Source organism: Streptomyces sp. NPDC006643, from assembly GCF_042870175.1.
Taxonomy (GTDB): Bacteria; Actinomycetota; Actinomycetes; order Streptomycetales; family Streptomycetaceae; genus Streptomyces.
In genome coordinates this window covers 227,770-284,384 of record NZ_JBIAHA010000008.1, presented here as the reverse complement: position 1 = coordinate 284,384, position 56,615 = coordinate 227,770, and the positions used below count along the sequence as shown (strand labels likewise).

Genomic DNA, 56,615 nt, shown 5'->3' with positions numbered 1-56,615 from the left:
GCGCCTGTTCGGACGTGGTGCTGGTGACCGGTGACGGCGATCTGCTGCCCGGCCTGATGTCCGCCAAGGAACACGGCGTCGCCGTGCACCTCTGGGCGGTGCAGGCGGCGGACGGCGACTACAACCAGTCCGAGGACCTGGTGGCCGAGGCGGACGAGCGCCGCGTGCTCGACCGGGCCTGGATCACCAAGGCCGTACGCCCCAAGGACTTCGGCGGCAGCTGCGCGCCGCCGCCCGTGCCCCGCCCCGAGATCGCCGCGATCCTCTCCGCGCCGCTCCCGGAGTCGGCGCTCGCCGCGTCGGCCGAACGGGCGACGGAGGCGGGGACCACCTCGGCGCGCAACGGCACCGCGCCGCCGGCCACGGAGCACGCGCCGGGCGACGCGCCGGGACACGTATCCGGCCACGGGGCGGGGCACGCGCCGGGGCACGCACCCGGGCAGGTGCCCGACCACGGGCACGACACCGGGCACGCCCATCCGGCGTCCCCGGGCGCCAAGGGCGTCCCCACACCGAAGGATCTCGCCGCGCTCCGCGCGTCCGGACCCCATGTCGTGCCGCCCCCGCCGCCGGGCAACGCGACGCTGCGCTGGTCTTCCGACCGGGGCTGGGTCGAGCGTCCGGGGGCCGGCGGCCAGCTCGGCGAGTCGCCCGAGACGGCGTCGCTGCCCACACTCGCGCAGCTCACCAGCGCCGAGCAGCGCTGGGCCGACCGCGAGGAGGACATCACGACGGTCGGCGGTGACCCCTTCGAGGTGGGTCAGGTCTTCGCCCGACGGTGGATGGAGCGGCTGCCCGAGGCGAGCCATGTGCAGAAGCTGTCCACGATGTATCCGCGGATCCCGCACCGGATCGACGGCGAGGTGCTGAGATACGCGGCGCGTTTCGGACTGCTGGCACACAAGGACGACCAGATCGACGAGCACGACCGGTACGCGATCAGGGCGGGGTTCTGGCGCGAGATCGACGTACGGGCGGCGGCGGAGACCCCGCCCACGACCGAGTGACGCGAGGGGCCCCTGTCCCCGGGCGCCGGACGGGGCCCGGGGCCCCCGGACGAATTCCGGGCCGTCGCACCCCGTAGGCTCGACCCTTGTGAGTACGGTGTGCGCGGTACGGGAGCTGGTCAAGACGTACCCCGCCGCGCGCGGCAGACGTGGGGCCCCGGCGACGCCCGAGGTACGTGCCAACGACGGCATCTCCCTGGACGTGCGGCGCGGTGAGATCTTCGGCCTGCTCGGTCCCAACGGCGCCGGCAAGTCCACCCTCGTACGACAGCTCACCGGTCTGATGCGGCCCGACTCGGGCAGCGTGGACGTCCTCGGCCACGATCTGGTCCGCCACCCCGAGCGCGCCTCGCGCCTCATCGGCTATCTCGGTCAGGAGTCCACCGCGCTCGACGAGTTGACGGTCGGGCTCGCCGCCGAGACGACGGGGCGGCTGCGGGGGCTCGGAGTGGGCGAGGCACGCGCCGAGCGCGACGCGGTGCTCGCGGAACTCGGACTCACCGAACTCGCGGGGCGCTCGCTGAAGAAGCTCTCCGGCGGCCAGCGGCGGATGGCCTGCTTCGCGGCCACGCTGGTGGGGGAGCGGCCCGTGCTCGTCCTGGACGAACCCACCACCGGCATGGACCCCGTCGCCAGGCGCGCTGTCTGGGCGGCGGTCGACCGCCGCCGGGCCGAGCGCGGCGCGACCGTGCTGCTCGTCACCCACAACGTCATCGAGGCCGAGACGGTGCTCGACCGGGTCGCCGTGCTCGACCGGGGCAGGGTCATCGCCTGCGACACCCCGTCCGGACTCAAGGAACAGGTCGCCGGCGACGTACGCCTCGAACTCGTCTGGCGCGAGCGCGCCCCGCTCGACGTCCCCGAGGTCGCCGCGCTGCGCGGCTCCGCGCAGGAGTCGGGCCGCCGCTGGGTGCTGCGGCTGGCCCCCGACGAGGCGCGCGCAGCCGTCGCGGCGGTGACCGGCGGCGCGGCCTTCGCGGCGCTGGACGACTTCACACTGGCGACGCCGAGCCTGGAGGACGTCTATCTGGCGCTCGGCGGCCAGGTGCAGGGGCTGGTGAAGGCGTGAGCGCGCGGCCGAGGACAGTCGGATGTACGGCTCCGAGGCCCGGCCCGGCCGCCACCGGGGGCCGCGCCGTTCCCCCGCCGGGCGTCTTTGGGGCCGGCGTCCCCGAGCCGAGTGCTCCCCTTTCCGCGACCGCCTCGGCGCCGGGCGGGATTCCCACGCAGGCCGTCTCTCCCGTCGCCGCGGCCGTCCCCGTACCCGTCGGCACCTGCCGGAACGGGCCCGCGCCTATGGGGCGTTCGGCGCGTAAACGGCGTATGGCACGCTGGTCCCGGTCGGCGACGTACCCGACGTACCGTGCCCGCACCCGCCCGTCCGCACCGAACAGGAGCAGCGCCAGGTGAGCATCGTGCCCGCGGAGGCCGTCGCCGGGAAGAGCCGGACAGCCACGGACACCCGTGCCGCGAGCGACCGAGCCGACGGGGCGCCGGCGCCGCTGGCTCCGCGCGCACGGCTGCTGCCCTCGATGGCCGCCGTGTACCGCGCGCAGCTCTCGCGGGCCCGCGTCGCCCGTATCCCGCTTCTGTTCGTCGCGACCTTCCAGTCCGTCGGGATCATGATCCTGATGCGCGGCGTCGTCGACGGCGGCGCCGAGGCGCGGGCCGTGGTCGCCGGGTCGAGCGTGCTCGTCGTGGCCTTCGTGGCGCTCAATCTGCTCGCCCAGTACTTCGGTCAGCTGCGCGCGACCGGCGGACTCGACCACTACGCGACGCTGCCCGTGCCGCCCGCCGCCGTGGTGCTGGGCGCGGCCGGCGCGTACGCCTCGTTCACCGTGCCGGGCACCGCCGTGACGGCCGTGACCGGCAGTCTGCTCTTCGAGCTGCCGCTCACCCATCTCTGGGTGCTCGTCGCCGTCATCCCCCTCTCCGGCGCCGCGCTCGCCGGTCTCGGGGCGGCGCTGGGGCTCCTCGCGCCCCGTCAGGAGCTGGCCACGCTGCTCGGGCAGCTCGGCATGTCCGCCGCGCTGCTGCTCGGTGTGCTGCCCGCCGACCGGCTGCCGGGGCCGATCACGTACGCCCGCGATCTGCTGCCGTCCACCTACGGTGTGGAGGCCCTGGCCCGCAGCTTCGACCGGCATCCCGACTGGCCCACCGTCGTGCTGGATCTGGCGGTCTGCGCGGGCGTCGGCGTCGTGTCGCTGGCCGTGGCCACCTGGGCGTACCGGCGTGCGGCGGTCCGATGAGGCACGGCCGGGCCATGCCTGGCACGATGGCGGGGTGACAGCACCCCTGACGCCGCCCCACCAGCCGCCGAACGACGATCCCTGGCAGAAGCCGCAGGGCGCGGGAGCCCATGCGTACGTCCCGGAGGCGGCGTACGAGACCGACACGAGGACCGAGCTGAAGCAGGCCGCCGTCGTGACGCTCGCCGTGGCCGTCTCGGGTGTGCTGCTCGGACTGCTCTGGTTCTGGCTGTCGCCCCGGGTGCCGCTGATCGCCGGTGACTCCGCCGTCTTCCTGAAGGACACGGAGGGCGAGGAGGCGATCGGCGCGGACGGCACGTTCGTGCTGCTGGCCCTGGGGTTCGGCATCGTCAGTGCCGCCCTGGTGTTCTGGTTCCGCCGGCGCGGGGGCATCCCGCTGGTCGTGGGACTGGCGCTGGGCGGGCTGCTCGCGTCGGGGCTCGGCTGGCTGATCGGCTGGGCGCTGGGGCCGGACGACGTGGTGACACAGGCGCGCGCGCTGGGCGAGGGCGTGACGTTCGACGCCCCGCTGAAGCTGAACGCGCGGGGCGCGCTGCTGGCCTGGCCGGTGGCGGCGATGGTCGTCCACCTCGCGCTGACGGCCCTGTTCGGGCCGCGCGACCCGGACCCGGAGTGGGTGCCGTTCGGGGCGCCGTATCTGCCGGCGGACCGCGAGGACGGACCGGAGACCGGGCGCTGACCGGCGCCCCGGGGATGCCTGGTCGATCAGGCCGGAACGGGGAGCGCCCGCCGCGCGGAGGCTGATGTCACGCGCCCCACGCCGGACGGGCGTCTACGTCCTGGCGATCGGGGCCAGCGTCGCCGACGTCAGGGCGGCGAGGTCGGACGGGGACAGTTCCACCTCCAGGCCGCGGCGGCCCGCCGAGACGCAGACCGTCGGGTGGGTCCCCGCCGAGGAGTCGACCACCGTAGGGAGCCGCTTGCGCTGGCCCAGGGGCGAGATGCCGCCCCGTACGTAGCCCGTGGTGCGCTCCGCCGCCGCCGGGTCCGCCATCGTCGCGCGCTTGCCGCCCACCGCGGCGGCCAGCGCCTTGAGGTCCAGCGAGCCGGAGACCGGGACGACCGCCACGGTCAGTTCGCCGTCGACGTCGGCGACGAGCGTCTTGAACACCCGGTCCGCCGACACCCCCAGCGCCCGCGCGGCCTCCTCGCCGTACGAGGGCGCCGCCGGGTCGTGCTCGTACGCGTGCAGGGTGAACTCGGCCCCCGCCGCCGTCAGCGCGACCGTCGCCGGGGTACCGCCCGCCGCTCTCTTCGCCTGCTTCTTCGTCTGGTTCTTTGGCAAGGCGCCTGTTCCTCGCGTCCGTTGAGGGGGAGCCGTAGGGGGTCAGTTCGGGCTCGTCGGGCCCTTCGTCAGTTCCACGGCGGGCAGTGACGGCAGATGCCGGATCACCGCCGTCTCGGCCCGCAGGAGCTTCAGCTCCTCCCGCAGCCGCGTCACGGTGTCCGGCGCCTGGAGCAGACGCTGTTTCGCCGGGACGTCCAGGACGGCCGCCGCCGCCACCAGGTACGAGACCACGGACGGCTCTTCAGGCAGGTCGTCGCCGGTCGACAGCGAGCGCTCGCGCGCCCCCGCCAGCCGTTTCTGATAGCTGCGGAACGCCCGCAGGACGCCTTCGGCGAGCGCGCCCGCGCCCTCGCCCGAGTCCTCCGCGAGAGCTTCGACCTCGGCGGTCAGATAGGGCCCGCCGGTGTCGACGGAGAGCAGCTTGACCCGGCTGGTGCCGGTGGCCAGCACCTCGAAGCTGCCGTCCGGGCGCTCGCGGATGGTGGTCGCGTCGGCGACGCAGCCCACCTGGTGGAAGGAGTTCAGCGGCTCGGCGCCGAAGCCCGCGGCCGGCCCGCGTTCCGGCAGGGACGTGGGGTCGGGCATGCCGGAGGCGGTCGGCGCGACCTCGTGGCCGTCGCGGATGGCGACCACGACGAAGCGTCGCGGTTCGGACTCGTCGGTCTTGAGCAGCTCGCGCATCATGGCGCGATACCGCTCCTCGAAGATGTTCAGGGGCATGACGAGGCCCGGGAACAACACCGCGTTCAGCGGGAAGAGAGGGAGATGTGCGGTGGTCACAACGCTCAAGCGTAATGGCCGCGCGGGCGCCCTCTGTCTGTCCGGTTCCACAAGGGCATCCCGGAGGCCACCTGGAGACGTACGCCGTCGCGTGTCTCCAGGAACTGGCCGAGTGGATCGTCGGTCAGCGACGTCCACGGGAAGGACGTCGCGTACGGGCCGATCAGCCGGAACTGTTCCAGCGCCTCGTCCCACCGGTGCCGTCCGACCAGCACGTACGCCAGCAGATTCCGTACTTCCGCCGGCCAGGGGTCGCCCACCGTGTACATGGAGGAGAGCAGGATCGCCTCGTCGCAGGCCGCGTCGATCCGGTCCGTCGTGCCCGTCCCGCCCGTCCGGCCCGCCGTGCCGACCGCGCCGGTCGTGACCGGTGTCACGGGGGCGAGGCCGTCGCCGCTCATCAGTTCGCTGAAGGCGGCCCGCATCGGCAGGGCCTTGACGAGCGATCCCGGCAGCGCGTCCGCGGCGGCCTGTTCGGCGAAGTCGAAGCACTCCCGGTGCGAGCCGTGCCACCGCGCGGAGAGGTACTGGAGCGCCGCGACATGGCATCCGTAGTGGTGCGAGGAGCGGCGCACCGCCTCGCCCCACAGCGTCTCGAAGGCGTCGTGGCCCGCGTGTGTGCCGCGCGCGTGGTCCAGGGCGATACGCCAGGGCACCGGGTCGCGCGGGTCGGCCTCGGCGGCGGCGCCGATCAACGGGCCTGTCTCGCGCAGCAGTTCGGCACGGGCCGGGGACTCCCAGGCCCTGCGTACGCCGAGTTCGGCCCTGACGACCAGGGCGTCGGGGTCGTGCGGGGAAGCGGCGAGCCAGCGGCCCAGCCATTCCTCACGGTTGTGGGCGAAGGCGGCGAGCCGCATGACGTAGCGGTCGCGGTTCTCCCATTCGGCTGATTCGCGTGTGGTCGCCAGCAGCTTCGCCGTCTGCTCGTACTCGCCGAGGGCGGCCGAGACGAGCGCCGGGGCGAGCCGGTCGTCGGGGGCGTCGAGCAGTACCGCATCGTCCGGCGGGAGCCCGTCGGCGAGCCGAGGGGTGTGCCGGAGCATGCGCGCGGTACCGATCAGTGCGCGAATCAATGACATGGTGCGGACCATTGAAAACCGCAGGTCGCAGGGGCGCCAGAGGGGATATGTGAAGCTTTGGTGGTGGGGAGAAGGTTGCCTCCGGGTGGGTCAAGGGAAGGCAAAGAAAGCGGGTCGACCGCGGGTCAGCTGCGCCGCAGGAGACGTGAGGCGCCCGCTGCGACAGTTGTGGCGAGGATCCAGCCGAGCAGCACGATCCCGGCGGCCAGCCACTGCCAGGCGCCCTCCGTCCGCCAGTGCCCGTCCTGGCCGAGATTGATCACCGGAATCAGCAGATCCAGTACGTACAGGGCCGGATTCCACGCCGGATGCTCCTCGCCCTTCAGCGGCGCGGGCGCGTTCCGGGCGAAGGCGAAGGTGCCGCCCGCCCAGAGCATCGCCATCCACAGCGCGGCCCGGCCCGGCCGGTACCCGTACGCCACCGTCCAGTCCTGGACGTAGCCCCACAGCTTCGCCGCCAGCGGCAGCGTCTCGCGCCGCCTGCGCTGCTTGGCCAGCAGCACCTCGCGGGCGTCGGCGTCCTCACCGCTGTTGCGCATCACCTGCGCGAGACGTTCGTACGGCTCCGGCGAGTACTCCGGTGTCGCCGAGTCCAGCCACTCCAGGCGCCGGTTGAGCGGGAAGTGGCCGGACGGCACCACGTTCTCGTAGACGAAGCCGCCCATCGCGAGACCACCGGGGCCCGGCCAGCTCGTGGACAGGTCCATCAGCGTCGTGATCTTGGCGCCGTTCAGCACGACCCGGCCCTCCAGCGGGCGCTCGCACTGGAAGCGCAGCTCCGTCGCGGTGATCCGGCGCAGCGACAACTCCTCGACGGCCGCCATCAGGAAGCGCGCCTGGTGGAAGTCGACCGTGTCGCCGACCCGCCCGTCGTCGAGGCGGACCCCGCCGTAGCACTCGAAGCGCCGGATCTCGGTGCCCGGCGGCAGCGCCGCGGGACTGGCCGTGGTGCCGGTGTAGACCGTGCCGTACGGCGGTGTGGAGTTGGCGTTGCCCGTCGCGATGCTCACCACGGCGCCCGTCATGTAGAGCGAGCGCTCCACGGTCAGCTGCGGCGCGTTGAGCGCGCGGCGCTGTCCCGCCGCGCGCAGCCGGCTGCCGCGCAGCATCAGCGAGCCCCCGACTGTTGAACCGCGCAGACTGAACTCGCCGTGCGTCTCGATCTGTTCGGCCTGGAGATCCTGTCCCACCGACATCCCGTCGGCGGCGATCGACCGGCAGTTGCTGTCCGGCCGGACGGATATCTGGCTGATCAGCAGGTCCGTGCCGATCTGCGCGTCGGTCAGCCGGATACCGCGCGCGACCTGGCAGCGCGGCAGATGCAGATCGCCCTCGGTGCGCAGCCGGGCGGCCTCCAGGCGGGGAATCACGCAGCCCACCAGCCGCAGGGTGGTGAAGTGGCACTCGGGCAGCACCACTTCCCGCTCGAAGCGGCAGAAGGTCAGCTCCACATACGGCTCGACATTGCCGCCCGCGAGATCCAGCGACCCGCTGATGTACGCCCCGCGCAGCTTGAGGGCGGCGACCCGGCCGGGTCGCGCCGACGGGCCGCTGAGCAGCAGCAGGGCGACCACCCGGGCGCGCACGCTGCGGTGCTCGCCCCAGGGGCCGGCCGCCGCCGGGTCGTTGAGCAGTGGACTCGGCACGCTCAGGTCATAGGTGCTGCCGTTCCGGAATGCCTGCCACATGCCGAGTTCAGTGGCAGAGAGCCAGTCCGGAGCTTCGTCGTCCTGCGGCTCGGACACTGCCGCGCCTCGCTTCCCCGTGTGCCGTTCCCCGTGTGTGGTGCCTGTCGTCGTGCGGTCGTGCGGTCGTGCGTTGTGCGCTTGGGTGTCGTGCGGTCGTGCTTCGTACGTTCGTGGGTGGTGCGTTCGTGCGTCGTGCCGGTCGCTGTGCGTCATCAAGATCGCGGTTGGTGCCTGTGCGTGTCTGCCGCCGTGTGACTCCCGTGCAGCCGTCGCCGGAGGTGACTGCTGTTATGGGGTCGTACGAATGTTCTTCCCTCTGAGTGACCGAATGAACGCCGATCGTCAACCTTAGTAGCCGTGAGTGACATTCAGGGCTCATATCAGCCAGTGATACGGGCGACCGGCGGCGATATCCGGTCTGCGAGAATTGACCCCGTGATCTCACGAATCGATCTGCGCGGCGACGCCCTCCCCGAGGGCGGCGCTCTGCGCGGCCTCCTGCCCCGTGCCGAGTTCGACGTCGAAGCCGCCCTCGCGAAGGTGCGGCCCATCTGCGAGGACGTACGCCATCGCGGCACGGCGGCGCTGATCGAGTACGCGCGGAAGTTCGACGGCGTCGAGCAGGAACGCGTACGGGTCCCCGCCGAAGCCCTCGCGCGCGCCCTGGCGGAGCTGGAGCCCGCCCTGCGGGCCGGGCTGGAGGAGTCGGTCCGCCGGGCCCGTATCGTGCACCGCGCCCAGCGACGCTCCGAGCACACCACGCAGGTCGTGCCGGGCGGCACGGTGACCGAGAAGTGGGTGCCGGTCGGCCGCGTGGGGCTGTACGCGCCCGGCGGACGCGCCGTCTACCCGTCGTCCGTGATCATGAACGTGGTCCCGGCGCAGGAAGCGGGCGTCGGCTCGATCGCGCTCGCCTCGCCTCCCCAGAAGGAGTTCGACGGTCTGCCGCACCCGACGATCCTCGCGGCCTGCGCGCTGCTGGGCGTCGACGAGGTGTACGCGGTCGGCGGCGCCCAGGCCGTCGCGATGTTCGCGTACGGCACGACCGGCCCCGACGGCTGCCCGCCCGCCGACATGGTCACCGGCCCCGGCAACATCTGGGTCACCGCCGCCAAGCGCTACTTCGCCGGCCGCGTCGGTATCGACACCGAGGCCGGTCCGACGGAAATCGCCATCCTCGCCGACGCCACCGCCGACCCGGCGCACGTCGCCGCCGACCTGATCAGCCAGGCCGAGCACGACCCGCTCGCCGCCGCCGTCCTGGTCACCGACTCCGTCGAACTCGCCGACGCAGTCGAGAAGGAACTGGTGCCGCAGACCGCCGCCACCAAGCACGTCGAGGAGCGCATCGCGCCCGCCCTCGCGGGCAAACAGTCCGCGATCGTGCTGGTCGACGGGGTCGAGGAGGGCCTGCGGGTCGTCGACGCGTACGGCGCCGAGCACCTGGAGGTGCAGACCGCCGACGCCGCGGCCGTCGCCGCCCGGGTCCGCAACGCGGGCGCGATCTTCGTGGGGCCGTACGCCCCGGTCTCGCTCGGTGACTACTGCGCCGGCTCCAACCACGTCCTGCCGACCGGCGGTTGCGCCTGTCACTCCTCCGGACTCTCCGTCCAGTCCTTCCTGCGCGGCATCCACATCGTCGACTACACGCGCGACGCGCTCGCCGATGTCGCCCACCACGTCGTGACGCTCGCCGAGGCCGAGGACCTGCCCGCGCACGGCGCCGCCGTCAAGGCGCGTTTCGGCTGGAAAGTGCCGTCCGCGGGGGAGGTGTCCGGCGCGTGACCGGCATCGACGATCTGCCCGTACGGGACGAACTGCGCGGCAAGTCCCCTTACGGGGCGCCCCAGTTGGACGTCCCCGTCCACCTCAACACCAATGAGAACCCGTATCCGCTCCCCGAACCCCTGGTCGAGCGGATCACCGAGCGGGTCCGCGAGGCCGCGCGCGGCCTCAACCGCTACCCCGACCGGGACGCGGTCGAACTCCGCACGGAGCTGGCCGCCTACCTCCGCCGCACCGCGGGCGATCTCCCGCTGACCGCCGCGAACGTCTGGGCGGCCAACGGCTCCAACGAGGTCATCCAGCAACTTCTCCAGACCTTCGGCGGCCCCGGCCGTACCGCGATCGGCTTCGAGCCCTCGTACTCGATGCACCACCTCATCGCGCGCGGCACCAGCACCGGCTGGCTCTCCGGCCCCCGTAACGAGGACTTCACCATCGACGTGGCCGCCGCCGAGCGGGCCGTCACCGAGCACCGTCCCGACGTCGTGTTCATCACCACCCCCAACAACCCCACCGGCAGCGCCGTCGACGCCGCGACCGTCGCGCGGCTGTACGACGCCGCGCAGGCCGCCAGGCCCTCGCTGGTCGTCGTCGACGAGGCCTACGTCGAGTTCAGCCACCACCCCACGCTGCTGCCGCTGCTCGCCGGCCGGCCCAACCTCGTCGTGTCCCGCACGATGTCCAAGGCCTTCGGCGCCGCCGGACTGCGGCTCGGCTATCTCGCCGCCGACCCCGCCGTGGTCGACGCGGTGCAGCTGGTACGCCTGCCGTACCACCTCTCCGCCGTCACCCAGGCCACCGCGCTCGCCGCGCTGGAGCACACCGATACGCTGCTCGGATATGTCGAACAGCTCAAGACCGAGCGGGACCGCCTGGTCACCGAATTGCGGGCGATGGGCTTCGAGGTCACCGAGTCGGACGCCAACTTCGTCCAGTTCGGCCGCTTCGACGACGCGCACCGGGCCTGGCGGACGATCCTCGACCAGGGCGTACTCGTACGCGACAACGGCGTCCCCGGCCGGCTGAGGGTCACGGCGGGCACCCCCTCCGAGAACGACGCGTTCCTCGACGCGGTACGTACATTGACGAAGGAGCAGAGCGCATGAGCCGTATCGGCCGCGTGGAACGGACGACCAAGGAGACCTCGGTCGTCGTCGAGCTTGACCTCGACGGCACGGGCAAGGTCGAGGTGTCGACAGGCGTCGGCTTCTACGACCACATGCTCGACCAGCTCGGCAGGCACGGTCTCTTCGACCTGACGGTCAAGACCGAGGGCGATCTGCACATCGACTCGCACCACACCATCGAGGACACCGCCCTCGCGCTGGGCGCCGCCTTCAAGCAGGCGCTCGGCGACAAGGTCGGCATCTACCGGTTCGGCAACTGCACCGTCCCGCTGGACGAATCGCTCGCCCAGGTCACCGTCGACCTCTCCGGCCGTCCGTATCTGGTGCACACCGAGCCCGAGAACATGGCGCCGATGATCGGCGGTTACGACACGACGATGACCCGGCACATCCTGGAGTCGTTCGTCGCCCAGGCACAGATCGCGCTGCACGTGCACGTCCCGTACGGGCGCAACGCGCACCACATCGTCGAGTGCCAGTTCAAGGCCCTCGCCCGCGCGCTGCGCTACGCGAGCGAACGCGACCCGCGCGCCGTCGGCATCCTCCCGTCCACGAAGGGCGCGCTCTAGGGCCTCTCTTTCGGACCTTGCCGGGCTCGCGAGCCCCGGCACGCACACTCTCCCCCGTAGCCCGAGGGGGGCACAGGAGGTGCCAACGCTCCGCGTTGTCTCCCTCCTCCGCCTTGCGACCGCACGCACCAGACCCCGCTCACTTGTCCGGCCTGATCCAAAAGAGAGGCCCTAACCCCATGACCGGTCTCAACACCATCCTCATCGTCCTCGGCCTGTTCCTGGCCGGCGGCGTCTACTCCTTCGCGAAGCAGAAGCAGCCCACGGGCGTCATCGTGCTGCTCGCCATATGCTCCGCCCTCTGCCTCGTCGCCGGCATCCTCCGTATCCAGGGACTGTGGGAATGACCAAGAACGTCGTCGTCCTCGACTACGGCTTCGGCAACGTGCGTTCGGCCGAGCGCGCCGTCGCCCGTGCCGGGGCCGAGGTCGAGATCACCCGTGACTTCGACAAGGCCATGAACGCCGACGGGCTGATCGTGCCCGGCGTCGGCGCCTTCTCCGCCTGCATGGAAGGGCTCCGCGCGGCGCGCGGCGACTGGATCGTCGGACGCCGGCTCGCCGGCGGACGCCCCGTCCTGGGCATCTGCGTCGGCATGCAGATCCTCTTCGAGCGCGGCATCGAGCACGGCGTGGAGACCGAGGGGCTCGACGAGTGGCCGGGCACCGTCGGACCGCTCACCGCGCCGACCGTGCCCCACATGGGCTGGAACACCGTCGAGGCACCCGCGGACAGCCTGCTCTTCGCGGGTCTCGACGCCGGGGAGCGCTACTACTTCGTGCACTCGTACGCCGTCCACGACTGGTCCCTCGAAGTCACCAACCCCAAGATCCGCGCCCCGAAGGTCACCTGGTCCCGGCACGGCGAGCCGTTCGTGGCCGCCGTGGAGAACGGTGCACTGTGGGCCACGCAGTTCCACCCCGAGAAGTCCGGCGACGCCGGAGCCCAGCTGCTGTCCAACTGGATCGGAACCTTCTGATGTCCGGCACACCCCCCGCCGCCTCCGTGACGAGGCTCGAACTCCTCCCCGCCGTCGACGTGCGCGACGGCCAGGCCGTGCGGCTCGTCCACGGCGAGTCCGGCTCCGAGACCTCCTACGGCTCACCGCTGGAAGCCGCGCTCGCCTGGCAGCGCGCGGGCGCCGAGTGGCTGCATCTCGTGGACCTCGACGCGGCGTTCGGCACCGGCGACAACCGGGACCTCGTCGCCGGGATCACCGACGCCATGGACATCAAGGTCGAGCTGTCCGGCGGCATCCGCGACGACGCCTCCCTCGCCGCCGCCCTCGCCACCGGCTGCACGCGCGTCAACCTCGGTACGGCGGCGCTGGAGACGCCCGAGTGGGCGGCCAAGGCCATCGCCGAGCACGGCGACAAGATCGCGATCGGTCTCGACGTACGCGGCACGACACTGCGCGGGCGCGGCTGGACCAGCGAGGGCGGCGACCTCTGGGAGACGCTGGCGCGTCTCGACGCGGAGGGCTGCGCGCGATACGTCGTCACCGACATCGCCAAGGACGGCACACTCCAGGGGCCCAACCTGGACCTCCTGAAGAACGTGTGCGCGGCCACCGACCGGCCCGTCGTCGCCTCCGGCGGCGTGTCCTCGCTCGCCGACCTGCGCGCGATCGCCTCCCTGGTGCCCGCGGGCGTCGAGGGCGCGATCATCGGAAAAGCCCTGTACGCGAAGGCGTTCACCCTGGAAGAGGCGCTCGTGGAGGTGGCCCGATGAGCGACGCTCCCAAGAAGGCCGACGCGCCGGACGGCGTACGCCGCGTCTCATCCGGCGGCCCCTGGGAGGACGCCTACGGCTACTCCCGCGCCGTGCGGCTGCCCGGCGGTCTCGTGCTCGTCTCCGGCTGTACGTCGGTCGTCGACGGGCGGATCGCCGAGGGCGGCCCGTACGAGCAGGCCGTCACCGCGTTCGGCGTCGGCATCGAGGCACTGGGCGAACTGGGCCTCGGCGCCGAGGACGTCGTACGCACCCGGATGTATGTGACGCACGCCGGCGACGCGGACGACGTCGGCCGCGCCCACAAGGAGCTGTTCGGCGCCGTACGGCCCGCCGCCTCGATGGTCGTCGTCGCCGGTCTCATCGATCCGAGCCTGGTGGTCGAGGTCGAGCTGGAGGCGTTCCGCGCGCCCACCGGAGCCCCGGGAGGCCCGGCATGAGCCTCGCCGTACGAGTGATCCCCTGCCTGGACGTGGACAACGGCCGGGTCGTCAAGGGCGTCAACTTCCAGAATCTGCGCGACGCCGGTGACCCCGTCGAGATGGCCAGGCTGTACGACGCCGAAGGCGCCGACGAGTTGACCTTCCTCGACATCACCGCCTCGTCGGGCGACCGCGAGACGACGTACGACGTGGTGCGCCGCACCGCCGAGCAGGTCTTCATCCCGCTCACGGTCGGCGGCGGCGTCCGTACCCCGGAGGACGTCGACAAGCTGCTGCGGGCGGGCGCCGACAAGGTCGGCGTCAACACCGCCGCCATCGAACGCCCGGCCCTCATCCGGGAGATCGCCGAACGCTTCGGCCGCCAGGTGCTCGTCCTGTCCGTCGACGCGCGGCGTACGCCGGAGGGCACCTTCGAGGTCACCACGCACGGCGGGCGCCGGGGCACCGGCATCGACGCCGTGGAGTGGGCGCACCGCGCGGCCGAACTCGGCGCCGGGGAGATCCTGCTCAACTCGATGGACGCGGACGGCACCAAGGACGGCTACGACACGGAGATGATCGCGGCCGTACGCGCACACGTCACCGTCCCGGTCATCGCCTCGGGCGGGGCCGGCAGCCTCGCGCACTTCCCGCCGGCCGTCGACGCGGGCGCGGACGCCGTACTCGCCGCCTCCGTCTTCCACTTCGGCGATCTGCGGATCTCGCAGGTCAAGAAGGCGCTGCGGGAGGCCGGCCACCCGGTGCGCTGAGCCTTCGCGCGTAGCTGGACACCGCCCCGGAACGGTCCGTTCCGGGGCGGTTCGCGTGCCAACACCGGTGAACTCGCCGATGCGCGACGGAGGTTGGCGGCGGGAACATGACTTCCGTCAGCCAGTACGGCGGTCGCCGGCCGGCGGGAGCAGTGGCCCAGGACGACGGGCCCGGTCCCCGCCCGGGGCGTACCGCCTCCATCGAGAGGACCCCCCTCGTGCAGCAACTCTCCACCGGCGACAGCTCCGCGGGCCGCAGCCGCGCGCACTCCCGTCCACGCTTCTGGAGCGTCGCCCTGACCGCCGGCGCCGCGACCGCCGCCCTGTTCGGCGGGCTCGTCCCCGGAGCCCAGGCAGCCGCCCCCGAGACCGCCGCCGCCAACCCCTACGAGCGCGGCCCCGACCCGACCAACTCCAGCGTCGAGGCGGCACGCGGCTCGTACGCCGTCTCGCAGACCAGTGTCTCCTCGCTGAGCGTCAGCGGCTTCGGCGGCGGCACGATCTACTACCCGACGTCCACGGCGGACGGCACCTTCGGCGCCGTGGCGATCTCCCCGGGCTTCACCGCCACCCAGTCCAGCATCTCGTGGCTCGGTCCCAGACTCGCCTCGCAGGGCTTCGTCGTCTTCACCATCGACACGAACACCACCCTCGACCAGCCCGACAGCCGGGGCCGCCAACTCCTCGCCGCGCTCGATTACCTGACACAGCGCAGCACCGTCCGCACCCGGATCGACGCATCGCGGCTCGGTGTCATGGGCCACTCGATGGGCGGCGGCGGCAGCCTGGAGGCCGCCAAGAGCCGTACCTCGCTGAAGGCGGCGATCCCGCTGACCGGCTGGAACACCGACAAGTCCTGGCCCGAACTGCGCACGCCCACCCTGGTCGTCGGGGCCGACGGCGACACCGTCGCGCCCGTCGCCACGCACTCGGAGCCGTTCTACGAGTCACTGCCCGGGTCGCTCGACAAGGCGTACCTGGAACTCAACGGCGCCAGTCACTTCACACCCAACTCGTCCAACACCACGATCGGCAAGTACAGCCTGTCGTGGCTGAAGCGGTTCATCGACGACGACACCCGCTACGAGCAGTTCCTGTGCCCGCTGCCCCGGCCGAGCCTCACCATCGAGGAGTACCGGGGGAGCTGCCCGCTCGGCTGACGCCGCCGCCGGCCTGTGATCACGGCCCCCGCACTGTGCCCGCGCACAGTGCGGGGGCCCGCCCGCTGGGTCGCCGCCCAGCACCGGCCGACCCGCGCGGCGGCCGTCGACGTGAGCCTTCCGGGCTTGTTTACGCGGCAGTAACGTGCCGGACGTGACCCCATCGACGACCGTTCGCAGTCCGCTCCGGCTGTACGGCCGCAGCGGTGAACTCGCCCTCCTGGAAAAGCTGCTGACCCGGCTGCGGGCCGGCCGCGGCGGCGCCCTCGTGCTGACCGGGGCGCCGGGACTCGGCCGCACCGCGCTCCTGCGCCACGCCATGGACGGCGTGGGCGCGGACGCCGTCCTGCTGCACACGAGCGCCGCACCCGCCGAACGCCTGCTGCCCCACAGCGGGTTGCACACCCTCCTGTCCTCGGCTCCGTGCCCCGCGCCACCGCCCGCCGACCCCGCCGGGCTGCCCGCACTCCTGGCGACCGTCGGCGCCCCGCGCCCCCTGCTGCTCTGCGTGGACGACGCGCACGCCTGGGACGCCGCGTCCAGAGCCGCGCTCGTCCTCGCGATCCGCCGTCCGGCCCCCGGCCGCGCCGTCGCGGTACTGCTCACGGCCGCCGAACAGCACGACGGCGGACGGGACTTCACTGCGCTGCCCGCGCTCCGCCTCGGCCCCCTCGACCGGTCCGCGTGCCACGAACTGCTCGACCGGCTGACCGGCGGCCGGGCCGATCCCGGCGTACGGGAGGAACTCCTGCGCGAGGCCGCGGGCAACCCCCGGCTGCTCACCGCGCTCGCGGCCCGGCTGACCGAGGACCAACTGGCGGGCCGGAGCGGGCTGCCGCAGCCACTGAGCGGCGGTGAGAGCCTGCTCGACGCCTACGCCGCACACGTCGGCGCCCTGCCCGACGACACCCGGCTCCTGCTGCTGTTCGCGGCGGCGGCCGAGGAGCACGAACCCGAGGGCGCCGGCGCCGACGCGACCGTGCTGCTGCGGGCCGCACGGCTCGCCGGGATCGGCCCCGGCCGGCTGAGACCGGCCGAGGCACTGGGCGCGGTACGGGTCGACGGCGACCGTGTCCACTTCACCCAACCACTGCTGCGCCGGGCCCTGTTGCGGCGCGCCCCGCTCGCCCGCCGTCGCGCCGCGCACCGCCTGCTCGCCTCGGTGCTCGACGGACCGCACCGGACGCTGCCGCGCCTGCTCCAGCGCGCCTGCGCGGCCACCGGGCACGACCCCGTCCTCGCCGACGCCCTGGCACGCGCGGCCTGTCCGCCCCGCCCGCACGCCGACCGCGCAGCCGCCCTCACCAGGGCCGCCGCCCTGTCCACCGACGAGGCCCTGCGCGGCGAGCGGTTCGCCGCCGCCGCCGAGCACACCTGGCTCGCCGGTGACCCGGGAGGCGCCCGCGCGCTGCTGACCCGGGTACGCGCCGACCCCGCGCCCGGCCGCGCCCACTACGTACGCGGGCTGATCGCGCTGCGCGACGGGCCGGTCGCCGACGCCGGGGAAGCACTGCTCACCGCCGCCGGGCTGCTCGCGCCGCACGACCGGGCGCGCGCCACCGGCGCCCTGCTCGGGGCGGCGGAGGCCGCCTGGCTCACCGGCGACGTGCCCGGCTATCTGCGCGCCATGGACCGGGTCGCCGGCGGCGGCACCGATCCGGCGCTCGACCGCTTCCGCGCGGGCATGTGCGCCGTACTCGGCGGACGTACGGACGAGGGGCACGCCCTGCTGCGCGGCTGCTCCGACGCGGACGGGCGCACCGGTGACCCCGCGGCCCTGCTGCGGTCGGGCATCGCCGCCCTCGTCGTCGGCGACGTCGACGCCGCCTGCCGGGCCGGGGTGCGGGCGCTGGCCGCCGTACGCGCCCACGGCCCCGAGGCGCTGCTGCCGCAGGCCCTGGAACACCTGGCGTACGGGGAACTGCGGGCCGGCCGCCACGCGCCCGCCCGGGTCCACGCGTACGAGGGGCTGCGCGCCGCCGACCGGCTGGGGCAGCGCAACGCCGCCGCCGCGCTGCACGCCGTACTCGCCATGGCGGCCTCCGTGGAAGGCGACGCCCGCGCCTGCGCGGACCACGCGGCGCGGGCGGCGTCCGACGCCGGGCCGCACGGTCTCGCGCAGGCCGCCACGCTCGCCACCTGGGCGGTGGCACGCGCGGATCTGGCGGCCGGCCGGCACACCCGGGCCGCCGCCCGGCTCGCGCCGCTCGTCCTCCCGGGCCCCCGGCAGGGGCACTTCGCGGTCCGGATGCTCGCCGCGCCGTGCTTCGTGGAGGCCGCCGTCCTGGCGGGCCGGGGCGAGGAGGCGCGGGTGGCGGTCGAGGAGTTCACCGGGTGGACGGCCTGGACCGCCGACCCCCAGGCTCCGGCCCAACTGGCGCGCTGCCAGGCGCTGCTGGCCCCGCCGGGGGAGGCCGCCGCCCGCTACGAGGAGGCGCGTGCGCACCACGCGCGGTCGGGCGGCGACTTCGAACGCGCCCGTACAGAACTGCTGTACGGCCAGTGGCTGCGGCGGCGGCGCAGGACCCGCGAGGCCCGCGACCCGCTGCGGGACGCGCTCGTCGCGTTCGAGCGGTGCGGCGCCCGGAGCTGGGCCGAGCGCGCGGGAGGAGAGCTGAGGGCGGCGGGGGAGTCGGCCGCGGCGCCGGGACCGGCGGACCCGCTGACCGCTCAACAGCGCCGCGTCGCACGGTGCGTGGCGGAAGGCGCGACCAACCGGGAGGTGGCGGTGCGGCTCTCGGTGAGCCCGCGCACGGTCGACCACCATCTGCGCAACGTCTTCGCCGTACTGGGGGTGCGATCACGGACGGAACTGGCGCGTTTGCTGGACCGTGATGAGGAGAATCCGGCGAACCCCTAGGTACCGACTGGCCGGTATGTCATTCTGCGGGCGTCAGGAAGATCCGGCACGGGGCGGGCCGCACCCCCCCGCGCCGGAGCGAACCGACTCCCGGTGGAGGCCGCCATGACGTATGTCATCCGTTCGCGGGTCCGGGCGCGTCACGCGTCTCCCGTCATGTCCGCGGTCACCTCTCCGGCCGTGCACCACGGGGCGTCCGGGGCCGCGCACCGGCGGCCCCGTTCAGCGGCGGACGCCGAGGCCGTCGCCGTGCTGCACCGCGCCGCGCAGGCGCTCATGGACGACATCGCCGGGCTGACACACCGTCTGGTCACCGCGCTGCGCGACAAGGAGCCCGCCTACCGGGAGGCGATCGAGGCCGACGCCGCCGAGATCTGGCACGAGGTGAACCGCTCGCTGCGGCTGAGCGTGGGCTCCCTGCTCAGGCCCCGGGAGTCGCGCGAGGCCGCCTGCCGCCTGTCGTGGCGGATCGGCGAGTGCCGGGCCGAACAGGGCCTGCCGCTGGACGCGTTGCTGCACGCCTTCCGGCTCGGCGGTGCGATGGTCTGGCAGGGCCTGGTGGACGAGACCACCCGGCGCCGTCCCGAGGACATCCGGCTGCTCGTGCACGTCGCCGCCGACGTCTGGAGCTTCGTGGACGAACACTGCGGCCTCGTCGCCGACGCGTACCGGGCCACGGAGCGCCGGCTCGCCTGGCGCCGCCGCAACCACCAGCGGCTGACGGTCGCCGCCCTGCTCGACGGCACGGCGCGCATCGCCGACATCCCCGACGCCGCGACGATGCTGGGACTGCCCGAGGAAGGCCGGTACGTCGTCGTGGCGGCGATTGCCGCGGGTGCCGGGGGCGGGGCGGACGTGGTGGGTGTGCCGCCGGGGACACGCGCGCTGCGGCAGGTCGTCCAGGGCGTCGAGCACGTGGTCGTCCTGCTGGCGAACGAGTACGCGGACGAGGGCGCCCGCGGCACCGACCGTGAACTCACGGCGCTCGCCTCCGAGTTGACCGCGCCCGCCGGCGCACGCGTCGGGATCGGCTCCGCCGTGACCGGGCTCGCCGCCCTCGGCGAGGCGCGCGGGCTCGCCGAGACCGCGCTGCGCGCCTGCCCTCGCGAGGGCGGCGTCGTCCTGCTGGACGAGCATCTGCCGGCCGCGCTGGTCGTCTCCTCCACCCGGCTGGGCGCGGCCCTCGCCGGGCGGGTGCTCGGTCCGCTGGACGGGCTCGCCCCGGCCGACCGCGACCTGCTGGTGGACACGGTCAGGACCTGGCTGGAGGCGGACGGTTCGGCGCAGCGCGCCGGAACCCGGCTCTACTGCCACCGCAACACCGTCCTCAACCGGCTGCGCCGTTTCGAGCAGTTGACCGGCCGCTCGCTGGCGCGGCCCGCCGACGTGGTCGAGATCTCCCTCGCGCTCGCGGCCGGGCGGCTGCTCGACATCTGACCGCCCCGGGCTCCGGCCCCGGCTCCGGCCCCGGCCCCGCGCCCGCCCGCCGGAATCCGCAGGATTATTTGCGCAACAAATATTGCGCAACTTTCCTTTTGTATCTACGGTGGGGGTATGGCAGCCAAGGAACCTCGCAGAGTCGACGACCTGGACACCCTGAAGGCGTTCGGTCACCCGTTGCGGATGAAGCTCTACCGCGCGCTCTTCGTCTCCCGTACGGCCACCGCCTCCCAGCTCGCCGAGCAGGTGGACGAGGCCGTCTCGCTCGTCAGCTACCACCTGCGCAAGCTCGCCGACCACGGGCTGATCGAAGAGGCGCCCCAGCGCGGCCAGGACGGCCGGGAGCGCTGGTGGCGGACCGCGTCCGAAGGGCTCACCTTCCGGGACGAGGACTTCCGCGACGCGCCCGAGAAGGCTGCCACGCACGCCGCCATCGGCCGGATGTCGTTCGAACAGCGCGCGGAGATGTACCGCGCCCATCTGGACAGTCAGTCGGCCTGGGCGCCGGAGTGGCGCACGGCGGCGTTCAGCAGCGAGTTCCTCGGGCCGTTCACGCCAGAGGAACTGGTCGCGCTCAGCAAGGAGATGCACGAACTGATCAAACGGCACACCGACGCCGCGCGGGCCGAACAGGACGCCGGAGACACCGAGGGGCGCGAGAACGTCGCGCTGCACATCTACGGCTTCCCGTTCCGTCACTAGGGCGGGTTCGGAAAGCAGCGTCGTCCGCCTGCCGGGCGGGCCCCCGCCTCGCGGTGCGCGCCGCACCGACGTGCCAGTCCCACTCACGGAAGGAGCCCACGCCATGCACACCGACGTACACCTCCAGCTGCACGCCCTGCGCGCCGCCGAACTCCGTACGGAGGCGGCCGAGTTCCGGCTGTCCCGGGGCGCGGCCCCGGCCCCCGGCGGGCTGCGCCGCCGGCTGGGCTGGTTCCTGGTCGAGGTGGGTCTGCACCTCGTACGGCACCGGCCCGTGCACGTCGCGCGGATCGCCTGACGGAAGGAGCACGTGCGCATGAGCGAGACGGTCGTACCGCGGGAGACCGTGTCCGCACCCGAGCGGCCCGCCCACCGCGACACCAACGTCCTGCGCTGGCTCGCCGCCTTCACCCTCTCGATGGTCGGCGACAGCGTGTACTACATGGCGCTGGCCTGGGCCGCCGCCCGCTCCGGCAGCCCCACCCAGACCGGCCTCGTGCTCGCCGTCGGCGCCGTCCCACGGGCCCTGTTGATGCTCGGCGGGGGAGTCCTCGCCGACCGATGGGGCCCGCGCCGCGTGGTCATCGGCAGCGACGCCGCGCGCTGCGTGGTGATCCTCGCCGTCGCCGCCGTCCTGGCCCTCACCGCGCCCGGCCTGCCGCTGCTGATAGCCGTGGCCCTGGTTTTCGGCGTCGTGGACGCCCTGTTCCTGCCCGCCGTCGGCGCCCTGCCGCCACGGATCACCGCCCCCGGGCAGCTCGCCCGGGTCCAGGGGCTGCGCGGTCTCGCGGCGCGCGTGGCCAATGTGACCGGGGCGCCGCTCGGCGGGCTGCTGGTCGCATTCGGCGGCTCGGCGGCGGCGTTCGCCGTCGCGGGCGCGCTCTTCGCCGTGTCGCTGGTGCTGCTCGTCTCCGTAAGGATCGCGCCGCTGCCCGGCGGCGACACCGCCTCCGCCTCCGCCTCCGCCTCCGCCTCCGCCTCCGCCTCCGCCTCCGCCTCCGCCTCCGCTTCTGCTTCCGCTTCCGAGAGCGCCTCCGTGGAAGGCGGCGCGAGAACCGGCGTCCGCCACGAACTCACCGACGGCCTGCGCCACATCCGCCGCCACCGCGTCCTCGGACCGCTGATGCTCGTCATCGCCCTCAGCGAGCTGGGCTTCGTCGGCCCGCTCAACATCGGGCTCGTCCTGCTCGCCCAGGACCGGGGCTGGGGCGCCGGCGGCATGGGCTGGATCGTCGCCGCCTTCGGCGCTGGCGCCGGCGCCGCCTCCCTGCTGCTGGCGGTACGCGGACACCTCCCGCGCGCGGGCCTCGTCCTGTGCCTGTCCGTCGTCGCCGGCGCCCTCGCGATCGGCGCCCTCGCCTTCGTACCGACCGTCGCCCTCGCCGCCGTGACGGGCCTCTTCGTCGGGCTGCTCGCCGGGCTCGGCGGGGGACTGTGCGGGGCGCTCACCCAGACGGTCACCGAGCCCGCGTACCTCGGGCGGGTGACATCCGTGGCCACCCTCTTCACCCTCGGTGTCGCACCGCTGAGCTACCCGGTGACCGGCGCCGCCGTCGGCCTCTGGGGCACCGGTCCGGTCTTCACCGTCAGCGCCGCCGTCTGTGCGGCGGGCGGCGCGCTGGGCCTGGCCTTCGCCGGTCTGCGCCGCGCCGAACTGCCCGGCGGCCGGACCGGCTGACCGAACGGGGCGGCCCTACATCCCGAGCTTCGCCCGCTGGACCTTGTCGACGGCCTCCTTCTCGCCTTCCACTTCCACCCGCGCCGCGTCCTGCCGCCCGAAGACGTAGAGCAGCAGCTCGCCCGGCTCGCCGGTCACCGTCACCACGGGGGAGCCCCGGTGCGCCACCGCCGTCTGCCCGTCCGGACGCCGCAGCACCAGACCGACCGGCGACCTGCGGCCCATCATCCGGGCGCCCTTCTCCAGCCGCGCCCACAGGGCGTTCGAGAAGACCTTGTCCAGTTCGCGGGGCGACCAGTCGGGCTGGGCCCGCCGTACGTCCTCGGCGTGGACGTAGAACTCGACGGTGTTCGCCGCCTCGTCGAGCTGTTTGATCCCGAAGGGCGACATTCGCGGCGGGCCCGTACGGATGAGCTGGATCAGCTCCTCGTACGGCTTCGCCACATACTCGCCCCGCACCCGCTCCAGCCGGTTCCTGAGCGGGCCGATGACCTGCCCGCCCGCCGCGTCCGGGCGGCGCTCGCGCACCACCACGTGCGCCGCCAGATCGCGGGCGGTCCAGCCGTCGCACAACGTCGGGGCATCGGGTCCCGCCGACTCCAACAGGTCGGCGAGCAGAAGTCGTTCACGCTTCGCATGGGTCGACATACCTGCCAGCGTACGACTGCCGCGCGCCGTCCGCCCAGTGGACGCCCGCCGCCCGTGCCGCCCCGGGCGCGGCACAATGGGCCCATGACCAGCGCGACCGAGGGCCCAGGCCCCACCAGCGGCCTCGACCCCGCCATCGCCGCCCGCCTCAAGCGCGGGGCGGACGGGCTCGTTCCGGCCGTCGCCCAGCAGTACGACACCGGCGAGGTGCTGATGCTCGGCTGGATGGACGACGAGGCCCTGCACCGCACCCTCACCACCGGACGTGCCACCTATTGGTCCCGCAGCCGCCGTGAGTACTGGGTCAAGGGCGACACCTCCGGCCATGTCCAGCACGTCAGGTCCGTCGCGCTCGACTGCGACGCCGACACGGTCCTCGTCAAGGTCGACCAGGTGGGCGCCGCCTGCCACACCGGCGACCGGACCTGCTTCGACGCCGATGTGATCCTGCCGAAGACACCCTCCCCGGGGCCCGCCGCCGACTAGGCTCAACTGCCATGGATCTCGACACCTTCCGCAAACTGGCGGTCGACCGCCGTGTCATCCCGGTCGCCCGCAGACTCCTCGCGGACGGCGACACCCCGGTCGGCCTCTACCGCAAGCTCGCCGCCGAACGCACGGGCACCTTCCTCCTGGAATCCGCCGAGAACGGCCGCTCCTGGTCGCGTTACTCCTTCATCGGCGTACGGTCCGCGGCCACCCTCACCGAGCGCGACGGGCACACCCACTGGCTCGGCACCCCACCCGTCGGCGTCCCCCTCGACGGGGATCCGCTCGCCGCCCTGCGCGCCACCGTCGAGACCCTGCACACGCCGCACGACCACGAGGGGGACATGCCGCCCTTCACCGGCGGCATGGTCGGCTATCTCGGCTTCGACGTCGTCCGCCGGCTGGAGAAGAAGATCGGCGACCACGCGCGCGACGATCTGGGCCTGCCCGAGCTGACGATGCTCCTCACCTCGGACCTCGCCGTCCTGGACCACCGCTCCGGCACCGTCCTGCTCATCGCCAACGCGATCAACCACAACGACCTCGACACGGGCGTCGACGAGGCGTACGCGGACGCCGTCGGCCGGCTCGACGCCATGGAGCGCGACCTGGCACGCCCCGTGGACGGCGCGCCCACCGCCCTGCCGCCGTCCGAACTGCCCCCGTACACCGCGCTGTGGGGCGGCGTCGCCTACCAGAAGGCCGTCGAGGACATCAAGGAGCGCATCAGGGCGGGCGAGGCCTTCCAGGTCGTCCCCTCGCAGCGCTTCGAGACCCCCTGCGAGGCGAGCGCGCTCGACGTCTACCGGGTGCTGCGGGCCACCAACCCGAGCCCGTACATGTACCTCTTCCGCTTCGACGGCTTCGACGTCGTCGGCTCCAGCCCCGAGGCCCTGGTGAAGGTCGAGGACGGCCACGCGATGGTCCACCCCATCGCGGGCACCCGCCCGCGCGGCGAGACCCCGCAGGACGACCAGGCGCTCGCCGACGAACTGCTCGCCGACCCCAAGGAGCGCGCCGAGCACCTGATGCTGGTCGACCTCGGCCGCAACGACCTCGGGCGCGTCTGCGAACCCGGCAGTGTCGAGGTCGTCGACTTCATGTCCGTCGAGCGCTACTCGCACGTCATGCACATCGTCTCGACCGTCACCGGCCGCGTCGCCGAAGGCCGTACCGCCTTCGACGTCCTGACCGCCTGCTTCCCCGCCGGCACGCTCTCCGGCGCCCCGAAGCCGCGCGCCCTCCAGATCATCGACGAACTGGAGCCCTCACGACGCGGTCTGTACGGAGGCTGCGTCGGCTACCTCGACTTCGCCGGCGACTCCGACACCGCCATCGCGATCCGTACGGCCCTGCTCCGCGACGGCACCGCGTACGTCCAGGCGGGCGCGGGCGTCGTCGCCGACTCCGACCCCGTCGCCGAGGACACGGAGTGCCGCAACAAGGCGGCGGCGGTGCTGCGCGCGGTGCACACCGCGAACCGGCTGGGAGCGTCCTCGGGCAGCCCGTCGGAGGCGGAGCGAGGCCGGTAGGGGATAGTGGGTCGGGTGACTGCCGTACCCATTCCCCAGCCCCGCGCCGAGACCGCGGCGGACGCCACGAGAAGGCGCGCCGGCCGAAGTCTCGGCACCGCACTCCTCCTCGGCGCCGCCGGCTCCGCCGTGGTGCTGATCGCTTCCGGCCAGACCTGGGCCGAGGGCAGCGCCGTGGTGGCGGGCGGCAGCGTGTCGCTCGACGCCGGAGGCCGTGACGTCACCGGCGTCCCGGCCGCGCTCGCCGTCGTCGGCCTCGCCGCCCTCGTCGCCGTCTTCGCCGTACGCACGGCCGGCCGGCTGCTGGTCTCCGCGCTGCTCGCCCTCAGCGGCGCGGGGGCGGCCGTCGCCGCGTTCATCGGCGCGAGCGACAGCGCGGCGCTCGACGACAAGGCCGCGCGGACGACGGGCGACACCGCCGCGACGATCGGCGCCCTCACCCACACCGCCTGGCCCTACGTGACGGCGGCCGGCGGCCTGCTGATCCTGCTCGCCGGGCTGCTGGCCCTGCGGTACGGGGCGCACTGGCCGACCATGTCGGGCCGCTACGAACGCGACGGCACCCCCCGCTCGCCCCGTGCCCGGAAGCCCGCCACGAGGCCCGCCAAATCCGCCGCGCCCGCCGTGGATCCGGACCGCCCCGAGGACATCTGGAAGGCGCTGGACCGGGGCGAGGATCCGACCCGTTAGTACGTGACGGAGGTCATGACCCCCTGGCGGGGGAACGCGGACCGGTGCGGGACAATGATTCTTGAGCGCGCGACTCACCCGGCGCTCGACCCCCCAGCGCCACAGCAGCACATCAGCGAACGAGGAGCGAATTCATGGCCGGCAGCAACCACGGACACACCCCGGCCGCCTGGACCGGTGTCACCATCTCCATCATCGGCTTCTGCGTCGCAGGCGTCTTCATGGTGGCGGCCGACCCCCTGGGCGTCGTCGCCGGCCTGGCGATCATCCCCATCGGCGGTCTCGTCGGCCTCGGCATGCGGGCCGCGGGCCTCGGCGGGGTCAAGGAGTCCGACGCGGCGAAGCAGGCCCGCGTCGAGGCCGGGCTGGCGGCCCTGAACCGGGTCGAGGGCGACGGGCGCGCCGAGGAGCACTCCGCCGGTCAGCCGCAGCCGTCGGTCCAGGCGAAGCCCGAGCCGGCGAGCCAGACCGCGTAACCGAAGAACCGCACCACGCGTCGAGGCGCGGCCGTCATGACGGCCGCGCCTCGACGCGTGCCGGGGCGGACGGACCTCCCCGGCGACGGCGCGCGTACGGGACCGGGCTGCGCTTTCGCGCCCCCAGGGGAGACAATCACCCGGTGGACGCCATGCCTGTACCCGCCGCGCCGCCCCCGGCACCCGCCCCGGCGACCCGTGCCCGGCGGCTCCTCGCGCCGCTCGGCACGCTCGCCGGTGTCGTCGCCGCCTTCACCTACGTCGGCCTGGTCGACCCCAACGAGAGCGGCCACTACCCCGTCTGCCCGCTGCTCAGCATGACCGGCCTCTACTGCCCCGGCTGCGGCGGACTGCGCAGCGCGCACGCCGTCGCGCACGGTGACCTCGCCAACGCTTTCGGTGCCAACGCGCTCGCCGTCGTCGGGTACGGCGTCTTCGCCGTGGTCTGGCTCGTATGGCTGATTCGCGTCGCTCGGGGAACACGGATCCAGGTCTCGGTGCCACCCTTCTCGGGATGGGCCCTCGGCGCGGTCCTCCTGGCTTTCACCGTGGTGCGGAACCTGCCGTTCGGCTCCTCGCTCGCTCCGTGAAGTCCCAGGTGGCAGGCGGCTCGACCGAAGGATGCGGGCGCTGGGCCCTCCTGCGGATACCATCGACATGGCTGATCCTGATCCATGGCTGAATCCGACACCGTTCCCGGAAGGGGGCCGCTCGCGTGAGTGTGCTCGACGAGATCATCGAAGGCGTACGCGCCGACCTCGCGGAGCGGCAGGCGCGCGTCAGCCTCGACGAGCTCAAGGAGCGCGCGGGCAAGGCGCGGCCGGCCAAGGACGGCGTCGCCGCACTGCGCGGCGAGGGCGTCACGGTGATCTGCGAGGTCAAGCGCTCCAGCCCCTCCAAGGGCGCGCTGGCCGCCATCGCGGACCCCGCCGGACTGGCCGCCGACTACGAGGCGGGCGGCGCGGCCGTCATCTCCGTACTGACCGAGCAGCGCCGCTTCGGCGGCTCGCTCGCCGACCTCGAAGCCGTCCGGGCCAAGGTCGACATCCCCGTGCTGCGCAAGGACTTCATCGTCACGGCGTACCAGCTGTGGGAGGCGCGCGCGTACGGTGCCGACCTCGCCCTGCTGATCGTCGCCGCCCTGGAGCAGCCCGCGCTCGTCTCGCTCATCGAGCGCGCCGAGTCCATCGGACTCACCCCGATCGTCGAGGTGCACGACGAGGACGAGGTGGAGCGCGCGGTCGACGCCGGGGCGCGGATCATCGGCGTCAACGCGCGTGACCTGAAGACGCTGAAGGTCGACCGGGGCACGTTCGAGCGGCTCGCACCCGAGATCCCGGACGGCATCGTCAAGATCGCCGAGTCCGGTGTGCGCGGACCGCACGACCTCATCGCGTACGCCAACGCGGGCGCCGACTCGGTGCTCGTCGGCGAGTCCCTGGTCACCGGGCGCGACCCGAAGTCGGCGGTGGCCGACCTGGTCGCCGCGGGCGCCCACCCGGCGCTGCGGCACGGGCGGAGCTGACCTTCCCCGATGCCTCTCCTCGCCCACTCCGGAAGCCTGGCCGCCGTGCGCGCGCCCCACGCGCCGCTGGCGCGCGGGTGCAGGCCGCGCGGCTGCCGGGCGCCGGCCCGGCGGGTGCACGGACGTCGGGTGCGGTACGTGATCGGTGACGAACCAGGTCAGGTCAACGGGATGCGATGGCGCGGGCCGCGCTCCGGCGAGGCCCTTCCGACCACGATCGTCCCGTAGCCACGCATGGCTCCCCGCCACGCAGCCACGTAGTCCCTCAGCCACGTGCGGCTGTCGGCCACGTACGGCTCCTGGCCACGGCGACACACGTCCGGTCCGGAAGACCCACGCCCTCCCCGGCCCACGCCGGGTGCGGGGCGGCCTCGCTCATGGCGCATACGGTGCATCCACCCGTTGCTTCACGAGGAGATCATCCGTGACATCCGATTCTTCTGGTTCCTCCGTTTCCTCCGGGTTCTTCATCCCCGACCCCGTGGGCCTCAGCCCCAACGCCGAGGGCTACTTCGGCGACTTCGGCGGCAAGTTCATCCCCGAGGCGCTCGTCGCCGCCGTCGACGAGGTCGCGGTCGAGTACGAGAAGGCCAAGGGCGACCCCGCCTTCACCGCCGAGCTGAACGACCTCATGGTCAACTACACCGGCCGCCCCAGCGCGCTGACCGAGGTGCCGCGGTTCGCCGCCGAGGCCGGCGGCGCCCGCGTCTTCCTGAAGAGGGAGGACCTGAACCACACCGGATCCCACAAGATCAACAACGTGCTCGGCCAGGCGCTGCTCACCAAGCGCATGGGCAAGACCCGCGTCATCGCCGAGACCGGCGCCGGACAGCACGGCGTCGCCACCGCGACCGCCTGCGCGCTGTTCGGCCTCGAATGCACCATCTACATGGGCGAGATCGACACCGAGCGCCAGGCGCTCAACGTCGCCCGTATGCGGATGCTCGGCGCCGAGGTCGTGCCGGTGAAATCCGGCAGCCGTACCCTGAAGGACGCCATCAACGAGGCGTTCCGCGACTGGGTCGCCAACGTGGACCGTACGCACTACCTCTTCGGCACCGTCGCCGGACCGCACCCCTTCCCCGCCATGGTGCGCGACTTCCACCGCGTCATCGGTGTCGAGGCACGGCGGCAGATCCTGGAGCGGACGGGCCGGCTGCCCGACGCGGCCGTCGCCTGTGTAGGAGGCGGGTCCAACGCGATCGGCCTCTTCCACGCGTTCCTCGCCGACGCCGCCGTACGGCTGGTGGGCTGCGAGCCCGCAGGTCACGGCATCGCGAGCGGCGAGCACGCCGCGACGCTGAGCGCGGGCGAGCCCGGCATCCTGCACGGTTCGCGGTCCTACGTCCTCCAGGACGAGGAGGGCCAGATCACCGAGCCGTACTCGATCTCCGCCGGACTCGACTACCCGGGCATCGGCCCCGAGCACGCGTATCTGAAGGACAGCGGGCGCGGCGAGTACCGCGCGGTGACCGACGACGACGCCATGCAGGCGCTGCTGCTGCTGTCCCGCACCGAGGGCATCATCCCGGCCATCGAGAGTGCCCACGCGCTCGCCGGTGCGCTGGAGGTCGGCCGCGAGCTGGGGGAGGACGGTCTGATCGTCGTCAACCTCTCCGGGCGCGGCGACAAGGACATGGACACCGCCGCCCGCTACTTCGGGCTGTACGACGGGGAGAGCGCCAAGTGAGCGGGAACATCCAGCTGTTGAGCGACACCCTCGCCGCCGCGAGGAGCGAGGGGCGCGCCGCGCTCATCGCCTATCTGCCCGCCGGATTCCCGACGGTCGACGGTGGCATCGACGCCGTGAAGGCCGTCTTCGACGGCGGCGCCGACATCGTCGAGGTCGGGCTGCCGCACAGCGACCCGGTACTCGACGGGCCCGTCATCCAGACCGCCGACGACATCGCCCTCAAGGGCGGCGTGAAGATCGCGGACGTGATGCGCACGGTCCGCGAGGCGCACGAGGCCACCGGAAAGCCGGTGCTGGTCATGACGTACTGGAATCCGATCGACCGGTACGGCGTCGAGCGGTTCACCGCCGAGCTGGCGGAGGCGGGCGGCGCCGGGTGCATCCTGCCCGACCTGCCCGTGCAGGAGTCCGACGTATGGCGGCAGCACGCCGAGAAGCACGGTCTGGCCACCGTCTTCGTCGTCGCGCCGAGCAGCAAGGACGACCGCCTCGCGAAGATCACCGCCGTGGGCTCCGGATTCGTCTACGCCGCGTCCCTGATGGGCGTCACCGGCACCCGCCAGTCCGTGGGCGCGCAGGCCCAGGACCTGGTGCGGCGGACCCGCGCCACCACCGAGCTGCCGGTGTGCGTCGGGCTCGGGGTGTCCGACGCGGCGCAGGCGGCCGAGGTCGCCGCGTTCGCCGACGGGGTCATCGTCGGCTCGGCCTTCGTCAAGCTGATGCTGGACGCCCCCGACCGCGAGGCGGGGCTGGCGGCGGTCCGCGGGCTCGCCGCCGACCTGGCCGAAGGCGTTCGCAAGCGCTGACGGGTGGGGTAGCTCGTACGGGTGGACCTGGGACCGGGGAGGTGCGTACGCGCCTCCCCGGTTCGTTGCTGAGGCGTGAGCGAGAAGAACCGTGAGGCAAAGAGGAGCGCCCGAGAGCGGCTCCAGGAGCAGCGTGAGCAGGAGAAGAGGCGAGAGCGGCGCAAGCGCACCCTGATCGTCTCGGCGGCGGTGGTGGGCGTGCTGGGCGTGGCGGCGGCGATCGGACTCGTCGCCACCAACGCGAACAAGGACAAGGGCGACAGCGGCGCGGCGGGCCCCGTGCTCGCGCCGTCGGGCGCCCAGGGCAAGGACGAGCTGTCGATCCCGGTGGGCAGGGCGGACGCGCCGTCGACCCTCACCGTGTGGGAGGACTTCCGCTGCCCGGCCTGCGCCCAGTTCGAGAACGCGTTCCGGGACACGATCAAGGAGCTGGAGAGCGCGGGCCAGCTCAAGGTCGACTACCACCTCGCCACGATCATCGACGGCAACATGGGCGGCACCGGCTCGCTGCGCGCGGCCAACGCGGCGGCGTGCGCCCAGGACGTGGGCAAGTTCGCGCCGTACCACGACACGCTCTTCCAGAATCAGCCGCCGGAGCCGGACGACGCCTTCGCCGACAACGCCAAGCTGCTGGAGCTGGCGGGCAAGGTCGACGGCCTGGAGTCGGCCCCCGGCTTCAAGCAGTGCGTCGAGGACGGCAAGCACGACAAATGGGTGGTGAATTCGAACACAGCGTTCCAGAACGGCGGCTTCAGCGGCACGCCGACCGTCCTGCTCAACGGCGAGTCCGTCTTCCCCAAGAAGGGCGGCGAGGACATCAGTCCCGCCAACTTCAAGAGGTGGGTGATGGAAGCCAACAAGGGCAAGCAGCCCGGCACCGCACCGGCGACACCGCCCACCGGCGGCGCGTCCCCCTCCTGATTCGATCCTGAATCCCCCTGAACCCCGCTGAATCCAGCCCCCGCGCGCGCCCCTTTTCGCGCGGGCTCGTTATCCATACGTTGCCGGGCGGGTTGCCGTAGGCCCCGCCCGGCACGGTAGCGTCGGAACCGCCATGGACCTTGCCTATATCCCCAGTCCGTCGAGCGGCGTGATCCACCTCGGACCACTCCCGCTGCGCGGCTATGCGTTCTGCATCATTCTCGGTGTCTTCGTCGCCGTCTGGTACGGCAACAAGCGCTGGATCGCCCGCGGCGGCAAAGCCGGCACCGTGGCGGACATCTCCGTCTGGGCCGTGCCCTTCGGCCTTGTCGGCGGGCGGCTCTACCACGTGATCACGGACTACCAGCTGTACTTCAGCGACGGTAAGAACTGGGTCGACGCCTTCAAGATCTGGGAGGGCGGCCTCGGGATCTGGGGCGCCATCGCCTTCGGTGCCGTCGGCGCGTGGATCGGCTGCCGCCGCCGGGGCATCCCGCTGCCCGCGTACGCCGACGCCATCGCACCCGCGATCGTGCTCGCCCAGGCCATCGGCCGCTGGGGCAACTGGTTCAACCAGGAGCTGTACGGCAAGGCCACCGACCTGCCGTGGGCCGTCAAGATCAGCGAGGGCGTCAACCGCGAGGCGGGCACGTACCACCCGACGTTCCTCTACGAGTCGCTGTGGTGCGTCGGTGTCGCGCTGCTCGTCGTCTGGGCCGACCGCCGCTTCAAGCTCGGCCACGGACGGGCGTTCGCGCTGTACGTCGCCGCGTACTGCGCGGGCCGGGCCTGGATCGAGTACATGCGCGTCGACGAGGCGCACCACGTGCTGGGGCTGCGTCTCAACGTGTGGACCGCGATCATCGTCTTCGTGCTGGCGGTCGTCTACATGGTGGTCTCGGCGCGGATCAGGCCGGGGCGCGAGGAGATCGTCGAGCCGGACCGGGAGACGCTGACCAAGAGCGGCACACCCAAGGACGGCGAGGGCGGCAAGGACGGCGACGCGCAGGACAAGGACGCCGCCGACAAGGTCGAGATCAAGAAGCCGGGCGACGGCGACGACAGCGTCGATGCCGGGGCCGACGCCGGTGCCGGGGGCAGTCCCGACACCGCGGCGGCCAAGAACGTCTGACCGCGCGCACCGCGTACACCGCGCCACGAAAGGGCCGCCGGACCTCCTCAGGGGTCCGGCGGCCCTTTCGCGTACCCGGTTCGCGTACGTGTGCCCGGCTCGGCGCCCGGCTCAGCGGCTCGCGAGGCCGCGCGCGGCCAGGAAGAGCGTGCGGTGCGCCGCCGCCACGATCGCCGCGTCCACGAACCGCCCGTCCGGCAGCGCCAGCGCCCCCGCGTCCCCGGCAGCCGCCTCGACGATCTCGGCGGCCGACTCCACCTCCCGCTCCGTGGGCAGATACGCGCGCTCGATCACCGGCAGCTGACGCGGATGGATCGCCGACCGCCCGAAGAAGCCGAGCGAGCGGCCGTGCGCGCACGAGGCGGCCAGCCCCCCCAGGTCCCGTACGTCCGGGAAGACGGACTGGACGGGCGCCGGCAGCCCGGCGGCCCGCGCCGCCACCACGACGCGGCTGCGCGACCAGTCGAGCCCGGCGTCGCCGCGTACGCCCAGATCGGCGCGGAGGTCCGCCTCGCCGAGCGCGATACCGCGCACGGCGGGATGGGACGTACCGATGGCGTGGGCGTTCTCGACGGCGAGGGCTGATTCGAGCAGCGCGTACAGCGGGACGCCCGGAGCGCCGGCGGCCACCCGGTGGACGTCCGACGCGCGGCCGACCTTCGGCAGCCGTAGCCCGGCCAGTCCCGGGAGCCCGGCCAGGGCGGGGATGTCGTCCTCGCCGGCGATACGGACATGCACGGGCGTGGATCCGGGAGATGCCAGCAGTTCGGCCGTCGCGGCGCGGGCGTACTCCCGGCGGTCGGCGGCCACCGCGTCCTCCAGGTCGACGATCACCGCGTCCGCGCCCGAGGCGAGCGCCTTCTGTACGACGTCGGGCCGGTCGCCGGGCACGTACAGCCAGGTGAGCGGGGCGTGCCCCGGTTCGCGCGCCGGTCCGCCCGTCACAGCGCGCCCTCCGTACGGAGGGCGGCGATCTCCGGCGCCGACAGGCCCAGCGTCTCGGTGAGGACCGCGTCCGTGTCCGCCCCGTGCGGGCGGCCCGCCCAGCGGATGGAGCCGGGGGTCTCGGAGAGCCGGAAGAGCACGTTCTGCATACGGATCGGGCCCAGCTCCGGGTCCGGGACCTCGACGACGCTGTCCAGCGCCCGGTACTGCGGGTCGGCCATGACGTCGCGGATGTCGTAGACGGGCGCGATGGCCGCCTCCGCCTTCTCGAACGCGGCCATCGCGTCCTCGCGCGAGTGCCGCGCGATCCAGGCCCCGACCGCCTCGTCCAGCACGTCGGCGTGCTCCGCCCGCCCGCTGCCGGTGGCGAACCACGGCTCGGCCACCAGCTCCTCCCGGCCCACCAGCCGCATCACCCGCTCGGCGATCGACTGGGCGGAGGTGGAGACGGCGACCCAGGAACCGCAGGCGGTGCGGTAGGTGTTGCGGGGCGCGTTGTTGCGGGAGCGGTTGCCGGTACGGGGCTGTACGTAGCCGAGCTGGTCGTACCAGAGCGGCTGCGGCCCCAGCACCGTCAGGATCGGCTCGATGATCGCCAGATCGACCACCTGGCCCCGGCCCGTCGTCGCCCGGCCGTTCAGCGCGGTCATCACGGCGTACGCGGTGGCCAGCGCGGCGATCGAGTCGGCCAGCCCGAACGGCGGAAGCGTCGGCGGCCCCTCGGGTTCGCCGGTCATCGCGGCGAAGCCGCTCATCGCCTCGGCGAGCGTGCCGAATCCGGGGCGGTGCGAGTACGGGCCGAACTGCCCGAAGCCGGTGACCCGCGCGAGGACCAACCGGGGGTTGACGGCGGAGAGTTCAGCCCAGCCCAGCCCCCATCTCTCCAGCGTGCCCGGACGGAAGTTCTCGACGACCACGTCCGCGTCGGCCGCCAGCCGCAGAAGGAGGTCACGGCCGGGCGGGGTGGCGAGGTCGAGCGTGATGGTGCGCTTGTTGCGGCCCAGGATCTTCCACCAGAGGCCGACGCCGTCCTTCGCGGGCCCGTGCCCGCGCGACGGGTCGGGACGGGTGGGGTGCTCGACCTTGATGACCTCGGCGCCGAAGTCGCCGAGCATCGTGGCGGCGAGAGGCCCGGCGAAGAGGGTGGCGAGATCGAGGACGCGCAGGCCGTGCAGGGGTGGGGGAGCGGCGGTGGGGTCGGTGGAATTCGGTTCGGTGGAATTCGGTTCGGTGGAATTCGGTTCGGTGGCGTTCGGGGCGGTGGTGTTCGGGGCGGTGCGGGGCAGGTCAGGGGTCATGAGGCGGCCTCGTCGATCTCGGAGCGGTACGGCATGGAGGTGGACGCCCCGTGGCGCTGCACGCAGAGCGCGGCGGCGGCCGACGCCCAGCGCGTCGCCTCGGCCATCGGACGGCCCTCGCCGATCGCCACGGACAGCGCGCCGACGAACGTGTCACCGGCGCCCGTCGTGTCCACGGCGGTGACCTTCGGCGCGGGGACGGTCACGGGCTCGGCGCCGTGCGCCGCGTACAGACAGCCCGCCGCGCCCAGGGTGATCACCACCTCGGGAACCTGACGGAGCAGCACCTCGGCCGCCGCGTACGGGTCGGCGACGCCCGCGAGCGCCGCGGCCTCGTGCTCGTTGGGCACCAACAGGTCGGTGGCGGCGAGGAGTTCGGGCGGCAGCGGCTGGACCGGGGCGGGGGTGAGGATGGTCCGTACGCCGTGCCGCCGCGCCGCCCGCGCGCCGTCGAGCACGGCGCTCAGCGGGAGTTCGAGCTGGAGGAGAAGGGAACCGGCGGTAGAGATCAGGGTCTCCTCGCCGGGGCCGAGCGCGGTGAGGGTGCCGTTCGCGCCGGGGACGACGACGATCGCGTTGCCGCCCTCGTCGTCCACGACGATGTGCGCCGTGCCGGAGGGGCCCTCGGCGGTGTGGAGGAGATCGGTGTCCACGCCGGACGAGGTGAGCGTGTGCCGCAGCCGTACGCCGAAATCGTCGGCGCCGACCGCGCCGATCATCGCCACATCACCACCGGCGCGGGCGGCGGCCACGGCCTGGTTGGCGCCCTTGCCACCGGGGACCGTACGGAACTCACGCCCCGTGACGGTCTCGCCGTGCTTCGGGGCCCGTGCGACGTACGCGACGAGGTCCATGTTGGTGCTGCCGAGCACCACGATGCCGGTCATGGGCGGAGAGCCTCCTGGGTGAGTCGGGCGAGTTCGTCGAAACCGATGCCGTCGAATCCGACGACGGACGTGGCGAGCCGGTTCTTCAGCGGAGCCGTCCACCGCTCGGGCAGCCGGTCCGGGTGCCCGGCGAGCAGACCGGCGACGGAACCGGCGGTCGCGCCGTTCGAGTCGGTGTCCCAACCGCCGGACACGGCGCGGCAGATGGAGCCGGCGAAGTCGCCGTCGGCGTGGGTGAGGGCGGCGGCGAGGAGCGCGGCGTTGGGGACGGCGTGGACCCAGTGGTAGTGACCGTGGGCGGCGTGCAGCCGGTCGACGACGGTCTCGAAACTGTGGTGTGCGCGGGCGGTCTCGATGGCGTCGCGCACGGCCCTCGCGAGGCGCGAGCGCGGGGGTACGACGGCGAGGCCCTGCCGGAGGGCGGCGTGCACGTCCGTACCGTCGCTCGCGCCGCCGCCCGCCGCGGCGATGGTGGCCGCGACGAACATCGCGCTGTACACGCCGTTGGCGGTGTGCGTCAGCGCCGCGTCCCGGTACGCCTGGGCGGCGGCCGACGCGGGGTCGCCGGGGTGCGCCCACCCGTGGACGTCGGCGCGGATCGCCGCGCCGATCCACTCCCGGAACGGGTTGTGGTGCCGGGCGGTGTCCGGCGGCTCGATCCCCGACAGCAGATTGCGGTACGCGACCCGCTCGGCGGTGAACGTACGCCCGGCGGGCAGCTGGTCGAGCCAGAGCCGGGCGACGTCGGCGGTGCGGAAGCCGCGGCCGTACCGCTGGATCAACAGCACATTGAGGAGGGGGTAGTTGAGGTCGTCGTCCTCGGGCATGCCGTCGATGTTCTCGGCGAGCGAGTTGGCGGCGGAGCGGCGGTTCCAGGGGTGCGCGGCGGCGAGGTCCGGGGGGAGGCCCCTGGCGGTGAACCAGGTGGTGAGGGGCCAGTTGCCGGTGGCGCGGGCGAGGGCGCGGATGGCGTCGAGTTCGAGCTTCTCGACGGGCTTGCCGAGGAGGCAGCCGGCGGCGCGGCCGAGCCAGGCGGCGTGCAACTGCCGGACGCCGAGGCTTCCCCCGATCCCGCCCCTTCCCGAAACCGGGGGCGGGCCCCCGGGCCCCCGAGGGGTGGTCGCGTCGGAGCGGGGCGTGGGCGGCGCGACTTGTTCCCCGATCCCGCCCCTTCCCGAAACCGGGGGCAGGCCCCCGGGCCCCCGGTGGGTGGTCGCGCCCGGTGGGGCGGGGGGTGTCGGGGGCTGTGCCCCCTGCCCCCAGGGGGAGGCGCCGTCTGTCGGGGCGGGTGGCGCGGTTGCTGGGGGAGACGAGGGCGAACCCTCGAACCCCGGCGGGGTGGTGGGTGGTTCCGGCGGGCCCCCGGGCCCCCGGCGGGTGCTCGCACTCGTCGGGGTGGCGTCGGGGGACGGATTCGAGGGCGGGGAGGCGGGATCCCGCGTTGGCCAGTTGGCGGCGCACGCGTGCACGATCTCCGGGAGGTCCGTCGGTTCGTTCGCCGCCAACGGCGATGGCAGCAGCGCCAGTTCGTCCAGCAGGCGGACAGCCAGGGCGCGTAGTTCGGGGGGCGCCGGTGGGGTGGACGCGCCCGCGCGGGGTGGGGACGGCGGGCCGCCCGAGGTGCGCCAGGTGGTCGCCGGAGCCGACGCGTCGCGGCCGTCCTCCGACGCCTGGCGGAGTTCGTGACCCAGCAGGTCCTCCGGCTGGACCCACGTCATCCGCAACAACTGCTCCGTCATCGCGCCCCCGTCAGCGCACCGAACGCCGATTCGTGGGCGCGCCGGCGCGCCGAGTCGCGGTCGTGGACCTCGTACGCCACCTCCGTCAGCGTCCGCCCCGGGCCGTGCAGGTCGAGGCGGCTCGCCTCCGACACGTGTTTCGACCAGTCCGGCGGGATCGTCGCCTCACCGGACAGCGCACCGGCGACCGCCCCGCTCATGGTGGCGATCGAGTCGCAGTCGCGGCCGTAGTTGACCGAACCGAGCACCGTACGCCGGTAGTCGCCGTCCCCGACGAGCAACATGCCCAGCGCGACGGGCAGTTCCTCGATGGAGTGCAGCCGCGAGGGCCGGCGCGCGCCGAGGGACGGGGCGCGATAGTCGGGGCCCACCGTGTCGAACGGCGCGACGGCCTCCCGCAGCGGACGCAGCGCGGGCTCGAAGTCCTGGTAGCCGACCGCCACTTCGCACACCGCCTCGATCGCGGCGCGCGTCCCGTCCTTGGCCAGCGCCAGGCACGCCTCGACGACGCTCGTCGGCGTCGCCCCCGGCACGCACGCCGCAGCGACCGCCGCCGCGAGGACCCCGGCCGCCTCCCTGCCGTACGAGGACTGGTGCGCGCCTGCGACATCGACGGCCTCCGCGTAAGCCGCCGCCGGATTCGCCGCGTTGACGAGGCCGACCGGCGCCATGTACATCGCAGCGCCGCAGTTGACGATGTTCCCGGTGCCCGCCTCGCGGGGGTCGACGTGCCCGTAGTGGATGCGGGCGACCAGCCACTTCTCGGCGAGGAAGATCCGCTGGAGCGGCAGCGCCTCCGCCTCCAACTCCGGGATCCAGCGCGGCGTGGAGATCAGGTCGGGGACGAGATGATCGGCGACGGCGTACGCGTCGAGGTGGTCGCGGACCGTGTCGTACACCCGGACCAGCGCGTGCGTCAGCAAGGTGTCGTCGGTGACGTGGCCGTCGCCCTTGTGGTACGGGGCGATGGGCCGCGCCGTACGCCAGTCCTCGTTCCACGGGCCGACGATGCCGGAGACCCGGCCGCCGTGCCGGTCCACGATCTGCTCGGGGGTGTAGCCCTCGACGGGACCGCCGAGCGCGTCGCCGACGGCCGCGCCGACGAGGCTGCCGGTGATCCGGTCATCGAGCGAGGGCATGGCGGATGGTGTGGGTGGCGTCATGCCGGAATTGTCCACCCGGGTAGGTCCTGGTGGGGTGAAGCTCGCCGCCCGTGGCGCTACCGGGAGTTGTGGTCCGCCGCCGCGAGCGCGCGCGTCAACAGCCCGGCGAGTTCGACCAGGTCCGTACCCGCGAGGCGGGGCAGAGCGCAGCCCGCCAGGGTGCGGCAGGCGTCACGCCAGGTCGGGGGTACGGTCGCGCCGCCGCTGAGCGCGCCGGTCAGTGCGCCGGCGAGCGCGGGCGCGGAGTCCGCGACGCGCGAGAGGCACGCGGCGGCGGGCACGGCGGCGGAGACGTTTCCGCCGGAGGCGACGGTCAGTGCGAGGGCGACCGGCACGGTCTCGGCCGCCGCGATGCCGTAGCTGTAGACGTGGTCCACGATCTGATGCTCCAGCAGCGGGACGAGCGCGAACGAGCCGGCCGGCTCGTCGGCGAAGTCCCGTGCCAGTTTGACCGCGTGCTGGGCGTTGCGGCCGATCTCCGTGCTGTCCGGCAGCTGTTCGAGCGCGGCGGCGACCGCGGCCTCGGTGCCGCCGCCGCCGAGCGCCGCGGCGACGGCGGCGGCCATCGCGCGTGCGCCGTGCACTCCGTCGCCGTCCTGGGTGTAGCGGGCGTCGAACTCGGCGAGTTCCGCCGCGGCGTGCGGCCGACCCGGATGGACGACCGCCAGCACCACGGCCCGTACGCACGCCGCGTCGTCGAAGTAGTGCGGGTTGTCGTGGCCGGTCGCGGGCGGGCGCAGCCCGGTGGCGAGATTGCCGAGCCCGGCGCGTACGGAGATCCGGGCGCGGAGCGGCAGTACGGCGGACTCCACCTCCGGGGCACGGTCGGCGGCGGCGGCGATCTCGGCGGCGAGGGTGTTCCAGGCGAGGTCGACGGCGGCGCGCGTCCGGCGGTCGGCGGGGAGGCCGACGAAGAGGTCGCCGAAACCGGTGAGCACGGTCTCGGCGGCGAAGGCGGCCCACTCGGCGTCGTCGGACGGACCGAGGCGCAGGGGCTCGGGGGGCTGGTTGAGGGCGATGGGGACGGGGAGGGTGGTGGTGGCGTTCTGCTCGGCGAAGGTGTCGAGTTCGCGGGTGAGCCGCCGGGTCCACTCGGGCATCCGCGCGGCCCGATGCCGCGCGGCGGGCCACCCGGCGGCATCCCCGGCGGCGAGCCCGAGAAGCAGCCCTTCGACCCGATCGCCCTTCGGGGCGAGGCCCGCGCCGGGCGCCTGGGGTTGGGTGACGGCGAGGTGTTCACAACGGGGTACGGCTGCCGCCCCTGCGGCCGGTTCGGCGGTGGTCGCCCTGGGGCGGGCCGGGGGGTGTGCGCGGCGGGTGGGCTCGGTTGCGGGGGTCGGCGGGACCGGGTTCCGCTCGACGCCGACGCTGTCTGCGGCTTCCGGGTAGGCCGGGTTCCGCCCGGCAGTGGCTGCGGCGGCAGGTGTCCCGCGTCCGTCCGCCCGCAGCTCGCCGCCCCCGTCCCCGTACCTGACCTCCGGTGTCCCGCTCATCGTGCCGCCCCCTGTCCCTCGTCGTCCGGTGTCAGCAGGTCGGCGATGTCCAGTACGTGGTAGCCCCGCATCGACGGGAGGCAGCTGCCCCGGACCGGGCCGATTGCCGAGGACCATTCGGTGGGGATCGCTCCGGCTCCGGAGATCGCGCCCGACAGGGCGCCCGCCACCGCCGCCGTGGTGTCCGCGTCGCGGCCCATGTTGACCGCCGTCAGGACCGACGTACGGAAGTCGCCGCGGGCCGAGGCGAACGCGCCGAACGCCAGGCCCACCGCCTCCGGGGCCAGGTCCGTCCACGGGTAGCCGCCGATGACGACCGACGAGCGCACCGCCCGTTCCCTCGTCAGCGTGTCGGGGTACTCGCGGCCCGCCGCCACCACCGCGCGGCGCAGTGAGCGGGCCGTCCAGGAGTCCATCGGGATCGCCGAGAGCGCCGCGGCGACCACCGAGGCCGGGCCCGCGCCCGTCATCGCGGCGGCGACGCCCGCCGCGACCGCCTGGCCGCCGTAGATGCCCTCGCCCTCGTGACTGACCGTGCCGTCGACCGCGACGAGGCGGGCCGCCTCCGCCGGGCGGCCGGCGGCGAAGACGCCGAACGGGGCCGCCCGCATCGCGAGGCCGTCGCTCCAGGCGTGCCGGTGCTGTGCGGTGATCGGGGCGGCGAGGCCCCGGCGCAGATTCTCCAGCGTGCCTCGTTCGCTGAAACCGGCTCCCCGGAAGGGGCCCTCGTCGAGGTCGGCCAGCCAGTGGTGCCAGGCGTTCTCGACATGGGTGACGGTCAGGGCCGAGCCGTGTCTGGCCAGCAGGAGGCCGGAGAAGATCGCGTACTCGGTGTCGTCCGTGCCGGCCGGGTCGTCGGTGACGAAGCCTTCGATACGGCCCCAGCGGCGGCGGATCTCCGAGGGGCGCATGTTCTCGGCCGGGGCGCCCAGCGCGTCGCCGACGGCGAGGCCGAGCAGCGCGCCGCGCGCCCGTTCGCGCAGAGCGGCGACCTCGGAAACGGGGCCGGGAACGGGGCTGGAAACGGGGCCGGAACCGCAGGCGGTCAACTCCATCGCGGGGCCTTTCGCACGCACCGGGCCTGGGCGGGCCCGTCTTTCGCGTATGCCTTCCACGCCGCGCCCCCGGGGAGTCCGACCGGCGTCGCTGTCACCCGTCAGGCCCTTGGTAAGCATGGCTTTCCTTGCTGGCGGGGGCCGCGATTCGTGCGTACTTTCGGACCCGTGGCGGGGTGTCCCGTCACCGGGGAACAGTGGGACCAGCAGGGGAAGGGGACAGCCGTGTCCGTCATGGACAACGAGGCGTCGCTCCACGGAGCGCACCGCGACAATCACACGCACCGCGATGTGAACGGCGGCTGGCTGCGTCCCGCGGTCTTCGGCGCGATGGACGGGCTCGTCTCGAACCTCGCCCTGATGACCGGTGTGGCGGGCGGCGCCGTCGACCGGCAGACCATCGTCATCACCGGTCTCGCGGGCCTGGCGGCCGGTGCCTTCTCGATGGCGGCGGGGGAGTACACCTCCGTGGCGTCCCAGCGCGAGCTGGTCCAGGCCGAGCTGGACGTGGAGCGGCGGGAGCTGCGCAAGTTCCCCAAGGACGAGATGGCGGAGCTGGCCGAGCTGTACGAGTCGCGCGGTGTCGAGCCGGAGCTGGCCCGGCAGGTCGCCGAGCAGCTGTCGCGCGACCCGGAGCTGGCCCTGGAGATCCACGCGCGTGAGGAGCTGGGGGTCGACCCGGACGATCTGCCGTCGCCGATGATCGCCGCCGTGTCGTCGTTCGGCTGCTTCGCGCTGGGCGCGCTGCTGCCGGTCCTGCCGTATCTGCTCGGCGCCACCGCGCTGTGGCCCGCCGTCCTGTTGGCCCTGGCCGGTCTCTTCGCCTGCGGCGCGCTGGTGGCGCGCGTGACGGCGCGCAGCTGGTGGTACAGCGGGCTGCGCCAGCTGCTGCTCGGCGGTACGGCGGCGGCGCTCACCTACGGCCTCGGGACGCTCTTCGGCGCCGCCGTCTGAGCCCGTACGCTTCCTGAGTCCGTACGCTTCCTGAGTCCGTACGTTCCCTGAGCCCGTACGCTCCCTCGGCGGGCGCGTACGCCCCGTACGGCTCCCGAAGACGGACGGCCCACGTGCGACATATTGCGTGGTCGGGGCCGTACCGTCACTGTGGTGACGAACATCCCGCGACCACTCTTCGGCGTTTGCGCCGTCCGGGTGGGACACTATGCATGGCGTCACATATCTAGCCGTTACCCGGTTGTTTCGAACGCTTGAACTCCGGGCATGACCCGTAGGCGCTGCGGGCAAAGAAGCCCGCTCCGCCGTGGTCCGGTGTCCGGCGTTTCCTTCGCCTCTGTTCGCCTCCGATCACCCTCGGTCCACCTTCGCCGCCCGGCTACGGCGGCCACGCACGACGTCCACATGTTGGAATCAGCTTTCCGCTTCCTGAGCAGCCGACCCATCATGTAACCTGCACGAAATTTTGCCCTGGGCCAACGTCGTCCCTCGGTTTATCGCAAATGCCACGACGACGACGGGAGAGCCGATGCGTTTCGACGCCTGGTCGCCCATGGATGGCCGCCCCGCTGCGCAGGGCATGTATGACCCCCGTAACGAGCACGACGCCTGTGGCGTCGGGTTCGTGGCCACCCTGACCGGTGTGCCCGGCCACGAGATGGTCGAGCAGGCGCTGACCGTACTGCGCAATCTCGAACACCGCGGTGCCACCGGCTCCGAGCCCGACTCGGGTGACGGCGCCGGCATACTGCTCCAGATCCCGGACGCCTTCCTGCGCGAGGTCACCGACTTCGACCTGCCCGAGGCCGGCGCGTACGCCGTCGGAATCGCCTTCCTGCCCGCAGAGAACCCGGACGAATACGTCTCACAGATCGAGACGATCGCCGCCGAGGAGGGCATCGACGTCCTCGGCTGGCGTGAGGTGCCGGTCGCCCCGCAGATGCTCGGCGCCATCGCGCGCGCCACGATGCCGGTCTTCCGCCAGCTCTTCGTCGCCGCGTCGACGGACACCGGCGCCCAGGACACCGACGCCCAGGACACCGGCGCCCAGGGCACCGGCGCCCGCACGGGCATCGAACTCGACCGCAAGACGTTCGTGCTGCGCAAGCGCGCCGAGCGTGAGGCCGGGATCTACTTCCCCTCGCTCTCCGCCCGTACGATCGTCTACAAGGGCATGCTGACCACCGGCCAGCTGGAGCCGTTCTTCCCCGACCTCTCCGACCGCCGCTTCGCGACCTCCGTCGCCGTCGTGCACTCGCGCTTCTCCACCAACACCTTCCCGAGCTGGCCGCTCGCCCACCCGTACCGCTTCGTCGCCCACAACGGCGAGATCAACACGGTCAAGGGCAACCGCAACTGGATGAAGGCCCGCGAGTCCCTGCTCGCCTCCGACGTGTTCGGTGACGACCCCCGCACGCTGGAGCGCACCTTCCCGGTCTGCACCCCCGACGCCTCCGACTCGGCGTCCTTCGACGAGGTCCTGGAACTGCTCCACCTCGGCGGCCGGTCGCTGCCGCACTCCGTACTGATGATGGTCCCGGAGGCGTGGGAGAACCACGACTCGATGGACCCCGCCCGGCGCGCCTTCTACCAGTACCACTCCACGATGATGGAGCCCTGGGACGGCCCCGCCTGTGTCACCTTCACCGACGGCGTCCAGGTCGGCGCGGTCCTGGACCGCAACGGACTGCGCCCCGGCCGCTACTGGGTCACCGACGACGGCCTCGTCGTCCTCTCCTCCGAGGTCGGCGTCCTCGACATCGACCCCGCGAAGGTCGTCCGCAAGGGCCGCCTCCAGCCCGGCCGGATGTTCCTCGTCGACACCGCCGAGCACCGGATCATCGAGGACGACGAGATCAAGGCGACGCTCGCCGCCGAGAACCCGTACGAGGAGTGGCTGGAAGCCGGCGAGATCGAGCTGGAGGACCTGCCCGAGCGTGAGCACATCGTGCACACGCACGCCTCCGTCACCCGCCGCCAGCAGACCTTCGGCTACACCGAGGAGGAGCTGCGGATCATCCTCGCCCCGATGGCCCGCACCGGCGGCGAACCGCTCGGCTCCATGGGCACCGACAGCCCGATCGCGGCGCTCTCCGCCCGCCCCCGGCTGCTGTTCGACTACTTCACCCAGCTGTTCGCGCAGGTCACCAACCCGCCGCTGGACGCCATCCGCGAAGAGCTGGTCACCTCGCTGCGCTCCACCCTGGGCCCGGCCGGCAATCTGCTGAAGCCGACCGCCGCGGCCTGCCGCAGCGTCACGCTGCCGTTCCCGGTGATCGACAACGACGAGCTGGCCAAGCTCATACACGTCAACGCCGACGGCGACATGCCGGGCATGACCGCCGCCACGCTCTCCGGCCTCTACCGGGTCGGCGGCGGCGGCGAGGCCCTGGCCGCCCGTATCGAGGAGATCCGCGCCGAGACGGACGCCGCGATCGAGAGCGGCGCGCGGATCATCGTGCTCTCCGACCGGCACTCCGACGCCGAGCACGCGCCCATCCCGTCGCTGCTGCTCACCGCCGCCGTGCACCACCACCTCATCCGTACCAAGCAGCGCACCCAGGTCGGGCTGCTGGTCGAGGCCGGTGACGTACGCGAGGTGCACCACGTCGCGCTGCTGATCGGTTACGGCGCCGCCGCGGTCAACCCGTACCTCGCCATGGAGTCCGTCGAGGACCTGGTCCGCGCCGGCACCTTCATCGAGGGCCTGGAGCCCGAGCAGGCCATCCGCAATCTGATCTACGCCCTCGGCAAGGGCGTCCTGAAGGTCATGTCCAAGATGGGCATCTCCACCGTCGCCTCCTACCGGGGCGCCCAGGTCTTCGAGGCCGTCGGTCTCGACGAGGCCTTCGTGGAGAAGTACTTCAGCGGTACGGCGACCAAGATCGGCGGCGCCGGGCTCGACATCATCGCCCAGGAGGTCGCCGCCCGGCACGCCAAGGGCTACCCGGCCTCCGGCATCTCCGCGTCGCACCGCGCGCTGGACATCGGCGGCGAGTACCAGTGGCGCCGCGAGGGCGAGCCGCACCTGTTCGACCCGGACACGGTCTTCCGGCTCCAGCACGCCACCCGCAACCGCCGCTACGACATCTTCAAGCAGTACACGGACCGGGTGAACGAGCAGTCCGAGCGTCTGATGACGCTGCGCGGACTCTTCAGCTTCGACTCCGGCCGTGAGCCCGTCGCCCTGGACGAGGTCGAGCCCGCCTCCGAGATCGTCAAGCGCTTCTCCACCGGCGCCATGTCGTACGGCTCCATCTCCAAGGAGGCGCACGAGACCCTCGCCATCGCGATGAACCAGCTCGGCGGCAAGTCCAACACCGGCGAGGGTGGTGAGGACGCCGACCGGCTGCACGACCCGGAGCGCCGCTCCTCCATCAAGCAGGTCGCCTCCGGCCGCTTCGGCGTCACCAGCGAATACCTCGTCAACGCCGACGACATCCAGATCAAGATGGCCCAGGGCGCCAAGCCCGGCGAGGGCGGCCAGCTGCCCGGCCACAAGGTCTACCCGTGGGTCGCCAAGACCCGGCACTCCACCCCCGGCGTCGGCCTCATCTCGCCGCCGCCGCACCACGACATCTACTCGATCGAAGACCTCGCCCAGCTCATCCACGACCTGAAGAACGCCAACCCGGCCGCCCGCATCCACGTGAAGCTGGTCTCCGAGGTCGGCGTCGGCACGGTCGCCGCCGGTGTCTCCAAGGCCCACGCCGACGTGGTCCTGATCTCCGGACACGACGGCGGTACGGGCGCCTCGCCGCTCACCTCGCTCAAGCACGCGGGCGGCCCCTGGGAGCTGGGGCTCGCCGAGACCCAGCAGACCCTGCTGCTCAACGGGCTGCGCGACCGCATCGTCGTGCAGACCGACGGCCAGCTCAAGACCGGCCGTGACGTCGTCGTCGCCGCGCTGCTCGGCGCCGAGGAGTTCGGCTTCGCCACCGCGCCGCTCGTCGTCTCCGGCTGCGTCATGATGCGCGTCTGCCACCTCGACACCTGCCCGGTGGGCATCGCCACCCAGAACCCGGTGCTGCGCGAGCGCTTCTCCGGCAAGGCCGAGTACGTCGTCAACTTCTTCGAGTTCATCGCCGAGGAAGTCCGCGAGCTGCTGGCCGAGCTGGGCTTCCGTACGCTCGAAGAGGCCGTCGGCCACGCCGAGTTCCTCAACACCGAGCGGGCCGTGGACCACTGGAAGGCCCAGGGCCTGGAGCTGGCACCGTTGTTCCACGTGCCGATCCTGGGCGCCGGCGCCGTACGCCACCGGACCGTCGAGCAGGACCACGGCCTCGGCAAGGCGCTCGACAACCAGCTGATCAAGCTCGCCGCCGACGCGCTGAACGCCGAGAGCGCCGAGGCCGCCCAGCCGGTCCGCGCGCAGATCGCCATCCGCAACATCAACCGCACCGTCGGCACCATGCTCGGCCACGAGGTGACCAAGAGGTTCGGCGGCGCGGGCCTGCCGGACGACACCATCGACATCACCTTCACCGGCTCGGCCGGCCAGTCCTTCGGCGCCTTCCTGCCCAGCGGGATCACGCTGCGCCTGGAGGGCGACGCCAACGACTACGTCGGCAAGGGCCTGTCCGGCGGCCGGGTCGTCGTCCGCCCCGACCGGGGCGCCGACCATCTCGCCGAGTACTCGACCATCGCGGGCAACACCATCGCCTACGGCGCGACCGGCGGCGAACTGTTCCTGCGCGGCCGGACCGGCGAACGCTTCTGCGTCCGCAACTCCGGTGCCACGGTGGTCTCCGAGGGCGTCGGCGACCACGGCTGCGAGTACATGACCGGCGGCCACGCCGTCGTACTCGGCGAGACGGGACGCAACTTCGCGGCCGGTATGTCCGGCGGCGTCGCGTACGTCATCGACCTCGACCCGGACAACGTCAACGCCGGCAACCTCGGCGCCGTCGAGACCGATTTCTCGGCCGCCGACAAGGAGTGGCTGCACGACGTCGTGCGCCGCCACCACGAGGAGACCGGCTCCACCGTCGCCGAGAAGCTGCTGACCGACTGGGACACCTCCGTGGCCCGCTTCAGCAAAATCATTCCTTCCACCTACAAGGCAGTGCTCGCCGCCAAGGACGCCGCTGAGCTCGCCGGTCTCTCCGAGCAGGAGACCACCGAGAAGATGATGGAGGCGGCGACCAATGGCTGACCCCAAGGGCTTCCTGACCACCGGGCGCGAGACGGCCGAGTCCCGCCCCGTGGAAGAGCGCACGAAGGACTGGAACGAGGTCTACGTTCCCGGCTCGCTGCTCCCGATCATCAGCAAGCAGGCCGGGCGCTGCATGGACTGCGGCATCCCCTTCTGCCACCAGGGGTGTCCGCTCGGCAATCTCATCCCCGAGTGGAACGACTACGCGTACCGCGAGGACTGGACGGCGGCGAGCGAGCGGCTGCACGCCACCAACAACTTCCCGGAGTTCACCGGCCGGCTCTGCCCCGCGCCGTGCGAGTCCGCGTGCGTGCTGGCCATCAACCAGCCCGCCGTCACGATCAAGAACGTCGAGGTCTCCATCATCGACAAGGCGTGGGACAACGGCGACGTCGTTCCGCGTCCCCCGGAGCGCCTGTCCGGCAAGACCGTCGCCGTCATCGGCTCCGGCCCGGCGGGCCTGGCCGCCGCCCAGCAGCTCACCCGGGCCGGCCACACGGTCGCCGTGTACGAGCGCGCCGACCGCATCGGCGGTCTGCTGCGGTACGGCATCCCCGAGTTCAAGATGGAGAAGTCCCACATCAACCGCCGTATCGAGCAGATGCGCGCGGAAGGCACCAAGTTCCGTACGGAGACGGAGATCGGCCGCGACATCGACGCGGCGAAGCTCCGCAGGCGCTACGACGCGGTGGTCATCGCGGCCGGTGCCACCGTCTCGCGCGACCTGCCCGTCCCCGGCCGTGAGCTGAACGGCATCCACTTCGCCATGGAGTACCTGCCGCTCGCCAACAAGGTGCAGGAGGGCGACCTGACGGTCTCCCCGATCACCGCCGAGGGCAAGCACGTCGTCGTCATCGGCGGCGGCGACACCGGCGCGGACTGTGTCGGTACGGCGCACCGCCAGGGCGCGGCCTCCGTCACCCAGCTGGAGATCATGCCCCGGCCGGGCGAGGACCGGGCCCCGAACCAGCCCTGGCCGACCTTCCCGATGCTCTACAAGGTCACCTCCGCGCACGAGGAGGGCGGCGAGCGGATCTACTCCGTCTCCACCACCCACTTCGAGGGCGACGAGCACGGCAACGTCCAGTCGCTGCATCTCACGGAGGTCGAGTTCGCGGACGGCCGTCCGGTGCCGAAGGAGGGCACCGAGCGGACCATCCCCGCCCAGCTGGTCACCCTCGCGATGGGCTTCACCGGCACCGACCGGGCGAACGGCCTGGTCGACCAGTTCGGCCTCGAACTGGACGCGCGCGGCAACATCGCACGGGACGCCGAGTACGCGACCAACGTCGACGGCGTGTACGTTGCCGGGGACGCCGGTCGCGGTCAGTCCCTGATCGTGTGGGCCATCGCCGAAGGCCGTTCGGCGGCGCGCGGCGTCGACCGCTATCTGACCGGAGCGAGCGATCTGCACGCCCCGATCCGCCCGACGGACCGCTCACTCACGGTCTGACGGAGAGAAAAGACGTCCCGTACAACGGCGTACGGGCGGTGACGGCCCGGGGGACGTCCCCTGGACCCTCCGCAAGACACGGCGCCCGCCAGTCCCCGACCGGACGACGGCGGGCGCCGTGGCATGTGTTTCCGATGCTGTGTAACCTCGACGGACCTCCCCCCGCGCCCCATCGAGTGAACGGCAGCACTCATGACCACAGCGCCCCTCGCGGGAGGCCCCGCGATCAGTCTCGTCAAGGTGGAGCAGACCGCGCCCGCGCTGGTCGAGCACTACCGGGCGGCGGGTATGTCACTGCGCAAGCACGGGATGAGCGGTCAGCGCGCCGCCGTCTATCTGGTCCTGGACTACTCGGGATCGATGCGCGAGTACTACCAGGACGGCAGCGTCCAGGCCTTCGCCGACCGGGTGCTCGCGCTCTCGGCGAATCTGGACGACGACGGCGTGGTGCCCGCCGTGTTCTTCTCCACGGACGTGGACTGCGAGACGGACATCGCGCTCGCCGACCACCGCGGCCGGATCGACCGGATCGTGTCCGGGCTCGGGCACATGGGCAAGACCAGCTACCACCTCGCCATGGACGCGGTGATCGACCACTATCTGGACAGCGGGTCGACGGCGCCGGCCCTGGTGGTCTTCCAGACGGACGGCGGGCCGATCAACAAACTCGCCGCCGAGCGCTATCTCTGCAAGGCGGCGGAACTTCCGCTGTTCTGGCAGTTCGTCGGCTTCGGCAACAAGCGCAGCTCGCAGTTCAACTTCCTTTCGAAACTTGACGAGTTGGCCGTGCCGCAGAAGCGGTCCGTCGACAACGCGGGCTTCTTCCACGCCGGTCTCGACCCCCGCGAGGTGCCGGACGACGTCCTGTACGACCGCCTCGTCGCGGAATTCCCGCAGTGGCTCGGAGCGGCCCGCGCGCGGGGCATCGTACGTGGCTGACCTGCCCCGCGTGTCGGATCCACGTAAGCCCCGGGAGCGTGCTAGGCTGACCGCGTTGCAGTTTTGGTACCCATGAACTTTATGTGCGCCTGACGGGAATGTTCCTCAGGCGCATTTTATTGTTTTCGCCGGCTTCTCCGGATGGGGCTCAATGCGGCGACGAGGAATCCGTGAAGTGCGGATTCGTCTCTGCACCTGTTTTAGGAGAATGACATGGCTACTGGAACCGTGAAGTGGTTCAACTCGGAAAAGGGCTTCGGCTTCATCGAGCAGGACGGCGGCGGCGCCGACGTCTTCGCCCACTACTCGAACATCGCCACCCAGGGCTTCCGTGAGCTCCAGGAGGGCCAGAAGGTCTCGTTCGACGTCACGCAGGGCCAGAAGGGCCCGCAGGCGGAGAACATCGTCCCGGCCTAATTTCCGGACGCGTACCTCGCAGCCGGGGCCCGCACCTGCACGGTGCGGGTCCCGGCTTGTGCTGTCCCCAGGCCCGGGCCCTGTCCACAAAGTCCCGTCCGGCTCGCGGTGCACCGGACGCCGGCTCTCCCTCGTAGCCCTTCGGGCCCGGGAGGCGCCCCCTGCGTTGTCGGATTCGCCCGAGTACGCCCAGTTGTTACGAGGGCGATCCTCCGCCTTGCGATCGCACGCACCGACGAGTCATCAGCCGCTTCACGGCGGGCGCGAGCCCCGGCCCCGCGGGCGGATGACGCTACTTTGCGGACACGACCCAGGAAGGTTCTTCACCGAATGACTCGCTCCGAACGCCCGGCCCGCGCACCCCGCCCTGCCGGTAAGCGCCCGGTCAACTCCCGCGCCAAGAGCCCCGCGAAGGGCTCGGCGAAGGCGCCGGTCCGCCGCGCCGCGCGCCCGCAGGAGTTCACGCTGCCGGAAACCATCACCCCCGCGCTGCCCGCCGTCGAGGCGTTCGACGAACTCGACATGCCCGCGGCCCTGCTCAAGACCCTCACCTCGCTGGATGTGACCGAGCCCTTCCCGATCCAGGGCGCCACCCTGCCGAACTCCCTCGCCGGCCGCGACATCCTCGGCCGGGGCCGTACCGGATCCGGAAAGACCCTCGCCTTCGGACTCGCGCTGCTGGCCCGTCTCGCCGGCCGCCGGGCCGAGCCGCGCGCCCCGTACGCGATGGTGCTCGTGCCCACGCGCGAGCTGGCCCAGCAGGTCACCGACGCGCTGACCCCGTACGCCACCGCCGTCAACCTGCGCATGGCCACCGTCGTCGGCGGCCTGTCGATCAGCAAGCAGGCCGGGCAGCTGCGCCGCGGCGCCGAGGTCCTCGTGGCGACGCCCGGCCGGCTCAAGGACCTCATCGAGCGCGGCGACTGCCGGCTCGACCAGGTCACCATCACCGTCCTCGACGAGGCCGACCAGATGGCCGACATGGGCTTCATGCCGCAGGTCACCGCGCTGCTCAAGCAGGTGCGGCCGGACGGGCAGCGGATGCTGTTCTCCGCGACGCTCGACAAGAACATCGACCGGCTCGTACGGCAGTATCTGACCGACCCCGTCGTCCACTCCGTCGACCCCTCGCAGGGCGCGGTCACCACGATGGAGCACCACGTCCTGTATGTCATGGACGACACCGACAAGAAGGCCGTCACGATGCGCATCGCCGCGCGCGAGGGCCGGGTGCTGCTGTTCCTGGACACCAAGCGGGCGGTGGACCGGCTGGTCAAGCGGCTGCTGGCGAGCGGTGTACGGGCGTCGGGCCTGCACGGCGGCCGATCGCAGCCCCAACGCAACCGCACGCTCGACCAGTTCAAGACCGGACTGGTGACCGTGCTCGTCGCGACGAACGTCGCCGCGCGTGGCATCCATGTCGACGACCTCGACCTGGTCGTCAACGTCGACCCGCCCGTCGACCACAAGGACTATCTGCACCGGGGCGGGCGCACCGCGCGCGCCGGTGAGTCCGGCAGTGTCGTGACGCTCGTCCTGCCCGAGCAGAAGCGGGACATGACGCGGCTGATGTCGGACGCGGGCATCGCCCCCCGGACGACCAGCGTGAAGTCGACCGACGAGGAACTGGCGCGGCTGACCGGGGCGCGGGAGCCCTCCGGGATCGCGATCACCATCGAGGTGCCGCAGGCCGCCGTGCAGAAGCCGCAGAAGGCGCGCGCGTCGCGTCCGGCGCGGCGGACCGGCGGCGCCGGTTCGGGTGGCGCGGGTGCCAGGCTGGGCGGGGCCGGCGGCTCCGGGCGCGGCAGCCGGGGCGGCCGTCGTGGCCGCCCGGGCGAGCGAGGCGCGGAGGGCGGTCGCCGCACCGCCGCGTAGCGTCTCCGGCGGATGTACGTGGACCGGCCCGGGTGCGCGGCCCAGCTCATGAGCCGCGCCGCGCACCCGGGCCGGGCGCGTCACGGGCCGGTCGTTCGGTGCGGGCCATGCGGCGTGCGTACCCGGCTCGGGTGCGTGGTCCCGCTCACGGACGTGCGCTGCTCGGGCCGGGGCGGCGGGGCACCGGCCGGTGCGCGGGTCTCGGGACTGGGGCGGACGCCGCCGACGACGAGTAACGCCGGTCGGGCGGGGGCGCCTTGCGCCTACCGGGCTTTCGTATTGGCGCGGAGCTGTTCGGACAGCCGCGCGAGTTCGGCCGGCGTCACGGGCGAGGCGGCCCGGCGCTGGGCGGTCACGTTTCTGACGGCGGCCATGAGCGCACCGCCGACCGGGATCTGACGGGGCGGCAGGGCCGCGGCAGGCCGGCCTCCGGCGACAAACCGGCAACAACGGGGGGATGTCGTGGCCGTACCGACCGGTTAACTTCCCGAAAACTCCACCGACTTGGCATTGACGTGCACACGTCTACGCGCGTCATCATGAGGGCATGCGAATCCCCCCACGAATCGCCCTCATCGGCGGCGCAGCCGCCCTTCTGTCCACCCTCCTCGTCGGCGGCACGGCGGCGACCGCCGCCACGGCCGCCCCGCTCGCGGTCGGCGACATCTGCTACTCCGACCTGCCGTCGCAGGCGCACGACACCCTCGACCTGATCGACCAGGGCGGGCCCTACCCGTACCCACAGGACGGCGGGGTCTTCCAGAACCGCGAGGGCATCCTGCCGCAGCAGTCCACCGGCTACTACCACGAGTACACCGTCGAGACGCCGGGCTCTCCCGACCGCGGCGCGCGCCGCATCGTGACCGGCAACGCGCAGCAGGACTACTACACCGCCGACCACTACGAGTCCTTCGACCTCGTCGACCACGGCTGCTGATCCCGCGCCGTCCGCACCACGACAGACAGGTAACCTCCGCCCCATGACTGTGACCTATGTGATCCCCGGGGCGGAGGTCACCGGCCTTGAGCGTTTCTGGGAAGTGGTCGGCGAGGCCGTGAACGGCCCGGACGGCTACTTCGGCCGTAACCTCGACGCCTTCGCCGACTGTCTCAGCGGCGGTTACGGGACCCCGGACGACGGGGACTTCGTCATCGAGTGGCGCGAGGCCGGACTCTCGCGGCGCGCGCTCGGCCACGAGGAGACGGCGCGGCAGCTCCGGCTCCGGCTCGCGCGCGTTCCCGAGGCCAGCAGAGCACGTGTGCGCCAGGAGTTGGCCGAGGCCGAGGCCGGCCGTGGCAGCACCGTCTTCGACTGGCTCACGGAGATCATCGACGATCGCGCGCCGGGCACACTGCGGCTGCTCTGATCCGCCGGGGCGCACGGCTCCCGCGCCCCCACCCCGGCTACCGCCCGCGCGGCAGCAGGCCCGCCAGCCTGCGCCGGAGCGCGGCGTCCGGCAGATCGCGCACCGCCTCGGTCGCGCTCTCGCGCGCCCGGCCGGTCACCGAACCGTCGGCGAGCATCCTCGCCAGCGCGTCCACCGCCCGGGGATCCCGGCGCGCCGCCAGCCCCCGCGCCGCCTCGGCGGCCGTGACCGCCACCGGATCCGTCAGCCGCGCCACCAGCGCCTCACGGATCGCCGGTGTGTCGGCGCCGGTCACCGCCAGGGCCGTCGTCGCCCGCTCCCGTACCGCGTTGTCGATGTCCGCGCTCAGCGCCGCCAGCGCCAGGGCCCCCGCCTCGTCGTCGTCCGGCACCAGCGCGGCCAGCGCGACAACCACCCGCAGGCGTATCGCCGCGTCCGGATGGCCGGTGTGCCGCAGGATCTCCGGCAGGACCGCCGGGTCGCCCTGCTCCCCGAGTGCCGTCACACACGCACCGATCAGCTCCGGCGTACGCGCTCCCGCGCTCAACTCCCGCAGCGCGGGCAGCGCGCTGGCGGCGAACGGCCCGCTCCCGGGCGCCGCGTCCACCGCGCCCAGCCGTGCGAGTACGTCGGCGGCGAAGGCGCGACGCCGCGGATCGTCGCTCGCGCACCAGGCGAGCGCCGCCTGGAACGACTCCTCGTCGCCGCGCCGCCACAGCGCCGCCACCGGCTCCCGCCAGCCGTCCCGGTCGGGCACCGCGCACCGCAGCGCCCGCGCCGCCAGCTCCTCGAACGGCGTCCGGATGTCCAGCGACTCCTCCAGGGCCGTGGCGATCGCCCCGTGCCCGGTCTGCCGCTCCAGGCTCGCCACCGGCACACCGTCCTTGAGGGTCTCCACGACGATCGTCACCCCGCCGTCCTCCTCGATCCGGCGCACCACCGTCTCGTCGCCCCCAGCGGCCATCGGCAGCAGCTCGGCGTGCAGTTCGTGTTCCACCGCCTCCGGCGCGCTCCACCGCAGCGCCTCGGCCAGCGCCTCCTCGCGCGCGCCCGCGCCGTGCCGCAGCAGGGCCCGTACGGTCGACGGCGAGCCGCGCCGGGCGGCGGTCACCAGCGGCGGCTCGCCGTCCGGGGCGCCCCCGCCGGGGCCCGGCAGGTCGGGGTCCGCGCCGTGCGCCAGCAGCGCCTGGACGGTGGCCGCGTGGCCCTGCCCGACGGCCCAGGCCAGGGCCGTGAAGCCGTACGCCTCGCGCCGGTCCGGGTCCGCGCCCGCCGCCAGCAGGGCCAGCACCACCTCCGTATGACCGCCGCACGCGGCCCCGCACAGCGGCAGATCGCCGCCGTCGGGGCCGCTCGGGCGCTCGGGGTCGGCGCCCGCCGCCAGCAGCAGCCGGACCACACCGGGTTCGTCGCTGACGGCGGCGGCGTACAGCGCGCTCTGGCCGTCCTGGTCGGTCGCCTCGGCGGGGACGCCGGAGCGGAGCAGTGCGACGACGGCGTCGTCCCGGCCCTCGTACACGGCGGAGAACAGTTCGTCCCACGCTCTGCCGGAGCCCGCTGTCCGCTCGTTCGTCATACTGCGACCTTCGCCCGGGACGATCATTCGCGCCAAATCGACAAAGCGATGACCATCCGTCACCTGCGGTGAAGTCCCCTTCCTTCAGGGGCAGTTCAGGTGTCGCAGTCCAGGACGGTGTGACAGAGCTGGCACCGTGCCCGCACCCGGCCCCGGACCGGCACGCGGATGCGCTGGAAGCAGGTGGGGCAGGAGAACGACACCCGCAGCCCGTCGGTGAGCGTCTCGAAGGCGTACGCGCGACCCGCGTCCCCGGATCCGGACCCCGGTCCGCCGGGGTGGTCGAGCGCGTAACGGCGGTCCTTGGCGTACCGGTGCCGGCCCGACCAGCCCGCCGTGGTCAGCGGCGGCTGCTGCTCGTCCCGTACGGCCTGGGCCTTGCCCTTCGTGTACGCGGTGTAGCCCTGCGGGCTGGTGAACCAGATGCCCGGGTCCTCGTTGAACACGATGGCGCGCTTGGCCAGTACGTAACCGAACTCCTCCGGCGTCAGATAGCCGAGCTTCTGGCTGGAGTCCCGGTCCTCCCGGAACGCGTCGAGCAGCAGCCAGCCCGCGCCCAGATAGGTCGTCACGGTGTCGGTCAGGATCTCGTTGTCGCGGGTGCCGGGGAAGCTCAGCCCCAGCCGGTGCAGCAGGACATGGGTGATCTCGTGCGCGAGGGCGGCGCCGATGTCCCTGCGGTGTGTCCGGAAGCGGTCGTTCAGCTCGATGAAGTACTCCGGGCCCGCCGTCAGCTCGACGCTCGCCGCGTGCTCCATCTCGCGGAAGCTCACGATCATCCGGGCGTCCGGCAGATGCAGCTGCTGGACCAGTACGCGGGCCACCCGCTGCACCCCGAGATGGAGGTCGTCGTGATCGGCGAAGGCGACGTCGGCGGGCGCGACGCTCGTGTCGTACTGCCGGATCCCGTCGTCCGACAGCCGCCGGTAGAGCGCCGTGATCGCGGCCCGCGCGGTGTCGAGATGCGGATAGCCGTGTACGACCGGGCTGCCGTTCGCCCCGCGTCTGTCCGTCACGCCACTACCCCTTCGTAGGACGGTCGACCGTCCTCAACTGTACGGCGGCTGCTCCGCCGGCCGTGGAGCGAGACCCGACCGTTCGGTTGGCCGAAACCTATGTCTTGTGCCACGGCTGATTTATTTCGCATAATCCGGATCACGCTGTGGCGGGCGGAACGGGCGGTCCTCTTTCTCATCGGTCGTCGGGTCGGCTTCGCCATGCGTACGGCACCCCCACGTGCTGAGCGTCATCCGTACACAGCTTCACGCACGACAGCCCCACGCAAGACAACGAAATGCACTGTTTCCCCCCACGAAAGGCAGTCAGTTGAGCTTCCTGCGTGCCCTGAAAAGATGCGCCGTCGTCGGCGCGGTCGTCCTCGCCGGTGTGAGCCTTCAGCCCACCACCGCCTCCGCCGCCCCCACCCCGGCCCCGCCGGTCGTCGGCGGCACCCCCGCCGAACAGGGTGAATTCCCCTTCATGGTCCGCCTCTCCATGGGCTGCGGCGGCGCGCTGTACGAGCAGGACATCGTCCTGACCGCCGCCCACTGTGTGGACGGCTCCGGCCCGAACACCTCCATCACCGCCACGGCCGGTGTCGTGGACCTCCAGAGCCCGGACGCCATCGAGGTCAACTCGACCGAGGTCCTCCAGGCCCCCGGCTACAACGGCACCGGCAAGGACTGGGCGCTGATCAAGCTCGCCCAGCCGATCGACCTGCCCACGCTCGACATAGCCACCGACGACTCGTTCAACAGCGGCGAGTTCACCGTCGCGGGCTGGGGCGCGGCCACCGAGGGCGGTGCCCAGGAGCGGTACATGCTCAAGGCCAACGTCCCGTTCGTCTCCGACGCGGACTGCGAGGGCGCGTACGGCAGCAGCCTCGTACCGTCCGAGGAGATCTGCGCCGGCTTCATCGACGAGGGCGGGGTCGACACCTGCCAGGGCGACTCCGGCGGCCCGATGTTCCGTGACAACGGCGCGGGCGGCTGGATCCAGGTCGGCGTCGTCAGCTGGGGCCAGGGCTGCGCG

At 72.8% G+C, this 56,615-nt stretch carries 51 protein-coding genes and 1 pseudogene (2 of these 52 only partly in view); 38 read left to right on the top strand and 14 right to left on the bottom strand.

Annotated features, from left to right (window positions below; translation table 11 throughout):
- From ACFYNU_RS13930 to ACFYNU_RS13915, 4 genes are all read left to right on the top strand, one after another.
- Window positions 1-1,007: the 3' portion of an NYN domain-containing protein gene (locus ACFYNU_RS13930; RefSeq protein ID WP_356585756.1), read on the top strand. Its footprint begins 349 nt before the window's first position; only the last 1,007 of its 1,356 coding nucleotides appear in the window; its start codon lies beyond the left edge, outside the window; it ends in the stop codon at window positions 1,005-1,007.
- A gap of 97 nt (window positions 1,008-1,104) precedes the next feature.
- Window positions 1,105-2,076 carry an ABC transporter ATP-binding protein gene (locus tag ACFYNU_RS13925; protein ID WP_356586170.1) on the top strand — a complete coding sequence of 324 codons (972 nt, stop codon included), beginning with the start codon at window positions 1,105-1,107 and terminating at the stop codon, window positions 2,074-2,076.
- Window positions 2,077-2,413: 337 nt separating this feature from the next.
- Window positions 2,414-3,256: an ABC transporter permease gene (locus tag ACFYNU_RS13920; protein WP_356585758.1), complete on the top strand. Its 843-nt coding sequence runs from the start codon at window positions 2,414-2,416 to the stop codon at window positions 3,254-3,256.
- A 34-nt stretch (window positions 3,257-3,290) separates the two neighbouring features.
- On the top strand, window positions 3,291-3,956 hold the full coding sequence (locus ACFYNU_RS13915; protein WP_356585760.1) for a hypothetical protein: 666 nt from the start codon (window positions 3,291-3,293) through the stop codon (window positions 3,954-3,956).
- Between the two features lie 93 nt (window positions 3,957-4,049).
- Here ACFYNU_RS13915 and ybaK read toward each other — a convergent pair whose 3' ends face one another.
- From ybaK to ACFYNU_RS13895, 4 genes are all read right to left on the bottom strand, one after another.
- Window positions 4,050-4,562 (bottom strand): Cys-tRNA(Pro) deacylase, encoded by a 513-nt coding sequence (ybaK, locus tag ACFYNU_RS13910; protein ID WP_356585762.1) that lies wholly within the window; start codon window positions 4,560-4,562, stop codon window positions 4,050-4,052.
- Between the two features lie 42 nt (window positions 4,563-4,604).
- Window positions 4,605-5,345, bottom strand: a complete 741-nt coding sequence (locus ACFYNU_RS13905) for an LON peptidase substrate-binding domain-containing protein (protein WP_356585764.1) — start codon at window positions 5,343-5,345, stop codon at window positions 4,605-4,607.
- A 5-nt stretch (window positions 5,346-5,350) separates the two neighbouring features.
- On the bottom strand, window positions 5,351-6,436 hold the full coding sequence (locus tag ACFYNU_RS13900; protein ID WP_356585766.1) for a hypothetical protein: 1,086 nt from the start codon (window positions 6,434-6,436) through the stop codon (window positions 5,351-5,353).
- A gap of 113 nt (window positions 6,437-6,549) precedes the next feature.
- The gene (locus ACFYNU_RS13895; RefSeq protein WP_356585768.1) at window positions 6,550-8,169 is read right to left on the bottom strand and encodes an oxidoreductase; all 1,620 of its coding nucleotides are present in this window, start codon (window positions 8,167-8,169) and stop codon (window positions 6,550-6,552) included.
- Window positions 8,170-8,547: 378 nt separating this feature from the next.
- Between ACFYNU_RS13895 and hisD the strand changes: the two genes are divergently transcribed.
- The 14 genes from hisD to ACFYNU_RS13825 all read left to right on the top strand — a co-directional run bounded on the left by hisD (window position 8,548) and on the right by ACFYNU_RS13825 (window position 22,356).
- Entirely contained in the window at window positions 8,548-9,897 is a 1,350-nt protein-coding gene (gene hisD / locus ACFYNU_RS13890) for a histidinol dehydrogenase (RefSeq protein ID WP_356585770.1), read from the top strand.
- Window positions 9,894-11,003, top strand: coding sequence for a histidinol-phosphate transaminase (locus ACFYNU_RS13885; RefSeq protein WP_356585772.1), 1,110 nt, complete (start codon window positions 9,894-9,896; stop codon window positions 11,001-11,003). The genes hisD and ACFYNU_RS13885 overlap by 4 nt, the downstream gene beginning before the upstream one ends.
- Entirely contained in the window at window positions 11,000-11,593 is a 594-nt protein-coding gene (hisB, locus tag ACFYNU_RS13880) for an imidazoleglycerol-phosphate dehydratase HisB (protein ID WP_356585774.1), read from the top strand. The genes ACFYNU_RS13885 and hisB overlap by 4 nt, the downstream gene beginning before the upstream one ends.
- A 179-nt stretch (window positions 11,594-11,772) precedes the next feature.
- Window positions 11,773-11,940, top strand: a complete 168-nt coding sequence (locus ACFYNU_RS13875; RefSeq protein ID WP_356585776.1) for a hypothetical protein — start codon at window positions 11,773-11,775, stop codon at window positions 11,938-11,940.
- Window positions 11,937-12,572: an imidazole glycerol phosphate synthase subunit HisH gene (gene hisH / locus ACFYNU_RS13870; RefSeq protein ID WP_356585778.1), complete on the top strand. Its 636-nt coding sequence runs from the start codon at window positions 11,937-11,939 to the stop codon at window positions 12,570-12,572. Before ACFYNU_RS13875 ends, hisH begins: the two co-directional genes overlap by 4 nt.
- A 26-nt stretch (window positions 12,573-12,598) precedes the next feature.
- Entirely contained in the window at window positions 12,599-13,324 is a 726-nt protein-coding gene (gene priA / locus ACFYNU_RS13865) for a bifunctional 1-(5-phosphoribosyl)-5-((5-phosphoribosylamino)methylideneamino)imidazole-4-carboxamide isomerase/phosphoribosylanthranilate isomerase PriA (RefSeq protein WP_356586172.1), read from the top strand.
- The gene (locus ACFYNU_RS13860) at window positions 13,321-13,764 is read left to right on the top strand and encodes a RidA family protein (RefSeq protein ID WP_356585780.1); all 444 of its coding nucleotides are present in this window, start codon (window positions 13,321-13,323) and stop codon (window positions 13,762-13,764) included. The genes priA and ACFYNU_RS13860 overlap by 4 nt, the downstream gene beginning before the upstream one ends.
- A complete protein-coding gene (hisF, locus tag ACFYNU_RS13855) occupies window positions 13,761-14,516 on the top strand; it encodes an imidazole glycerol phosphate synthase subunit HisF (protein ID WP_356585782.1) in 756 nt (251 codons plus the stop codon). Before ACFYNU_RS13860 ends, hisF begins: the two co-directional genes overlap by 4 nt.
- Before the next feature lie 107 nt (window positions 14,517-14,623).
- Window positions 14,624-15,676 carry an alpha/beta hydrolase gene (locus ACFYNU_RS13850; protein ID WP_356585784.1) on the top strand — a complete coding sequence of 351 codons (1,053 nt, stop codon included), beginning with the start codon at window positions 14,624-14,626 and terminating at the stop codon, window positions 15,674-15,676.
- Window positions 15,677-15,830: 154 nt separating this feature from the next.
- Window positions 15,831-18,536, top strand: coding sequence for a LuxR C-terminal-related transcriptional regulator (locus tag ACFYNU_RS13845; RefSeq protein WP_356585786.1), 2,706 nt, complete (start codon window positions 15,831-15,833; stop codon window positions 18,534-18,536).
- Between the two features lie 105 nt (window positions 18,537-18,641).
- On the top strand, window positions 18,642-19,973 hold the full coding sequence (locus ACFYNU_RS13840) for a helix-turn-helix domain-containing protein (protein ID WP_356585788.1): 1,332 nt from the start codon (window positions 18,642-18,644) through the stop codon (window positions 19,971-19,973).
- 117 nt (window positions 19,974-20,090) lie between these two features.
- On the top strand, window positions 20,091-20,678 hold the full coding sequence (locus tag ACFYNU_RS13835; protein ID WP_356585790.1) for a helix-turn-helix domain-containing protein: 588 nt from the start codon (window positions 20,091-20,093) through the stop codon (window positions 20,676-20,678).
- Window positions 20,679-20,781: 103 nt separating this feature from the next.
- On the top strand, window positions 20,782-20,976 hold the full coding sequence (locus tag ACFYNU_RS13830; RefSeq protein ID WP_356585792.1) for a hypothetical protein: 195 nt from the start codon (window positions 20,782-20,784) through the stop codon (window positions 20,974-20,976).
- An 18-nt stretch (window positions 20,977-20,994) separates the two neighbouring features.
- Window positions 20,995-22,356: an MFS transporter gene (locus ACFYNU_RS13825; RefSeq protein ID WP_356585794.1), complete on the top strand. Its 1,362-nt coding sequence runs from the start codon at window positions 20,995-20,997 to the stop codon at window positions 22,354-22,356.
- Between the two features lie 15 nt (window positions 22,357-22,371).
- On the opposite strand, the gene ACFYNU_RS13820 is transcribed toward ACFYNU_RS13825, so the two are convergent.
- On the bottom strand, window positions 22,372-23,004 hold the full coding sequence (locus ACFYNU_RS13820) for a TIGR03085 family metal-binding protein (protein ID WP_356585796.1): 633 nt from the start codon (window positions 23,002-23,004) through the stop codon (window positions 22,372-22,374).
- An 84-nt stretch (window positions 23,005-23,088) separates the two neighbouring features.
- Between ACFYNU_RS13820 and hisI the strand changes: the two genes are divergently transcribed.
- The 11 genes and pseudogenes from hisI (at window position 23,089) to lgt (ending at window position 32,268) form a co-directional block, all read left to right on the top strand.
- Complete coding sequence (gene hisI / locus ACFYNU_RS13815; RefSeq protein ID WP_356585798.1) at window positions 23,089-23,490, top strand: phosphoribosyl-AMP cyclohydrolase; 402 nt, start codon at window positions 23,089-23,091, stop codon at window positions 23,488-23,490.
- Between the two features lie 11 nt (window positions 23,491-23,501).
- Complete coding sequence (locus ACFYNU_RS13810) at window positions 23,502-25,025, top strand: anthranilate synthase component I (RefSeq protein WP_356585800.1); 1,524 nt, start codon at window positions 23,502-23,504, stop codon at window positions 25,023-25,025.
- Window positions 25,026-25,031: 6 nt separating this feature from the next.
- Window positions 25,032-25,715, top strand: a complete 684-nt coding sequence (locus ACFYNU_RS13805; RefSeq protein WP_356585802.1) for a TIGR02234 family membrane protein — start codon at window positions 25,032-25,034, stop codon at window positions 25,713-25,715.
- A gap of 134 nt (window positions 25,716-25,849) precedes the next feature.
- Window positions 25,850-26,086, top strand: a pseudogene (locus ACFYNU_RS13800) (HGxxPAAW family protein); the annotation flags it as partial.
- A 257-nt stretch (window positions 26,087-26,343) separates the two neighbouring features.
- Window positions 26,344-26,781, top strand: coding sequence for a DUF2752 domain-containing protein (locus ACFYNU_RS13795; protein ID WP_356586174.1), 438 nt, complete (start codon window positions 26,344-26,346; stop codon window positions 26,779-26,781).
- 125 nt (window positions 26,782-26,906) lie between these two features.
- Window positions 26,907-27,716 carry an indole-3-glycerol phosphate synthase TrpC gene (gene trpC, locus ACFYNU_RS13790; protein ID WP_356585804.1) on the top strand — a complete coding sequence of 270 codons (810 nt, stop codon included), beginning with the start codon at window positions 26,907-26,909 and terminating at the stop codon, window positions 27,714-27,716.
- Between the two features lie 9 nt (window positions 27,717-27,725).
- On the top strand, window positions 27,726-27,944 hold the full coding sequence (trpM, locus tag ACFYNU_RS13785; protein ID WP_356585806.1) for a tryptophan biosynthesis modulator TrpM: 219 nt from the start codon (window positions 27,726-27,728) through the stop codon (window positions 27,942-27,944).
- 196 nt (window positions 27,945-28,140) lie between these two features.
- Window positions 28,141-29,406, top strand: coding sequence for a tryptophan synthase subunit beta (gene trpB / locus ACFYNU_RS13780; RefSeq protein WP_356585808.1), 1,266 nt, complete (start codon window positions 28,141-28,143; stop codon window positions 29,404-29,406).
- Window positions 29,403-30,215: a tryptophan synthase subunit alpha gene (trpA, locus tag ACFYNU_RS13775; protein ID WP_356585810.1), complete on the top strand. Its 813-nt coding sequence runs from the start codon at window positions 29,403-29,405 to the stop codon at window positions 30,213-30,215. The genes trpB and trpA overlap by 4 nt, the downstream gene beginning before the upstream one ends.
- Before the next feature lie 75 nt (window positions 30,216-30,290).
- Window positions 30,291-31,136 (top strand): thioredoxin domain-containing protein, encoded by an 846-nt coding sequence (locus ACFYNU_RS13770; RefSeq protein WP_356585812.1) that lies wholly within the window; start codon window positions 30,291-30,293, stop codon window positions 31,134-31,136.
- Between the two features lie 133 nt (window positions 31,137-31,269).
- The gene (gene lgt / locus ACFYNU_RS13765) at window positions 31,270-32,268 is read left to right on the top strand and encodes a prolipoprotein diacylglyceryl transferase (protein WP_356585814.1); all 999 of its coding nucleotides are present in this window, start codon (window positions 31,270-31,272) and stop codon (window positions 32,266-32,268) included.
- A 111-nt stretch (window positions 32,269-32,379) separates the two neighbouring features.
- Here lgt and ACFYNU_RS13760 read toward each other — a convergent pair whose 3' ends face one another.
- From ACFYNU_RS13760 to ACFYNU_RS13730, 7 genes are read right to left on the bottom strand one after another with little or no spacing between them, the layout of a single operon-like run.
- Entirely contained in the window at window positions 32,380-33,213 is an 834-nt protein-coding gene (locus tag ACFYNU_RS13760) for a CoA ester lyase (protein ID WP_356585816.1), read from the bottom strand.
- Entirely contained in the window at window positions 33,210-34,511 is a 1,302-nt protein-coding gene (locus tag ACFYNU_RS13755; protein ID WP_356585818.1) for a CoA transferase, read from the bottom strand. The genes ACFYNU_RS13760 and ACFYNU_RS13755 overlap by 4 nt, the downstream gene beginning before the upstream one ends.
- Entirely contained in the window at window positions 34,508-35,398 is an 891-nt protein-coding gene (gene rbsK / locus ACFYNU_RS13750) for a ribokinase (RefSeq protein ID WP_356585820.1), read from the bottom strand. The genes ACFYNU_RS13755 and rbsK overlap by 4 nt, the downstream gene beginning before the upstream one ends.
- The gene (locus tag ACFYNU_RS13745) at window positions 35,395-37,137 is read right to left on the bottom strand and encodes an ADP-ribosylglycohydrolase family protein (protein WP_356585822.1); all 1,743 of its coding nucleotides are present in this window, start codon (window positions 37,135-37,137) and stop codon (window positions 35,395-35,397) included. Before ACFYNU_RS13745 ends, rbsK begins: the two co-directional genes overlap by 4 nt.
- On the bottom strand, window positions 37,134-38,300 hold the full coding sequence (locus ACFYNU_RS13740) for an ADP-ribosylglycohydrolase family protein (protein ID WP_356585824.1): 1,167 nt from the start codon (window positions 38,298-38,300) through the stop codon (window positions 37,134-37,136). The genes ACFYNU_RS13745 and ACFYNU_RS13740 overlap by 4 nt, the downstream gene beginning before the upstream one ends.
- 56 nt (window positions 38,301-38,356) lie before the next feature.
- Window positions 38,357-39,793, bottom strand: coding sequence for an ADP-ribosylglycohydrolase family protein (locus ACFYNU_RS13735; protein WP_356585826.1), 1,437 nt, complete (start codon window positions 39,791-39,793; stop codon window positions 38,357-38,359).
- Complete coding sequence (locus tag ACFYNU_RS13730; protein WP_356585828.1) at window positions 39,790-40,848, bottom strand: ADP-ribosylglycohydrolase family protein; 1,059 nt, start codon at window positions 40,846-40,848, stop codon at window positions 39,790-39,792. Before ACFYNU_RS13730 ends, ACFYNU_RS13735 begins: the two co-directional genes overlap by 4 nt.
- Before the next feature lie 234 nt (window positions 40,849-41,082).
- Between ACFYNU_RS13730 and ACFYNU_RS13725 the strand changes: the two genes are divergently transcribed.
- From ACFYNU_RS13725 to ACFYNU_RS13690, 8 genes are all read left to right on the top strand, one after another.
- Entirely contained in the window at window positions 41,083-41,802 is a 720-nt protein-coding gene (locus ACFYNU_RS13725; RefSeq protein WP_388766181.1) for a VIT1/CCC1 transporter family protein, read from the top strand.
- Between the two features lie 529 nt (window positions 41,803-42,331).
- On the top strand, window positions 42,332-46,957 hold the full coding sequence (gene gltB, locus ACFYNU_RS13720) for a glutamate synthase large subunit (RefSeq protein ID WP_356585832.1): 4,626 nt from the start codon (window positions 42,332-42,334) through the stop codon (window positions 46,955-46,957).
- Window positions 46,950-48,410 (top strand): glutamate synthase subunit beta, encoded by a 1,461-nt coding sequence (locus tag ACFYNU_RS13715; protein ID WP_356585834.1) that lies wholly within the window; start codon window positions 46,950-46,952, stop codon window positions 48,408-48,410. Before gltB ends, ACFYNU_RS13715 begins: the two co-directional genes overlap by 8 nt.
- Before the next feature lie 192 nt (window positions 48,411-48,602).
- A complete protein-coding gene (locus ACFYNU_RS13710) occupies window positions 48,603-49,349 on the top strand; it encodes a VWA domain-containing protein (RefSeq protein WP_356585836.1) in 747 nt (248 codons plus the stop codon).
- Window positions 49,350-49,562: 213 nt separating this feature from the next.
- The gene (locus tag ACFYNU_RS13705; RefSeq protein ID WP_015607926.1) at window positions 49,563-49,766 is read left to right on the top strand and encodes a cold-shock protein; all 204 of its coding nucleotides are present in this window, start codon (window positions 49,563-49,565) and stop codon (window positions 49,764-49,766) included.
- A gap of 330 nt (window positions 49,767-50,096) precedes the next feature.
- Window positions 50,097-51,641: a DEAD/DEAH box helicase gene (locus tag ACFYNU_RS13700; RefSeq protein ID WP_356585838.1), complete on the top strand. Its 1,545-nt coding sequence runs from the start codon at window positions 50,097-50,099 to the stop codon at window positions 51,639-51,641.
- 547 nt (window positions 51,642-52,188) lie between these two features.
- A complete protein-coding gene (locus tag ACFYNU_RS13695) occupies window positions 52,189-52,578 on the top strand; it encodes a ribonuclease domain-containing protein (RefSeq protein WP_356585840.1) in 390 nt (129 codons plus the stop codon).
- Window positions 52,579-52,621: 43 nt separating this feature from the next.
- Complete coding sequence (locus ACFYNU_RS13690) at window positions 52,622-53,008, top strand: barstar family protein (RefSeq protein ID WP_356585842.1); 387 nt, start codon at window positions 52,622-52,624, stop codon at window positions 53,006-53,008.
- 37 nt (window positions 53,009-53,045) lie between these two features.
- On the opposite strand, the gene ACFYNU_RS13685 is transcribed toward ACFYNU_RS13690, so the two are convergent.
- A complete protein-coding gene (locus tag ACFYNU_RS13685; RefSeq protein WP_356585845.1) occupies window positions 53,046-54,584 on the bottom strand; it encodes an ankyrin repeat domain-containing protein in 1,539 nt (512 codons plus the stop codon).
- A gap of 95 nt (window positions 54,585-54,679) precedes the next feature.
- Window positions 54,680-55,600, bottom strand: a complete 921-nt coding sequence (locus tag ACFYNU_RS13680) for a hypothetical protein (protein ID WP_356585847.1) — start codon at window positions 55,598-55,600, stop codon at window positions 54,680-54,682.
- 310 nt (window positions 55,601-55,910) lie between these two features.
- On the opposite strand from ACFYNU_RS13680, the gene ACFYNU_RS13675 reads away from it, so the two are divergent.
- Window positions 55,911-56,615: the 5' portion of a serine protease gene (locus ACFYNU_RS13675; RefSeq protein WP_356585850.1), read on the top strand. Its footprint extends 78 nt past the window's final position; 705 of the gene's 783 nt are visible here — the first part of the coding sequence; its start codon is at window positions 55,911-55,913; the stop codon falls past the right edge of the window.

What these genes read in the sequence shown, in the direction of transcription:
- ACFYNU_RS13900 (WP_356585766.1), bottom strand. Translation starts at nt 6,436, where the DNA reads ATGGTCCGCACCATGTCATTGATTCGCGCACTGATCGGTACCGCGCGC.
- hisB (WP_356585774.1), top strand. Translation starts at nt 11,000, where the DNA reads ATGAGCCGTATCGGCCGCGTGGAACGGACGACCAAGGAGACCTCGGTC.
- ACFYNU_RS13875 (WP_356585776.1), top strand. Translation starts at nt 11,773, where the DNA reads ATGACCGGTCTCAACACCATCCTCATCGTCCTCGGCCTGTTCCTGGCC.
- hisH (WP_356585778.1), top strand. Translation starts at nt 11,937, where the DNA reads ATGACCAAGAACGTCGTCGTCCTCGACTACGGCTTCGGCAACGTGCGT.
- ACFYNU_RS13860 (WP_356585780.1), top strand. Translation starts at nt 13,321, where the DNA reads ATGAGCGACGCTCCCAAGAAGGCCGACGCGCCGGACGGCGTACGCCGC.
- hisF (WP_356585782.1), top strand. Translation starts at nt 13,761, where the DNA reads ATGAGCCTCGCCGTACGAGTGATCCCCTGCCTGGACGTGGACAACGGC.
- ACFYNU_RS13850 (WP_356585784.1), top strand. Translation starts at nt 14,624, where the DNA reads ATGACTTCCGTCAGCCAGTACGGCGGTCGCCGGCCGGCGGGAGCAGTG.
- ACFYNU_RS13840 (WP_356585788.1), top strand. Translation starts at nt 18,642, where the DNA reads ATGACGTATGTCATCCGTTCGCGGGTCCGGGCGCGTCACGCGTCTCCC.
- ACFYNU_RS13835 (WP_356585790.1), top strand. Translation starts at nt 20,091, where the DNA reads ATGGCAGCCAAGGAACCTCGCAGAGTCGACGACCTGGACACCCTGAAG.
- ACFYNU_RS13830 (WP_356585792.1), top strand. Translation starts at nt 20,782, where the DNA reads ATGCACACCGACGTACACCTCCAGCTGCACGCCCTGCGCGCCGCCGAA.
- ACFYNU_RS13825 (WP_356585794.1), top strand. Translation starts at nt 20,995, where the DNA reads ATGAGCGAGACGGTCGTACCGCGGGAGACCGTGTCCGCACCCGAGCGG.
- ACFYNU_RS13820 (WP_356585796.1), bottom strand. Translation starts at nt 23,004, where the DNA reads ATGTCGACCCATGCGAAGCGTGAACGACTTCTGCTCGCCGACCTGTTG.
- hisI (WP_356585798.1), top strand. Translation starts at nt 23,089, where the DNA reads ATGACCAGCGCGACCGAGGGCCCAGGCCCCACCAGCGGCCTCGACCCC.
- ACFYNU_RS13810 (WP_356585800.1), top strand. Translation starts at nt 23,502, where the DNA reads ATGGATCTCGACACCTTCCGCAAACTGGCGGTCGACCGCCGTGTCATC.
- ACFYNU_RS13795 (WP_356586174.1), top strand. Translation starts at nt 26,344, where the DNA reads ATGCCTGTACCCGCCGCGCCGCCCCCGGCACCCGCCCCGGCGACCCGT.
- trpM (WP_356585806.1), top strand. Translation starts at nt 27,726, where the DNA reads ATGCCTCTCCTCGCCCACTCCGGAAGCCTGGCCGCCGTGCGCGCGCCC.
- lgt (WP_356585814.1), top strand. Translation starts at nt 31,270, where the DNA reads ATGGACCTTGCCTATATCCCCAGTCCGTCGAGCGGCGTGATCCACCTC.
- ACFYNU_RS13755 (WP_356585818.1), bottom strand. Translation starts at nt 34,511, where the DNA reads ATGACCCCTGACCTGCCCCGCACCGCCCCGAACACCACCGCCCCGAAC.
- rbsK (WP_356585820.1), bottom strand. Translation starts at nt 35,398, where the DNA reads ATGACCGGCATCGTGGTGCTCGGCAGCACCAACATGGACCTCGTCGCG.
- ACFYNU_RS13745 (WP_356585822.1), bottom strand. Translation starts at nt 37,137, where the DNA reads ATGACGGAGCAGTTGTTGCGGATGACGTGGGTCCAGCCGGAGGACCTG.
- ACFYNU_RS13740 (WP_356585824.1), bottom strand. Translation starts at nt 38,300, where the DNA reads ATGACGCCACCCACACCATCCGCCATGCCCTCGCTCGATGACCGGATC.
- ACFYNU_RS13735 (WP_356585826.1), bottom strand. Translation starts at nt 39,793, where the DNA reads ATGAGCGGGACACCGGAGGTCAGGTACGGGGACGGGGGCGGCGAGCTG.
- ACFYNU_RS13730 (WP_356585828.1), bottom strand. Translation starts at nt 40,848, where the DNA reads ATGGAGTTGACCGCCTGCGGTTCCGGCCCCGTTTCCAGCCCCGTTCCC.
- ACFYNU_RS13725 (WP_388766181.1), top strand. Translation starts at nt 41,083, where the DNA reads ATGGACAACGAGGCGTCGCTCCACGGAGCGCACCGCGACAATCACACG.
- gltB (WP_356585832.1), top strand. Translation starts at nt 42,332, where the DNA reads ATGCGTTTCGACGCCTGGTCGCCCATGGATGGCCGCCCCGCTGCGCAG.
- ACFYNU_RS13715 (WP_356585834.1), top strand. Translation starts at nt 46,950, where the DNA reads ATGGCTGACCCCAAGGGCTTCCTGACCACCGGGCGCGAGACGGCCGAG.
- ACFYNU_RS13710 (WP_356585836.1), top strand. Translation starts at nt 48,603, where the DNA reads ATGACCACAGCGCCCCTCGCGGGAGGCCCCGCGATCAGTCTCGTCAAG.
- ACFYNU_RS13705 (WP_015607926.1), top strand. Translation starts at nt 49,563, where the DNA reads ATGGCTACTGGAACCGTGAAGTGGTTCAACTCGGAAAAGGGCTTCGGC.
- ACFYNU_RS13700 (WP_356585838.1), top strand. Translation starts at nt 50,097, where the DNA reads ATGACTCGCTCCGAACGCCCGGCCCGCGCACCCCGCCCTGCCGGTAAG.
- ACFYNU_RS13695 (WP_356585840.1), top strand. Translation starts at nt 52,189, where the DNA reads ATGCGAATCCCCCCACGAATCGCCCTCATCGGCGGCGCAGCCGCCCTT.
- ACFYNU_RS13690 (WP_356585842.1), top strand. Translation starts at nt 52,622, where the DNA reads ATGACTGTGACCTATGTGATCCCCGGGGCGGAGGTCACCGGCCTTGAG.
- ACFYNU_RS13685 (WP_356585845.1), bottom strand. Translation starts at nt 54,584, where the DNA reads ATGACGAACGAGCGGACAGCGGGCTCCGGCAGAGCGTGGGACGAACTG.